This is a genomic window from Paenibacillus algorifonticola (assembly GCF_000971975.1).
GTDB classification, from domain to species: domain Bacteria; phylum Bacillota; class Bacilli; order Paenibacillales; family Paenibacillaceae; genus Pristimantibacillus; species Pristimantibacillus algorifonticola.
In genome coordinates, this window is record NZ_LAQO01000051.1 from 1 (window position 1) to 54,207 (window position 54,207).

The 54,207-nt window shown below is 49.1% G+C and carries 56 protein-coding genes and 2 riboswitches; of the genes, 8 read left to right on the top strand and 48 right to left on the bottom strand.

What is annotated here, in order from left to right; translation table 11 throughout:
- Window positions 1-181: 181 nt before the first annotated feature.
- The 6 genes from WH37_RS30635 to WH37_RS30660 form a co-directional block, all read right to left on the bottom strand.
- Window positions 182-958 (bottom strand): hypothetical protein, encoded by a 777-nt coding sequence (locus tag WH37_RS30635; RefSeq protein ID WP_046234461.1) that lies wholly within the window; start codon window positions 956-958, stop codon window positions 182-184.
- A gap of 213 nt (window positions 959-1,171) precedes the next feature.
- On the bottom strand, window positions 1,172-1,372 hold the full coding sequence (locus WH37_RS30640) for a type II toxin-antitoxin system antitoxin (protein WP_046234462.1): 201 nt from the start codon (window positions 1,370-1,372) through the stop codon (window positions 1,172-1,174).
- Between the two features lie 13 nt (window positions 1,373-1,385).
- Window positions 1,386-2,258, bottom strand: a complete 873-nt coding sequence (locus WH37_RS30645; protein WP_046234463.1) for an SPFH domain-containing protein — start codon at window positions 2,256-2,258, stop codon at window positions 1,386-1,388.
- Between the two features lie 486 nt (window positions 2,259-2,744).
- Entirely contained in the window at window positions 2,745-3,545 is an 801-nt protein-coding gene (locus WH37_RS30650; RefSeq protein ID WP_046234505.1) for an ABC transporter permease, read from the bottom strand.
- A 5-nt stretch (window positions 3,546-3,550) separates the two neighbouring features.
- Window positions 3,551-4,567, bottom strand: coding sequence for an ABC transporter substrate-binding protein (locus WH37_RS30655; RefSeq protein WP_046234464.1), 1,017 nt, complete (start codon window positions 4,565-4,567; stop codon window positions 3,551-3,553).
- An 85-nt stretch (window positions 4,568-4,652) separates the two neighbouring features.
- Window positions 4,653-4,802, bottom strand: a riboswitch (guanidine-I (ykkC/yxkD leader).
- A 145-nt stretch (window positions 4,803-4,947) separates the two neighbouring features.
- Window positions 4,948-6,123: an asparaginase gene (locus WH37_RS30660; protein WP_046234465.1), complete on the bottom strand. Its 1,176-nt coding sequence runs from the start codon at window positions 6,121-6,123 to the stop codon at window positions 4,948-4,950.
- Window positions 6,124-6,322: 199 nt separating this feature from the next.
- Between WH37_RS30660 and WH37_RS30665 the strand changes: the two genes are divergently transcribed.
- The 3 genes from WH37_RS30665 to WH37_RS30675 all read left to right on the top strand — a co-directional run bounded on the left by WH37_RS30665 (window position 6,323) and on the right by WH37_RS30675 (window position 9,941).
- A complete protein-coding gene (locus WH37_RS30665; protein WP_046234466.1) occupies window positions 6,323-6,898 on the top strand; it encodes a TetR/AcrR family transcriptional regulator in 576 nt (191 codons plus the stop codon).
- 93 nt (window positions 6,899-6,991) lie between these two features.
- Complete coding sequence (locus WH37_RS30670) at window positions 6,992-8,821, top strand: alpha/beta fold hydrolase (protein ID WP_046234467.1); 1,830 nt, start codon at window positions 6,992-6,994, stop codon at window positions 8,819-8,821.
- 100 nt (window positions 8,822-8,921) lie between these two features.
- Entirely contained in the window at window positions 8,922-9,941 is a 1,020-nt protein-coding gene (locus tag WH37_RS30675; protein WP_046234468.1) for an iron chelate uptake ABC transporter family permease subunit, read from the top strand.
- 165 nt (window positions 9,942-10,106) lie between these two features.
- Here WH37_RS30675 and urtE read toward each other — a convergent pair whose 3' ends face one another.
- The 6 genes from urtE to WH37_RS30705 form a co-directional block, all read right to left on the bottom strand.
- Complete coding sequence (gene urtE, locus WH37_RS30680; RefSeq protein ID WP_046234469.1) at window positions 10,107-10,820, bottom strand: urea ABC transporter ATP-binding subunit UrtE; 714 nt, start codon at window positions 10,818-10,820, stop codon at window positions 10,107-10,109.
- Window positions 10,798-11,577, bottom strand: coding sequence for an urea ABC transporter ATP-binding protein UrtD (urtD, locus tag WH37_RS30685; protein ID WP_046234470.1), 780 nt, complete (start codon window positions 11,575-11,577; stop codon window positions 10,798-10,800). Before urtD ends, urtE begins: the two co-directional genes overlap by 23 nt.
- Window positions 11,546-12,631, bottom strand: a complete 1,086-nt coding sequence (urtC, locus tag WH37_RS30690) for an urea ABC transporter permease subunit UrtC (RefSeq protein WP_046234506.1) — start codon at window positions 12,629-12,631, stop codon at window positions 11,546-11,548. Before urtC ends, urtD begins: the two co-directional genes overlap by 32 nt.
- A 23-nt stretch (window positions 12,632-12,654) precedes the next feature.
- Window positions 12,655-13,560, bottom strand: coding sequence for an urea ABC transporter permease subunit UrtB (gene urtB, locus WH37_RS30695; protein ID WP_046234471.1), 906 nt, complete (start codon window positions 13,558-13,560; stop codon window positions 12,655-12,657).
- Window positions 13,561-13,664: 104 nt separating this feature from the next.
- On the bottom strand, window positions 13,665-14,927 hold the full coding sequence (gene urtA / locus WH37_RS30700; protein WP_046234472.1) for an urea ABC transporter substrate-binding protein: 1,263 nt from the start codon (window positions 14,925-14,927) through the stop codon (window positions 13,665-13,667).
- Between the two features lie 470 nt (window positions 14,928-15,397).
- Entirely contained in the window at window positions 15,398-16,801 is a 1,404-nt protein-coding gene (locus WH37_RS30705; protein ID WP_046234473.1) for an MATE family efflux transporter, read from the bottom strand.
- Between the two features lie 158 nt (window positions 16,802-16,959).
- Here WH37_RS30705 and WH37_RS30710 point away from each other — a divergent pair, with 158 nt between their 5' ends.
- On the top strand, window positions 16,960-17,844 hold the full coding sequence (locus WH37_RS30710; protein WP_046234474.1) for an AraC family transcriptional regulator: 885 nt from the start codon (window positions 16,960-16,962) through the stop codon (window positions 17,842-17,844).
- 108 nt (window positions 17,845-17,952) lie between these two features.
- On the opposite strand, the gene WH37_RS30715 is transcribed toward WH37_RS30710, so the two are convergent.
- The 6 genes from WH37_RS30715 to WH37_RS30735 all read right to left on the bottom strand — a co-directional run bounded on the left by WH37_RS30715 (window position 17,953) and on the right by WH37_RS30735 (window position 24,447).
- Window positions 17,953-19,110 (bottom strand): peptidylprolyl isomerase, encoded by a 1,158-nt coding sequence (locus tag WH37_RS30715; protein ID WP_052737351.1) that lies wholly within the window; start codon window positions 19,108-19,110, stop codon window positions 17,953-17,955.
- 77 nt (window positions 19,111-19,187) lie between these two features.
- The gene (mfd, locus tag WH37_RS30720; RefSeq protein ID WP_046234475.1) at window positions 19,188-22,715 is read right to left on the bottom strand and encodes a transcription-repair coupling factor; all 3,528 of its coding nucleotides are present in this window, start codon (window positions 22,713-22,715) and stop codon (window positions 19,188-19,190) included.
- 397 nt (window positions 22,716-23,112) lie between these two features.
- Window positions 23,113-23,346: an anti-sigma-F factor Fin gene (locus WH37_RS30725; protein ID WP_046234476.1), complete on the bottom strand. Its 234-nt coding sequence runs from the start codon at window positions 23,344-23,346 to the stop codon at window positions 23,113-23,115.
- 127 nt (window positions 23,347-23,473) lie between these two features.
- Window positions 23,474-24,034 carry an aminoacyl-tRNA hydrolase gene (pth, locus tag WH37_RS30730; protein WP_046234477.1) on the bottom strand — a complete coding sequence of 187 codons (561 nt, stop codon included), beginning with the start codon at window positions 24,032-24,034 and terminating at the stop codon, window positions 23,474-23,476.
- Between the two features lie 60 nt (window positions 24,035-24,094).
- On the bottom strand, window positions 24,095-24,241 hold the full coding sequence (locus tag WH37_RS35845) for a hypothetical protein (protein WP_156182415.1): 147 nt from the start codon (window positions 24,239-24,241) through the stop codon (window positions 24,095-24,097).
- Window positions 24,242-24,258: 17 nt separating this feature from the next.
- Window positions 24,259-24,447 carry a hypothetical protein gene (locus WH37_RS30735; RefSeq protein ID WP_046234478.1) on the bottom strand — a complete coding sequence of 63 codons (189 nt, stop codon included), beginning with the start codon at window positions 24,445-24,447 and terminating at the stop codon, window positions 24,259-24,261.
- Between the two features lie 254 nt (window positions 24,448-24,701).
- Between WH37_RS30735 and WH37_RS34060 the strand changes: the two genes are divergently transcribed.
- Window positions 24,702-25,844, top strand: coding sequence for a WG repeat-containing protein (locus WH37_RS34060; protein WP_052737352.1), 1,143 nt, complete (start codon window positions 24,702-24,704; stop codon window positions 25,842-25,844).
- Here the strand turns inward: WH37_RS34060 and WH37_RS30745 are convergent.
- From WH37_RS30745 to WH37_RS30770, 6 genes are all read right to left on the bottom strand, one after another.
- Window positions 25,841-26,755 (bottom strand): metallophosphoesterase family protein, encoded by a 915-nt coding sequence (locus WH37_RS30745; RefSeq protein WP_046234479.1) that lies wholly within the window; start codon window positions 26,753-26,755, stop codon window positions 25,841-25,843. The two genes, WH37_RS34060 and WH37_RS30745, sit on opposite strands and share 4 nt — an antisense overlap.
- A gap of 84 nt (window positions 26,756-26,839) precedes the next feature.
- A complete protein-coding gene (locus WH37_RS30750) occupies window positions 26,840-27,184 on the bottom strand; it encodes a DMT family transporter (protein WP_046234480.1) in 345 nt (114 codons plus the stop codon).
- Window positions 27,185-27,191: 7 nt separating this feature from the next.
- Complete coding sequence (locus WH37_RS30755; protein ID WP_231594442.1) at window positions 27,192-28,070, bottom strand: HAD family hydrolase; 879 nt, start codon at window positions 28,068-28,070, stop codon at window positions 27,192-27,194.
- Between the two features lie 3 nt (window positions 28,071-28,073).
- Window positions 28,074-29,429 (bottom strand): ABC transporter substrate-binding protein, encoded by a 1,356-nt coding sequence (locus WH37_RS30760; protein WP_046234481.1) that lies wholly within the window; start codon window positions 29,427-29,429, stop codon window positions 28,074-28,076.
- A gap of 40 nt (window positions 29,430-29,469) precedes the next feature.
- On the bottom strand, window positions 29,470-30,309 hold the full coding sequence (locus WH37_RS30765; protein ID WP_046234482.1) for a carbohydrate ABC transporter permease: 840 nt from the start codon (window positions 30,307-30,309) through the stop codon (window positions 29,470-29,472).
- Between the two features lie 109 nt (window positions 30,310-30,418).
- Window positions 30,419-31,243: a carbohydrate ABC transporter permease gene (locus tag WH37_RS30770; protein ID WP_046234510.1), complete on the bottom strand. Its 825-nt coding sequence runs from the start codon at window positions 31,241-31,243 to the stop codon at window positions 30,419-30,421.
- 285 nt (window positions 31,244-31,528) lie between these two features.
- Between WH37_RS30770 and WH37_RS30775 the strand changes: the two genes are divergently transcribed.
- Window positions 31,529-32,068, top strand: a complete 540-nt coding sequence (locus WH37_RS30775) for a GbsR/MarR family transcriptional regulator (RefSeq protein ID WP_046234483.1) — start codon at window positions 31,529-31,531, stop codon at window positions 32,066-32,068.
- Window positions 32,069-32,259: 191 nt separating this feature from the next.
- On the opposite strand, the gene WH37_RS30780 is transcribed toward WH37_RS30775, so the two are convergent.
- The 14 genes from WH37_RS30780 to WH37_RS30845 form a co-directional block, all read right to left on the bottom strand.
- Window positions 32,260-32,910, bottom strand: a complete 651-nt coding sequence (locus WH37_RS30780; RefSeq protein ID WP_231594443.1) for a 50S ribosomal protein L25 — start codon at window positions 32,908-32,910, stop codon at window positions 32,260-32,262.
- 166 nt (window positions 32,911-33,076) lie between these two features.
- The gene (gene glmU, locus WH37_RS30785) at window positions 33,077-34,477 is read right to left on the bottom strand and encodes a bifunctional UDP-N-acetylglucosamine diphosphorylase/glucosamine-1-phosphate N-acetyltransferase GlmU (protein ID WP_046234485.1); all 1,401 of its coding nucleotides are present in this window, start codon (window positions 34,475-34,477) and stop codon (window positions 33,077-33,079) included.
- A 331-nt stretch (window positions 34,478-34,808) separates the two neighbouring features.
- Window positions 34,809-35,096 (bottom strand): septation regulator SpoVG, encoded by a 288-nt coding sequence (gene spoVG / locus WH37_RS30790; RefSeq protein WP_020620824.1) that lies wholly within the window; start codon window positions 35,094-35,096, stop codon window positions 34,809-34,811.
- Window positions 35,097-35,225: 129 nt separating this feature from the next.
- Window positions 35,226-35,624: a RidA family protein gene (locus tag WH37_RS30795; RefSeq protein WP_046234511.1), complete on the bottom strand. Its 399-nt coding sequence runs from the start codon at window positions 35,622-35,624 to the stop codon at window positions 35,226-35,228.
- A 33-nt stretch (window positions 35,625-35,657) separates the two neighbouring features.
- Window positions 35,658-36,488: a pur operon repressor gene (gene purR, locus WH37_RS30800; RefSeq protein WP_046234486.1), complete on the bottom strand. Its 831-nt coding sequence runs from the start codon at window positions 36,486-36,488 to the stop codon at window positions 35,658-35,660.
- 83 nt (window positions 36,489-36,571) lie between these two features.
- Complete coding sequence (gene ispE, locus WH37_RS30805; RefSeq protein WP_046234487.1) at window positions 36,572-37,426, bottom strand: 4-(cytidine 5'-diphospho)-2-C-methyl-D-erythritol kinase; 855 nt, start codon at window positions 37,424-37,426, stop codon at window positions 36,572-36,574.
- A 144-nt stretch (window positions 37,427-37,570) separates the two neighbouring features.
- Window positions 37,571-37,759 carry a small, acid-soluble spore protein, alpha/beta type gene (locus tag WH37_RS30810; protein ID WP_046234488.1) on the bottom strand — a complete coding sequence of 63 codons (189 nt, stop codon included), beginning with the start codon at window positions 37,757-37,759 and terminating at the stop codon, window positions 37,571-37,573.
- A gap of 173 nt (window positions 37,760-37,932) precedes the next feature.
- Window positions 37,933-38,202 (bottom strand): biofilm formation stimulator Veg, encoded by a 270-nt coding sequence (veg, locus tag WH37_RS30815; protein WP_046234489.1) that lies wholly within the window; start codon window positions 38,200-38,202, stop codon window positions 37,933-37,935.
- A gap of 203 nt (window positions 38,203-38,405) precedes the next feature.
- Window positions 38,406-39,296, bottom strand: coding sequence for a sporulation peptidase YabG (gene yabG / locus WH37_RS30820; RefSeq protein WP_046234490.1), 891 nt, complete (start codon window positions 39,294-39,296; stop codon window positions 38,406-38,408).
- Window positions 39,297-39,399: 103 nt separating this feature from the next.
- On the bottom strand, window positions 39,400-40,314 hold the full coding sequence (gene rsmA, locus WH37_RS30825; protein ID WP_046234491.1) for a 16S rRNA (adenine(1518)-N(6)/adenine(1519)-N(6))-dimethyltransferase RsmA: 915 nt from the start codon (window positions 40,312-40,314) through the stop codon (window positions 39,400-39,402).
- Between the two features lie 9 nt (window positions 40,315-40,323).
- Window positions 40,324-40,872 (bottom strand): ribonuclease M5, encoded by a 549-nt coding sequence (rnmV, locus tag WH37_RS30830; protein ID WP_046234492.1) that lies wholly within the window; start codon window positions 40,870-40,872, stop codon window positions 40,324-40,326.
- 232 nt (window positions 40,873-41,104) lie between these two features.
- Window positions 41,105-42,250, bottom strand: a complete 1,146-nt coding sequence (locus WH37_RS30835; protein ID WP_046234493.1) for a 3D domain-containing protein — start codon at window positions 42,248-42,250, stop codon at window positions 41,105-41,107.
- A 244-nt stretch (window positions 42,251-42,494) separates the two neighbouring features.
- Window positions 42,495-42,701, bottom strand: a riboswitch (cyclic di-AMP (ydaO/yuaA leader).
- A 184-nt stretch (window positions 42,702-42,885) separates the two neighbouring features.
- Window positions 42,886-43,659, bottom strand: a complete 774-nt coding sequence (locus WH37_RS30840) for a TatD family hydrolase (protein WP_046234494.1) — start codon at window positions 43,657-43,659, stop codon at window positions 42,886-42,888.
- 120 nt (window positions 43,660-43,779) lie between these two features.
- Complete coding sequence (locus tag WH37_RS30845; protein ID WP_046234495.1) at window positions 43,780-45,075, bottom strand: HD domain-containing protein; 1,296 nt, start codon at window positions 45,073-45,075, stop codon at window positions 43,780-43,782.
- Between the two features lie 280 nt (window positions 45,076-45,355).
- Between WH37_RS30845 and WH37_RS30850 the strand changes: the two genes are divergently transcribed.
- Window positions 45,356-45,610 (top strand): AbrB/MazE/SpoVT family DNA-binding domain-containing protein, encoded by a 255-nt coding sequence (locus WH37_RS30850; RefSeq protein ID WP_012772023.1) that lies wholly within the window; start codon window positions 45,356-45,358, stop codon window positions 45,608-45,610.
- A gap of 120 nt (window positions 45,611-45,730) precedes the next feature.
- On the opposite strand, the gene rsmI is transcribed toward WH37_RS30850, so the two are convergent.
- From rsmI to WH37_RS30900, 10 genes are all read right to left on the bottom strand, one after another.
- Window positions 45,731-46,609 carry a 16S rRNA (cytidine(1402)-2'-O)-methyltransferase gene (gene rsmI, locus WH37_RS30855; protein ID WP_046234496.1) on the bottom strand — a complete coding sequence of 293 codons (879 nt, stop codon included), beginning with the start codon at window positions 46,607-46,609 and terminating at the stop codon, window positions 45,731-45,733.
- Window positions 46,610-46,640: 31 nt separating this feature from the next.
- Window positions 46,641-47,297, bottom strand: coding sequence for a tRNA1(Val) (adenine(37)-N6)-methyltransferase (locus WH37_RS30860; protein WP_046234512.1), 657 nt, complete (start codon window positions 47,295-47,297; stop codon window positions 46,641-46,643).
- 121 nt (window positions 47,298-47,418) lie between these two features.
- Entirely contained in the window at window positions 47,419-47,838 is a 420-nt protein-coding gene (locus WH37_RS30865) for an initiation-control protein YabA (RefSeq protein ID WP_414812663.1), read from the bottom strand.
- Between the two features lie 121 nt (window positions 47,839-47,959).
- Window positions 47,960-48,763 carry a PSP1 domain-containing protein gene (locus WH37_RS30870; protein WP_046234497.1) on the bottom strand — a complete coding sequence of 268 codons (804 nt, stop codon included), beginning with the start codon at window positions 48,761-48,763 and terminating at the stop codon, window positions 47,960-47,962.
- Between the two features lie 4 nt (window positions 48,764-48,767).
- Window positions 48,768-49,745 carry a DNA polymerase III subunit delta' gene (gene holB / locus WH37_RS30875; RefSeq protein WP_046234498.1) on the bottom strand — a complete coding sequence of 326 codons (978 nt, stop codon included), beginning with the start codon at window positions 49,743-49,745 and terminating at the stop codon, window positions 48,768-48,770.
- A 39-nt stretch (window positions 49,746-49,784) separates the two neighbouring features.
- Entirely contained in the window at window positions 49,785-50,228 is a 444-nt protein-coding gene (locus WH37_RS30880) for a YaaR family protein (protein WP_046234499.1), read from the bottom strand.
- Between the two features lie 16 nt (window positions 50,229-50,244).
- Entirely contained in the window at window positions 50,245-50,574 is a 330-nt protein-coding gene (locus tag WH37_RS30885) for a cyclic-di-AMP receptor (RefSeq protein WP_046234500.1), read from the bottom strand.
- 68 nt (window positions 50,575-50,642) lie between these two features.
- The gene (gene tmk, locus WH37_RS30890) at window positions 50,643-51,269 is read right to left on the bottom strand and encodes a dTMP kinase (protein WP_046234501.1); all 627 of its coding nucleotides are present in this window, start codon (window positions 51,267-51,269) and stop codon (window positions 50,643-50,645) included.
- A gap of 108 nt (window positions 51,270-51,377) precedes the next feature.
- A complete protein-coding gene (locus tag WH37_RS30895) occupies window positions 51,378-52,904 on the bottom strand; it encodes an aminotransferase class I/II-fold pyridoxal phosphate-dependent enzyme (protein WP_046234502.1) in 1,527 nt (508 codons plus the stop codon).
- Window positions 52,905-53,094: 190 nt separating this feature from the next.
- The gene (locus WH37_RS30900) at window positions 53,095-53,286 is read right to left on the bottom strand and encodes a sigma factor G inhibitor Gin (protein WP_046234503.1); all 192 of its coding nucleotides are present in this window, start codon (window positions 53,284-53,286) and stop codon (window positions 53,095-53,097) included.
- A 217-nt stretch (window positions 53,287-53,503) separates the two neighbouring features.
- Here WH37_RS30900 and WH37_RS30905 point away from each other — a divergent pair, with 217 nt between their 5' ends.
- Entirely contained in the window at window positions 53,504-54,034 is a 531-nt protein-coding gene (locus WH37_RS30905; protein ID WP_046234504.1) for a hypothetical protein, read from the top strand.
- Window positions 54,035-54,207 lie beyond the last annotated feature (173 nt).

Sequence of the window (54,207 nt, forward strand, 5' to 3'; positions counted from 1 at the left end):
ACACTGAATGGTTATTTGAGTCTAACTTCATTGATAACACAACCTTTTATCGTATACGACTGAATACTACAATTATATTATTTTAAGTTGTAAGGGTCAGTGTAAATCAGACCGTTGCCATTCATCTCCCACTTTAGAAGAGGGGGATGAATGGCAACTAACGGTTAAACTTATTTAGGCTTTATGGCGTTAAGTAAGCGCCTAATCGATCCTTTTGGTTTAGCGAAATGGTAATCTTTTTGATTTTTCTTTCACTTGAAGCGAGCCAATTTTGAATGGCTTCAAATTCAGCTTCAGATGATTGCAAATCAACCGAAGCCATCCAAAACTGATTGTTATCAATCCATTCGTAGTCAGGGATAGGCCATGTCGGCGTATGCATAAACACTTCAGCTAGCTCGGTTGATTCATAAGGAATGACCTTCATCTGCACCAAATCAACAGCAAGCAAAACATGCCGCACAACCTGTCCGCCTTCACTATAGCCAAACCTTGCCAAAAGCAAATCCTTATTCGGAGAAAGTTTATAATCTTGAAAAATGCCATCCGCCAAACCGACACTCACAACTCCGGACTCACGTTCCTTCACCAAAATAGTCGAGCAGTGCTTATTACCACAATTGTACTTCAGCAAAATAAAACGCTCTTGACCCGCAAGATCGAGCACTTCCAGTTGGGTTCGTTCGACTTCATTCCCGATATCATCCTGCAAGTCCAGATACTCCTTATATAGCGGGATATCACTAATGGTCAAATCCACCTTTTCGCCATTTTCGCCTTCCACTGTGAGTATCTCAGATCCGCTATCCGCCGTTCCCGATTGAACCAAATCGGACATTGTCACGCTAGTTGGAGCCTCTTTATAGTTAGCCATTAAGAAATAAACAGCCGTTACTCCTGAGATAATTGCAACTGCAATTGCAAGCGCAAGAAAAGCCCCCTTCCACTTGTCATTCATTTTCCATCCTCCTCATCAGTCATGCCAGCAGCTTTTAAGTTAACAACGCTCCCTAATGCAAAAAAGTTACAAGTTATCCCATTTTGCCAAATCACCAATAAGCCAAATAAGCTCCTCACCTCAAAAAAAGCCGAACAACAACCCCGTCTTCTATAGACGGCAGCTGCTGTTCGACTTTTTCCCTACTATAATCAGCTCTTTATTTGCTTCTTTCTATCCCTTAGGCTCTTCAGCATTTTCCGGAGGCTCGGCTGGCCGTGGCTTCGGCAGCCTGCCCGAACGGCTAAGCGCTTCGCGCAGCAAAAACTCAATATGTCCATTAACGCTGCGAAATTCCTCATTAGCCCACTGCTCCAGAGCGCGGTGAATGTCAGGATTCAGTCGGAGCGGAAAAGCTTTCTTTTCTTTTCCCATTATCGACAGCTCCTTACGTGTACAAAGACCCGGTATTAATGACCGGAGTAGCGGAACGATCCGATACGATCGCCACCATCAGATTGTTGACCATCGCCGCACGCCGCTCCACGTCCAGCTCAATTCCGCTATCCTCCAATTGCTTCAATGCCGCATCCACCATGCCAACCGCACCTTCAACGATTTTCTGGCGAGCTGCCACAATCGCTGTTGCCTGCTGTCTTTGCAGCATCGCACTAGCAATTTCCGGCGCATAGGCCAGATGGGTCAGCCGCGTCTCAAGCACTTCAACTCCTGCGACAGCAAGCCTGCTTTGCAGCTCCTTCAGCAGCTCTTCGGCCACTTCCTCGGAATTGCCTCTCAGCGACATCGCATTCTCATCCGTATGCGTATCATACGGATGCTGCGCCGCCGTGTGGCGAACAGCCGTCTCGCTCTGAATTTCCACGAAACGCTCATAGTTGTCGACATCGAAGCTTGCACGGGACGTATCCGTTACTTTAAACACAACAACCGCACCGATTTCAATCGGATTGCCGTCAGCATCATTGACTTTCAGCGTATGGCTGTTAAAGTTTCTTACTTTAAGCGACACCTTCTGCTTGTTCGTCAGCGGAAGCGTCATCCATAGCCCTGCATTTCTTACTGTACCGATATATTTTCCGAAAAAGGTAATGACCTTCGCTTCATTCGGCTGCACAATCGTCAGCGAGGAAGCAGCGATAATAAAAACAAGAATCAACAAAGCGCCGGCAATAATCAAAAGGAAGTCAGGCTGAGCGCCCGATGCGCCAAAAACAATCAGAATGACTCCCCCAACAAGTGACAATACGCCAACCAGCAATGCTAAAAATCCATTCACATGCCAAGCTTTGTACTCCTTCATCTGTCAGAACACCCCTTAGTATTAATTTGATATATTTATGATATCACTTTTTACATTTATATGCAAACAAAAAAAGCCCACACCCCTCAAGGAACTCTCCCTCTTGGACTGCGAGCTTCGTGTAGCAGGCATTGATATTCTTTTTTTTCAACTAGGATGTGTACGCAATCGTAAGCGAGCCAGATCCCCTGCACAAAGATAGACTTGGTGGACACAGCAGCCGCTATTTCAACAAAATCACGGGTTAAGGCACAGGCAGCGGACTCAGGAGCCGCGAATGCGCTCCCCATCGCTATTTTGAAGGGGTTATTAGGGAGATAACGGATTTCCTGTCCGCTTACGGCCCGAATCGGATCAAAAGCCAGAATAGCGGAACCTCAGTCCTTCAAAAAAGGAGGGAGCGTCGCGAGCTGCGCGGTCTCAGCAACACTCGAATGCTGTTGTCCCCCAGCCTTAAATAATTAGGCTAGAAAATCCACCCAAACGCTATACCCAAGGAAATAATCTGCGGTTCAAAAAGGCAAAGATGCGATCGCTGATCAAGCCCAGCAGCCCAATGACGAAAATACCAACAAAAATCTCCTCCGTATTCAAAAACCGCTGCGCCTTCATAATGGCATAGCCTAGCCCGCTGTTGACGGCTACCAGCTCCGCTACAACTAGATACGTCCACGCCCAGCCGAGAATAAGCCGCATCGTATGCATTAGTTGCGGTTGGATTCCCGGTATGAGCACCGTTTCAATCGCTTTCCAGCGCCCTGCTCCAAGCGTGAAGGAAGCTTGCAGCAAATCTTGCGACACCCTTCGCGTATTGTCAGCCACCATCAACACTAGCTGGAAGAAGCAGCCGATGAAAATAAGCAGCACCTTCGCCCATTCACCAATCCCTGCCCACACCATAATAAGCGGAATGAAAGCGACCGCCGGCATATAGCGGATAAATTCCATTGGCGGCTCCACCAGCGCTTCGCCGAATTTGAATGTTCCAGCCAATATCCCGATGGGAATGCCCAATATGCACGCCAGCAAGAACCCTGACATGACGCGAAATAAACTTACGCCAATATGATTCCAATAGTCGGAGCTCCCGAGCAGCTCAATAAAGGTAGCCAGAACGACATGCGGCTTCGGCAAAAATACAGGGTTCACAGCTTCCGTATAGCTAAGCAGCGACCACAGCAGCAGAAGGAGCATAAAAGAGCAGCTAGCCGTAATCATAAACGCCCGGGAGCCAATATCTTTAAAAATCTGTATCCGATGCGGCTTCCGCCGCCGAACTGCTTCCATCGCCATCACTTCCCTGCTGATGTATTTTTGATGAATTGCGAGTCGAACAGCCCGCTCACATCATCAATGTCACCGACCATATCGAGTCCACGCAAGAAAGCCGCTGTTTGCCCCGCTGTATATTCAAGCGAGGTATATTCGTCACGCTTCTCGAAGGCGTGGAGATTATCTGCTTGAGAGAACAGCTTGATGCCATCAAACCCCAGCTTGAGATCCTCCGGGGTCGTCTCCGCCTTAGCCGAGAGCAGCTTCAGAACCTCTTCCTGATTGGCCTCATAATACGCAAGCGCATCGAACCAGGCATCCACAACCTTCTGCACTTCAGCAGAACGCTTCTGCACCACCTCTTCACGGAACACAAGCAAATCCGGAATGAGCCCCGGCGTATCTTTAGAAGAGAACAACACCTTGCCCTTTCCCTCCTTCACCGCAATCGTCTGAAACGGCTCCCACAGAACAGAAGCATCGGACTTTCCTGAAATAAAAGCTGGACCTGCATCGTTTACTGTCATATTGACGTAGTTCACATCTTCTTCCTTCATGCCATTTTGCGCCAAGGCGGTCAGCAGCAGCAGATGATCGACGGTACCAAGCTCCGTTGCAACCGTCTTTCCCTTCAAATCCTGAATCGACTGAACATCAGGCTTGCTGACGATAGCATCGCCGCCGAAGGAATTGTCGTTGACCAGAACCGCCTTAAGCGGAATTCCTTTCGAAAAGGGAGCGAGTGTATCACTCAGCGTCTGGCTGTTCGCATCGACTCTTCCAGTCGCCAAAGCCTGCAGCGAGTCGCTGTATACCGGGAAAAATTCCAGCTTGACGTTAACCCCATGCTTTTCGAAAAACCCTTTTTCCTCGGCTACATACCACATATACCAGCCCGGCCACGGACTTAGGGCAATAGTAATCGGTTCCCCTGCCCCTCCTTCTTCCGCTTCGCTACCTGAACTGCCACAACCCGCCACAACAACCATCGATACGACAAGCATCCCTACGAGCCAAAACTTCCACGACCGCTTCATTGTCCCACCCCTTGTCTTTAACGCTCCAACCCCTGAATAACTGGAGATTGGGCCTAAAAAAAAAGCAAAAGCCTGGGAGAATGTGATCTCCCAGGCTTTTATCCTTCCGTGTTATACAGCGGTAGTCGTCGCTCCTCAATGGATGCACGCTCGCCGTACGCCGTCTCTTGGACCAGACTTGATAAGACGCGAGGCAAGCTTGCGGCCTGTCAACGGAACCCTAGACAGCTTGTCGTTCCCGATGTGTACAGCCAGCATAGGAACTATATACTATTTTGTTAGAAAACCTTACACTTATCTGTATTATAGTAGGGCACCCAACACTCTGTCAACACTCATGTCACATTAATTTACGTGCATTTCATTTGAAATACTTTGTATTATGCAGCAGCTTTCACTGTTGTATCTTCCGGCACTTCCAGCGCGCCATAAACTGTGAACCATTTTTGCATAGTCGGGAAATCGCTTGTGTAAGTCAAAGTCAGCATAAGCAGAATACGTGCATGAGCCGCATTCAAATTATCTCCTGCCAAAATTCCCTCGCTGCCGCCATAAATATTGCCCGATCCGGTTCTTGTCGTCGTTACGAAAATAACGCCTTTTTCAATAGCCTTCGTACGCTCTTCTCTCATTGCGGCGGAAATGCCGCCAGCTCCCGTACCCGCTGTAACAATGCCTTTCGCTCCGCCTTCTACGAAGCCTTTGATCGCCTCGCCACCAGCACCTTGATACGAATAAGCGATTTCGACCTTCGAGAAGCCCGCCTTCGGCAGCTTGGACAGATCAAACGGTGTCGCCCATTCTGCATCGGTTTTCAGAGCTCTTGTCGGAACACGGTAAATTTGAATGATCGATTCATCAATGTAGCCCAATGGACCAAATCCAGGCGATTCGAAAGTATCCAAACGCAGCGCATTTGTTTTCGTCACTTCACGCACAGCATGAATTTCATCATTCAGCATGAGCACAGTTCCGAATTTTTTCGTCTTGCCGCTCGCTGCCAGCTTGATTGCATTGAACAAGTTCGCCGGAGCATCACTTCCGATTACCGTCCACGGACGCATAGAACCCGTAATGACAACCGGCTTCGAGCTGCGGACCGTAAGATCAAGGAAATAACCGATCTCCTCCATCGTATCCGTACCTGTCGTAACTACTACACCGTCGTATTTCTTCAACGCTGCATCTACTGTCATCGACAGGCTTGCCAGATCGTTCATCAGATAAGCCGAAGATCCTTTGTTGCCAAATTGCACAGTCTCAACATCTGCCATCTTATCCAGATTCGGCAGGCTCTTCACCATATCTTCAATTAAAAGCGTACCTGCACGGTACGTTTGAAAGCTTGTCTCATCAGTCGATTGTCCAGCAATTGTACCGCCTGTACCAATAACCAAAATGTTAGGGAGCTTCGATTTTTGAAAGGAAGCAGACACCTCTGGGAAAGCAATTGCCTGGACAGCAGCCTCAGCGGCTCCTACAGGAGAAATAAATGTTACGAGTGCGATAATGGCAGAAAGCGAAAAAACAGTCATCCTTTTAATAGACAGCATCATCTTGGTTCCCTCCACTTAACTATAATGTAATCTCTATTGCGTTATATTATCTTACATGAATAAATAGAACAAGTGACTTTATACCTAGTTATGTAAGAATTAATAACATTGATTTAATAGTGGCGTGAGGGTTGCCATTAAAATAATCTGCACATGTGCAATCATTGACAATTTAATTTTAGTCCTATACAGTACTAATATGAAAACAAAACAATCCAACCGCGAGGTCGCCTTGCACACCGCCCAACAGTTATTTTTGAGCAAAGGTTATTTGGTTACGAGCATGGATGACATCGTAGCTGCAAGCAAAGTGTCCAAAACGAACATCTATTATTATTTCAAAAGCAAAGAAGAGCTGCTGTCCGTCATTATTGAACGGATGATCAGCCAATATGAGAGCTTGTTCCAGCATATTGGCGGGCAAACCGACATCCCTGTACTTACACGTCTGGATAAGCTCGTTCAGCTATTGACCGAACAGGATGCACGCTGCCTTGGAGGCTGTCCATTTCTGACCCTTTACACGCAGGCACCGCTGGATAACGGACCCTTCCGCGAGCAGTTCCGCCGTTTTTTCCAAAGCCAGCTTTCCTTTATCGAACAATTGCTGCAAGAAGGGATAGAGCGCCAAGAGCTCAAGTCCGACTTGCCAGTCAAACCTACCGCCGCACTTATGCTGTCTACGATTGAGGGAGCTTTATTTTTGCAGCATGCCAGCCAGAATCCAAATACGGTTCAACATGCGTTTCATGCTTTAGCAGCCTTGCTAAAGTAATTTTTTTAATCATTTTAGTACTGATAAGTACTATTTTTTAGAAAATGATCCCCTTTTAACTAATAAAATGATTTGAATAGAAGGAGCAAGCATATGGCACATTTATTTGTTACGGGCGGTACAGGATTTATTGGACAACGATTATTACAGACACTTGCACAAACCAAGCAGCACGCAACCGTTCTCGTTCGTTCTTTAAGCAAATATGAACAGCTTTTGGACAAGCTGAACCTTCGGCATAACGAGTTCATCAAGCCGGTATGCGGTGATTTGACCCAGCCTTTATTGGGCTTAAATAAAGAGGATTTGGCGCGAGTGAAAACAGCAGAAGTCATGATTCATGCGGGAGGTCCTATGGATATCAGACTGAGCGCCGAGCAGGCAAAGCGGGTATTTCTTCAAGCCTCGCAACATATGGCAGAAATCGCTTCGCTTATTCATGCGGAGACGACGCTGCGCCATTTTATTCATTTGGTCGGCTTTAAAAGCCCGTTCCGCAATGAGGATCTATCGCAAAAAGAGCAGGCCATTGCGTCTTTAAGCCATGAGCCGCCTTATGAGCAAGCCAAGTTCCACGCCGACCTCCACATGCGGGAGCAAAGCGTCAAACATGGCTATCCCCTGTCCGTCGTTCACCCCGGCGTCGTCATTGGCGACTCCGCAACAGGAGAGACGGAGCAGCTTGGCGGTCTCGGTCTCCTCGTTGAAGCTACACGCAGGAAACTGATGGCTCTTGTGCCTGGCGGTGAAAAATATTGGCTGCCCCTGTTCCACCTCGATCACGCCGCCGCCTTTATCGCCGCGCTTGCCCAAGAAGAGCATCCCGTCAGCCAAACGTATTATTTGCTGCAAGCGAAGGAAGACAGCCCTAATATGATGGGGCTTATTACAACGATGGCCAAGGAGCTTCGCGTAGCCAAGCCTGTTGGTGCCCTTCCGCTGGGCATTTTATCCAAAGTACTAAGTAGCCCGCTGGGCGGCAAGCTTGGCATTCCCCAAGAATCACTGAGCTTCGTCGTAAACGACTCTTATTCACTTGAATCGGCCCGACATATTCAACAAAAATATGCGTTGGACTACACGGTAACGCCGTCCACTCTTCGCCACACGATCGCCGACCTTGATTTTCGCCTCTCCCATTCAGTGACGACGCATAAGGGCTACAATCAGGGCAAGCTTGGCAATATGACTGCCCTGCGCAATAACAATAGCGGAAATCCAGTTTTGTTCATACCCGGCACCTTTAGCGGAGCGGATTGCCTGATTCCTCTGGCCAATCATTTTCACAATGCTGACATATGGCTCCCTGACCTCCCCGGGTTAGGTAGAAGCCCCTATCATCACAAGTCTAATGTAATTGACGGCCACGCGGAGACCCTTATAGAAGCCATTGCCGCAATGGACACGCCCGTTACTTTAATCGGTCATTCTTATGGAGCGCTCCTCGCCGCCAAAGTCATGGAGGCTATGCCGGATCGGATTCAAGCCCTTGGATTGCTGCAGCCCGTTTTCCATCCGGCGCCGTCCATGTATAAACAGCGCTGGCTTACGGAAATGGCGCTCTCACGCATGAGTGAGACCGCACTAATCAAGTCGCTGATTAAGCAAAGCTGCTTTCAATCAGAGGCACAAATTCCAGCGGAATATATCCGTTATGTGCAGGAAGAGCTGCGCTCACCGAGGGTAAGGAAGACACTTGCCGAGCTATTGCGCGAGCTGACGCGCCCGCAAAGCTTTCAGCTGGCGCCGGAACAGTGGGATGAGAAGAAGGTTCATATTTTATGGGGAGAACAGGAGCGGAATTATGAACTGCCTGATCGCTACCGCCATTTGAAGCTGGGCAGCCTTCCTTATGGGCATCATTTTCCGATCTCCCATCCAGAGCAAACTGCCCAGTTGCTGAGGCAAAGGCTCGAGCTTTAAGCAGCCATACCAAGGTGATGAACAGTCCGAGTGTAATTTTCCCGCTATATTTCCGATATAAAGGAAAATTAGTTTTTTTCTCAGGAAGGACTACTGATTCATGACTACACGAACAAAAGCGAATCCTTTATTTGTCTCTGCCTTTTTTATTTTAGGGCCTATTTTGGTTATTGCCTGTTTTGCTTGGTATTTAGCCACAGGTTTTATAGGTGTAGGCCTCAGCGATTTCATCGAAGCCCTCATTCATAAAGACTGGGATTCAGAAGCATTTATGATTCTGAGCGAATTTCGGCTTCCAAGTGCAGTAGCCCTGACATTGGCAGGAGCCGGCCTCGCCGCTTCCGCAGCTATTCTTCAAGGACTCATGCGTAATCGCTTGGCTGCGCCCACGACTTTTGGGTTAACAGAAATGTCGAGTCTTGCCCTATTTTTAGCTTGGCCTTTTATTTTGAATGAGGAAGTTCCCACTTCTATTCCCATCGTCACGGCCGCTCTCAGTATCGCTGGCTGTTTGACTAGCTGCATCATAATGTATGTGATGACGCGCCTCCTCAAAATCCCGCCATCTTCGATGCAGTTTATTTTTGCAGGAGCATTCCTTGGGACAGCCGCCCATTTCACTATTTTGCTTGTCCGCCTATACGCCAATGACCGTTACGATCTCAGTGCAACATTAACAGCAGTAAGCGGTGTATACATTACAGGAAAAAGCTCTTACGCCTTAGCTTCACTCATTATTGTCGCCTTGGTCGCTGCTGTAGGGCTGTCCTTCTTTATTTCGAAGCATTTTTATGGAGAAAGACCGGCCGGAGCTGTTATATATGGCCTATCCGCCGCAGTCGTTATTCTTATGGCCGGTCTTTCTGTTTGGCTTGTTGGCCCGGTAGCTTGCATAGGTCTGATAGCATCTGCCTTGCTCAGCAAGTGGTGCGGCAATGATTACCGCATCATTATTCCAGGCTCGGCCATCATTGGAGCGATTTTATTACTACTCTTAAGCATTATAAGCAAATCCATATCGCCACTTAGCGATATCCCGATTGCCCACACAAGCAACGCCATTGCGATTCCATTATTTATAATTATATTGTGGAGGCATTATCGCAAGACGGAAACGTAGAACATAGACAGGGTATACTACGGCAATCTTCATAGAATACAAAAAAAGGCTACCTCTCTAAAAAGCAGCTTGCCCCTTTAGAGAAGTAGGCCTTTCTCTGTTTTTCGCGTATTATCTGCTTTGAGGCGGGGATCCAGAATCGAGGTTCGGGATGGTTCGAAGGCATTACACCGTCAAATACTTCTTGATCACGTCATCGTTCAGCTGCGTAAGCGTTCCTTCCCATGCAACAGCACCTTTTTCCAATATATAAAAATAGTCCCCAACACTTTTCACAAAGTCGAGGCTTTGTTCAACGAGCAAAATCGCCGTCCTGCCATCCGCCTTAATCGAACGAATCACCTCGCGGATATCATCTACGATGGAGGGCTGAATGCCCTCGCAAGGCTCATCAAGCAGCAGCAGCGACGGCTGCGATGCGAGCGCTCTGGCGAAAGCAAGCTGCTGCTGCTGTCCGCCGCTGAGATCGCCGCCGCGCCGCGCATACATTTCCGGCAGCACCGGAAATTTCGCAATGGCATCAGGCGGGATCATATTCGCCTGTCCACGCCCTCGCCCCTCCCGTGGCGCGGCCTCCAAGCCGATCAAAATATTTTCGTACACGGTGAGCTGCCCGAAAATCTCCCTCCCCTGCGGCACGTACCCCATACCGCTCTTCGCCCTTCTGCCCGGGGCGCGCTTCGTCAGATCCACGCCTTTATAAGCCACTGTGCCATGACGCGCTTTAAGCAGCCCCATAATGCTTTTCATTAACGTCGTTTTGCCGACGCCATTGCGCCCAAGCAGGCATACAACCTCACCCGGCTCCACCTTTAAGGATACATCGCGCAAAATAATGCTTTCGCCATAACCGGCCTCAAGCTGTCGAACGGCTAGCATCCGCATCCCGCCTTTTCCCCAAATACACCTCGGCTACCCGGTCATCCCGCTGCACATCCTCCATCGTGCCCTCCTTGAGCAGCTTGCCTTCATGCATGACCGTCACCTTGCTTGCAAAGCTGCGCACAAATTCCATATCATGCTCGACGACGACGATGGAGCGTTCACGCGCAATTTCCTGAAGCAGTTCCCCCGTCTTATCCGTTTCCTTATCCGTCATGCCTGCCACCGGCTCATCAAGCAGCAAAATATCCGGCTCCTGCAGCAGCATCATGCCGATTTCCAGCCACTGCTTCTCGCCATGCGATAGCCCGCCTGCCCGGCTATCCTCTTGATCAGCCAGCCCGATCATCTCCAGCTGCCGTTTCATCCGCTTCTGCTCCTCCGCCTGCAGCCTCGCAAATAGTGTAGCGAACACGCCACGCCGCTGGCGCAGCGCTATTTCTAAATTTTCCAGCACCGTCATAGACGGGAAAATGGATGGGGCCTGAAACTTGCGGCCGATGCCCAGCTCGGCAATTTGGTGCTCTTTTTTCCGCGTAATGTCGATATCGCCATTGAATGTGACCTGCCCGGTTGATGGCCGGACTTTGCCGCAGATCACATCAAGCATCGTCGTTTTGCCCGCTCCGTTCGGCCCGATCAGGAAGCGCAGCTCTCCTTTTGCCAAGGTGAGACTCATGCCCTGAATCGCTTTAAAGCCATCAAACTCCACCGTTACATCATTACATTGCAGGATACTCAATGGTTGGCTCATTTTTCGTCACCCTCCGCTTTTTGCCGAGCTTGATTTTGCCAAGCAGTCCCGTTAAGCCGTTCGGCAGAAATACAACTACGATAACAAACATCGCCCCGAGAAAATACGTCCAGCCCTCGGGGTAGGAGGTGCTGAATTCGCTTTTGGCCCAATTGAGCAGCACCGCGCCCATGGCCGCACCGATTAAAGTACCACGGCCGCCAATCGCGACCCATAGCACCATTTCAATAGATGGCACAATCCCCATCATTGAAGGGGAAATAATGCCCACATGGAGCACAAACAGCATGCCCGCGATACCCGCAAATGCGGCAGATAAAGTGAAAATGACCATTTGGTACATCGCAGGATTATAACCGATGAAGCGCACGCGGTTTTCCCCGTCGCGAATAGCCCGCAGCACCTTCCCAAATCGGCTGCCGACAATGTAACGGCATGCGACGAAGACGGCAATCAACACCAGCACCGTAACAAAATATAGCATTCGCTTCGTGTCGGGAGAGGCGAGCGAAGCGCCTAATATTTTGCTAAAGCCCGTCACACCGTTCGTCCCGCCTGTGAAGGCCTGCTGTCCGACGAGCAGCGTCGTCGTAATAATGACCAACGCTTGTGTCAAAATCGTAAAATAGACACCCCGAATGCGATTGCGGAAGGTAAAAAAGCCAAGAAACAAAGCCAGCAGCGCGGGCATGACAATACCCATGGCTACTGCAAAGCCAAAGCTGCTGAACGGCTGCCAAAACAGCGGGAGCTCCTTGAGTCCGCTCCAGCCCATAAAATCCGGCAGCCTCCCGCCACTTGCCTCAAGCTTCAAATACATTGCCATTGCATATGCGCCGATGCCGAAGAAAATGCCGTGCCCGAGGCTGAGAATGCCGGTATAGCCCCATATCAAGTCCAGTCCCAGCGCCACGATGGCAAAAGCGAGAAATTTCGCCAGCAGGTTGAGGCGGAAATCACTTAAAAACATCGGCGCCGCGAACAACGCTACGGCCGCAGCCGCATAACCTGCCAAAATCCACAACCGCCCTGGTGATAACCTTCGCTGCTTCATTTTCACCCGTCACCCCTTCCTTGTTAATCAAGAGAACGTGTACGCATCGCCACAAAACCAGAAGGACGCCATTGCAGGAAAGCCACGATGCACAGGAATACAAGCACCTTGCCGAGTGAAGCATTCGTCCAATATTCAAACATCGTATTAAATACGCCAATGCCAAGCGCGCCAAGCACCGTGCCTACCAGCTTGCCGACGCCGCCCAGCACAACTACCATAAACGCATCAACAATATAATAAGTGCCGAGGGAGGGGCCGATTGGCCCCATTAAAGTCAGTGCACAGCCCGCAATCCCTGCGATACCGGAGCCAATAGCAAACGTCATCGCATCTACGCGGCGGGTCGATACACCTAGGCAAGCTGCCATATCGCGATTTTGCATGACGGCACGCATGCGGCGTCCTTCAAGGCTGCGGTAAATATAGAAGTACATCGCGATTAGACAAGCTGCCACCAAGCCGACGATGAATAATCTTTTATAAGGAAGCACAACATCGCTTAGTATTCGCATTCCGCCATTTAGCCACGAGGGGCTGGTCACCGCCACATTGGGAGCGCCAAATACGGACCGCGCAAGCTGCTGGAGCAACAAGCCTACGCCCCAAGTTGCCAGCAGACTGTCAAGCGGCCTGCCGTACAAATGGCGAATCAGGCTGACTTCCAGCAGAAGCCCAAATAGAAACGCGATGAGGAAGCTCGCTGGAATCGATATAACAAAATACCAGTTGAACCATGAGGACGGCATATAGGCGTGAAACAGATTTTGCGTCAAATAAGTGGAGTACGCTCCAATCATGATCAGCTCGCCATGGGCCATATTAATGACCTTCATCAAGCCAAATGTAATTGCCAGCCCCAGTGCTATCAGCAGTAAAATCGAGCTTACACTAATGCCATTGAACAGCTGCAAAATAAATACGTCCATCCCGCTCTTCACCTCCTGCGATGGCTTGCGCCATCGCCATTATTCCGCTGCTGTTATAGGCGATTCACGCCCGAATGCATTCCGAAAGCATGAATCTAGGCTCCCTACTCGGATGGCTGAATGCTGGCCGCCCATTCATAGCTTTTCAGATATGGGTCAGGCTTCACCGCTTCGCCGGAATTCCACAGCTCCTTGAACTGTCCGTCCGCCTGAACCTCGCCAATCCGGACTGTTTTGTAAATATGCTGCGTCTCTCCGTCAATACGCACCTTGCCTTCCGGCGCATCCCACTCCAGCTCCTTCGCCGCTTCCTTTACTTTGGCAACATCGGTAGAGCCCGCCTTCTCCACGGCAGCTTTCCACAAATATACCGCTGTATAACCAGCCTCGATTGGGTCAGCTGTAACCCGATCCTCCCCATACTTCTTCTTATAATTAGCTACAAAAGCCGCATTGGCTGGGGTATCTGTCGTCTGATAGTAGTTCCATGCTGCCAAGTGGCCTTCCAGTACATCAACGCCAATGCCGCGAATTTCCTCTTCCGCTACCGATACCGACAGCGTCGTCAAATCCTGGGCCGAGATCCCCGCATCCTTGAGCTGCTTGAAGAAAGCGACGTTGCTGTCACCGTTAAGCGTATTAAATACGATATCCGGCTCTGCTTCTTTGATTTTGCTAATAATGGTGCTGTAATCCGTATGTCCAAGCGGCGTGTATTCCTCGCCAACTAGCTCTCCACCCTTTGCCTTCAGTTGTTCTTTAATAATCAAATTAGCCGTGCGCGGGAATACATAATCCGAGCCGAGCAGATACATTTTTTTGCCGCGATTTTCAAGCAGCCAATCGACAGCCGGCACGATTTGTTGGTTTGTCGTCGCTCCGGTGTAGAAAATGTTCGGCGATGCCTCCAGCCCCTCATATTGCACCGGATACCAGAGCAGCCCATTCAATTCCTCAAATACAGGCTTCATCGCTTTGCGGCTTGAAGAGGTCCAGCCTCCGAATACGGTCGCCACTTTATCCTCCGATATCAGCTTGCGGGCTTTCTCGGCAAAAGTCGGCCAATCCGACGCTCCATCTTCTACGACCGGAACAATTTGCGTGCCCAGCACACCGCCCGCCGCATTAATTTCTTCAATCGCCATTAATTCTGCGTCCCTTACGGACACCTCACTAATGGCCATCGTACCACTGAGCGAGTGCAGAATACCTACCTTAATGCCATCTGCCGCCGCAGCCCCATTACTGCCCCCCGCCGTTTCCGAAGGCGTTGTTGAAGCCGTCTCTTTATTTCCCCCACAAGCTGATATCACGAGACTAACGAGCAGAACTACAATCCCTACTTGAAGTAATTTTCTGTTTCTCATTTCTCCACTCCCCCTAAATTAAGCGCTATTTTTATAAAAAACACCTAAAACCGAACGTTCGGAGAAGTTATGTATGGATTGTTCGTTCACAGGAAACGTTCGCAGGTTCATTATAGATTGGCAATTTATCTCATGTCAATATATCTAACACAACTTTATCTTATTTTATTTCATTCGACATAATACTAGCTATTAATACATATTTATTCAGTTAAAGGAGTTAAACCCCTTTCAGTGCGTGCACTTTTTGTTGTTCAAATTGCTATCAGAGTCATTTTATCTAACATTCACCCAAGATATGATTCGCTCTTATAGCGTTTTCTGCTGAGTCAGCTGCTTCTACACTTGCCCTTACCCTTCAGCGCAAAAAAGAGAAAAACGGCAGCAGCGCATCAAGCGCCAGCTGCCGTTTTTCTCTTTTTTGCAAAATGCTTTCCTTTTGCCTTCCGGTGAGGCTCACCGCACCGCATTTACTTAGCCAGTGCGCCCGTTCCAGTAGATGACATCTGCCCTTGCATCGCTTGAGCTTCTCGCTCGTTCTGCTGCTCAGCTCTGAGCAGAAATTTCCGGCCCCGCCAGCGCAAGAGCGCAAGCGTACCCCGAATGTACTCATCCAAAATCATGCAGGCATAAATGCCGAGCAAGCCCCAGCCCAGCTCAATGCCGACCCAATAGGCCAGCGCCATTGCTATGAGCCACATGGAAACTAGCGAGCTCCACATCGTAAACCTAGTATCACCTACAGCGTTTAGCGCATTCCCCAGTGCCATATTGACCATTTTGCCTGGCTGCAATAATAAATTGAGACCAAGCAGCGAGACGCCGAGCGCTATAATTTCGTGATTTTGCGTAAATAAACCGAGCAGCTGCTTCCCGAATAGGAAGATAAGCATCGCATTGACCGTAACGACAGCAAGCCCGATCCACATCGCACGGTACGCAATGCCGTACGCTTCTTTGATCCGACCTGCCCCAAACAAATGGGCGATTTGGATTTGTACCGCCAAGGCAATGGAATAACCCAGCATGAAGCAAAATGATTCAAGTGTATTCAAATACGTCCGAGCTGCCAGTTCATTCGTGCCGAGCATCGCCAGAAACGTGTAGATGAGCAGCTGTGTAAACACCCAGCAGGACATATTGACGCCAAGCGGCCAACCGATTCGCAGGACGTCCCCAAACAGCCTGCGGCTGAATTTTGCAAGATCGCGAACCCGAATCGTACGTTCAAAAGCATGCATGAACATAACAAAAAGCACCATGACGGCAAGCAAACGACAGATAACCGTCGATATAGCTACACCTTTCAGTCCCCATTCTGGGAAGCCGAAGGCTCCAAAAATGAACGCATAGTTGAGCACCACATGCACAATATTCATACCAATGGCTGTATACATCGGCCCCTTCGTATTGCCAGTATTGCGAATCGCTGTACTAAGCGCCGCCATCAAGGAAATGAGCACCATGCCCCCGCCTACGATGGAAATATAAGTTTCAGCAAGCGGCATCAAATGCTCCGGCAGTTTGAGCCATGAAGCGATTTGCCCTGGCATCGTATAAAGTACAACGCTCAGCCCCATCCCGATTATGCCGCTTACACTGACCGCCATAATCGCAATCGTCCGCGCTTCCTCGCTTTTGCGAGAGCCTAGCTTTTGCGCAATGAGAATGCCCGCCCCGCTCGCCACCGTAATAAACAGCGTCGTCAGCGCCTGAAACAGCTGATTGGAGAAGCCGACTACGGCCACAGCCTGATCAGAAATTCGGCTTACCATCAGCGTATCTGCTGCCCCTAATAAAAACTGTAAAAACAGTTCAATAAAAATCGGCCATGCCAGCACCCATAGTGAAAATCGTTTGTTCGTTACCGCCATTCCCTTATCTCCCTCTGGAGCCCGCGTTACTGGCCCATCCGTTGTTCCTATATCATTCGTCATCTCAAATTATAGATGCTATACTGTGCATGATGTATCATTTTCAAAACCGAAACTATTAAAATTCAAACTTCAAAGCAAGGAGGAAGAAAAGCCATATGACGATGATTCATTTGACGATTCCCCCGCTTCCTCATTACATTATTGGCGGCCTTTCTATTGCCCCAGCAGGACGAAAACATCCGAGCAGAAGAAATATTGGCGTGTTCGACCTGCTCGTCGTGACGAAAGGCTGCCTTTATATCGGTGAAGAAGAGCTGGAATATGAGGTTAGTGGTGGTCATGCGCTCATTTTGCGGCCTGATGCCTACCATTACGCGACCATGGCCTGCCAAGAGACCACAGCCTACTACTGGATTCATTTCCAGACGACCGGAGCATGGAGTGTTTCAGAAAGGCTCGCCGATCAGCAGCCGGGCGGCGGCAGCATGGAGCGTATACAAAACAATAATTTTTATACGATGCCAACCTTTACAAAGCAGCTGCCGCAATTTGCGAAGCTGCTGCAGCCTTCCCGCATGGACAGCCTGCTGCGGCAGCTCGTGCAGTTGAATACGAATGATCATATTTCTGGCGTCAAATGGAAGCAGCAGCTCGCTTTTCAAGAAATTATGGAGCAGCTGTCTGCCTCCTTGGAGGTAGCGGGCCCTTCTCCCTCCGCGCATTGTGCCGAGCAAGCCGCCTCGTATTTGCGTGAGCACTACCGCGATAATATAACGGCACAGGAGCTAAGCGAGGCGGTTAACTTCCATTCCGTCTACATAGCGAGATGCATGCAAAAAGAGTTCGGCTGCGCGCCCTTCGATTATTTAATGCGCTTCCGCTTGGAACAGGCCAAGCTGCTTCTGCTTCAAACTGACCTTGCAGTCGCCCGCATTGCCGAGGAGGTCGGCTTCAATCAGCCCGCCTATTTCACCTCCTGCTTCTCGCGTTATGAGGGGCTCTCGCCGCGCCAATACCGCCAGCGCTTCTCTCATGGCTAAATGCGCATCGCGAAGGAACAGCAAAAATCCCCATGCAGCCAGCTAGTTAGCTGGACATGGGGATTTTTGCGTATCCTATAAACTCATCGCATATGCGATAGAAGTTTATTACTTCGCCGCAGGCGATGCGGACGGTTCTACCGACGCGCTAGGCGAAGCCGATGCAGCTGGCTCTTGCGATGCCGCAGCACCATCAGTCGCTTTCGCATCGTCGCTTGCTGCTGGGGATTGCTCTGCACTTGGTGCAGGAGATTGCTCAGGCAGCGTAATTTTCACTTCTTGATTTTTCATATCTTCGCTCATGAAAGTGCTCATGTGGGTATAAGCCACAGCGCTCTCTACTGCTTCTTTCGTCGTGTCGTCAAGCTTGTCGTACGTCAGCTCATCGCGCTTCTCAACCATAATGACATGATAGCCATATTCGGTTTCCACTGGCTCGCCAATTACGCCGATTTTTTGCGTCATAGCGGCATTTTTGAAGTTTTCAACCCAGTCGCCTGGCTTCGCATTTGCATATTGACCGCCAGCCTCTTTGGAGCCCGGGTCGTCCGAATAGACCTTAGCGAGAGCAGCCCAGTCGCCGCCTGCATCCAGCTTCGCTTTTACTTCTTTTGCGATTTTCAGCGCTTCTTCTTTCGTGCGCAGCTCCTTCGTTTCTTGCGTTTCCGGATCTGTCTCGGAAGTGGCAACTAGAATATGACGGAGCGTCACGGTAGAATATTTGGCAATATTCGTTTCGAATTCTTTCTTAAGCTCCTCGTCGGTCACTTTGGATTTCATGTGATCCACGACAACCAGCATCAGCTTCATGTAGGTTTTTACATCGCTGTTCGTGATTTTTTTCTCTTCCAGCTGCGTTTTCAGCTCGGCTTGCTGCTCCAATGCCGCTTCAAAATCCGCATACTGCTTGTCCGTATCTGTAGTAGCCTGCTTCACCGTTTCTTCGCTTGCTTGAGCCGCCAAAATTTTGTAAGCAATGTACTGCTGCAGCAATTGCTCTTGGAACTGTGGCAGAGCCGTTACGGACTCATAGCCTGGCTGCAAGAAATTAAATACCGCCAAATACTTATTGAATTCAGCTTCGGTTACTTTGCCATTGTCCTTATAAGTAGCAACAGTCGCTCCTTCGCTTGTACCGCTGAACGCTGTACCGTTTCCTTCTTCTTTCTTCGAGCCGCAAGCCGCCAAAACTGTCATGACCAGCACTGCCGCGACTACGAGCAGAGCCACTCTGCGCCATGTCGATTTGCGTGTGTTGTGCAACATTAAGAAATCTCCTCTCAAATCATAAAGTTGATTGTATTGTAACAGATATGTGGGCCCTATTGCGAATTTACAGAAAATCAAGGAGCTGTATCCTGCAGCTCCTCCTTCACAATACGGGCCTCAGCGTAACGCTTCAAAAACTGCTCAAGCAGCAGCAGACGCTGATCCATATCCAGCCCTTTGCCTCGAAGGGTGACCACCGGATTATCCTCCAGTGAACTGCCTTGGTGGAAACGATTTTCAAAATGCAGGCACAGCTTGTCGACCCGCTTTCTATCGATTCGCTTCTTCTCGGCTGCGGCATACCGGACGACCAGCTCATCATTGCGCTGGCTAATCTGCTCAATGCCATACATCGCGCCATACACCTTCAATTTCGCCACCGTCATCAAATTATCTACCGCCTGCGGCAGGTTGCCGAAACGGTCAATGATTTCCTCGGTCAGATCATCTGCCTCATCGAAGGAGCGAACGGAAGCCACCTTCTTGTAAATCTCAATCTTCTGAATGCTGTCATAAATATAATCAGATGGCAGGTAGGCATCTACGCTGACATCAATGAGCGTGCTGACAATTCTGCTTTCCTGCACAGGGGCGCCATCCAGCTCCGCCTTGCGCTTGCCAATCTCATCGGCAAGCATTTGCGAGTATAAGTCAAAGCCGACCGAAGCAATAAAACCATGCTGCTCCGCACCCAGCAAGTTGCCGGCACCGCGAATCGCAAGGTCTCGCATTGCGATTTTGAAGCCGGAGCCTAGCTCCGTAAACTCTTTAATGGATTGCAGACGCTTCTCGGCGACCTCAGTCAGCACTTTATCGCGCTGGTAGGTGAAATAGGCATAAGCAATCCGGTTTGAGCGGCCGACCCGTCCCCGCAGCTGATAAAGCTGGGACAGGCCCATTTTATCCGAATCATGGACAATGAGCGTATTGACGTTCGGAATATCAACGCCCGTCTCAATAATGCTTGTGCTGACCAGCACATCGGATTCGCCGTCGAGGAAGTCGAGTATCGTCTTCTCCAGCTCCTGCTCAGACATTTGCCCATGCCCGACCGCTACCTTCGCATCCGGCACCAGCTCCGAAATCAGCTCCGCCATCTGGTAGATTCCCTGAACGCGATTGTACAAGTAATAGACTTGGCCGCCACGAGCCAATTCACGCTCAATCGCCTCTCTTACAAGCGCAGTGTTGTATTCGACCACATAGGTCTGTACCGGGAAACGGTTTTCCGGCGGCGTCTCAATAACGGATAAATCGCGAACGCCAAGCATCGACATATGCAGGGTACGCGGAATCGGCGTTGCCGTCAGCGTCAGCACATCGACGTTATTTTTCAGCTTCTTGAGCTTCTCCTTATGCGATACACCGAACCGCTGCTCTTCATCGACAATTAGCAGGCCCAGATCCTTGAACACAATATCCTGCGACAGCAGCCTGTGCGTGCCAATGACGACATCGACGGTTCCGGCTTTGAGGCCCTTCATCGTATCATTTTGCTCCTTGCGGGAGCGGAAACGGCTGAGTACTTGAATATTAAACGGATACCCGGAGAAACGCTCGCGGAACGTCTCATAGTGCTGCTGCGCAAGAATGGTAGTCGGCACGAGAATGGCAACCTGCTTGCCCTCAATCGCCGCCTTAAACGCTGCCCGCACAGCAACCTCCGTCTTGCCGTAGCCAACATCGCCGCATAGCAAACGATCCATCGGCATCGGCTTTTCCATATCCCGCTTGATTTCCTCAATAGCCCGCAGCTGATCCCGTGTCTCATCGTATGGGAACATTTCCTCGAATTCGTTCTGGTAAGCGGTATCCTGTCCAAAGGCGAAGCCCGGCGCCGATTGGCGCTGCGCATACAGCTTGATCAGGTCATCGGCAATGTCCTTAACCGACGACTGCACCTTGCTTTTCGCTCTTGTCCATTCGCTGCCGCCCAGCTTGTTGATTTTCGGCTCTTTTTCCTCATTGCCGACGTATTTCTGGATCATATCGACTTGTTCAATCGGTACAGACAGCTTATCCCCGCCTGCATATACGATGTGCAAATAGTCTTTATGAATGCCCGCAATTTCCAGGGTGCCGATGCCGACGTATTTGCCGATGCCGTGGTTCTGATGCACGACATAGTCGCCAACCTTCAGCTCGGTGTAGCTCTTGATCCGCTCGGCATTGTCTATCTTCTTGTCGATACGGCGCGCCTTGCGCTGCTTCTGGGAGAACATTTCCCCTTCCGTAATGACGACCAGATGCGAGGATGGCAGCTCAAAGCCAGACTGCAGGTTGCCTTCCAGCAGCATAGGCGGCTCAATATTGTAATCGAACAGCACGCGGCGCATGCGCTCCATGCGTTCCGCATTTCCGGCCAGCATGAGCACATTGGCTCCGATTTTGCGCCAGCGTTCCATCTCTGCCTTGAGCACATTCATTTGCCCGTGGAAATTTTGCATCGCCCGGCTCGTCATATTGAGAATATTTTGCGGCTGCGAATGCGGAATTTGCCTTAAAAACAGCGATAAGAACAACGTAGGAAACCGCTTACCATACAAAACTTCCTCCGACTTGCACGCAAGCTCAAAACCAGGCAGCGACTTGCCGTTTTGCAGCAAATGTGTCGCCCATTCCGCCTCATCGCGCTCCAGCTGCTTTGCCGTTTCGATTAAGCGGGTTGGCTCATCCATAATGAGCAGCGTATCTTCCGGCAGATAGTCCATAATGGTCTGGCGCTCCGGATACAGCAAGGAAATATATTTATAAATATCGGTGAAATACATATGCTCGCGCAGCTTCTCAAGCTCGCTCCCGATTTCCGAGCGAAGGCGCTCCTTCGCCGTACGGTCGGACATTTTGCCAAGCTGCTGCTCCAGCAAGGCAGCCGCATGGCTAGCTGCTGATGAAAAGCGCTCTGCACTCGCAACAATTTCCTGGCAAGGCGGAACCGTATACGTCTGAATATTGTCCTGCGACCGCTGGTCAGCTGCATCAAACGTCCGAATGGAATCGACATCATCGCCGAACCATTCAATCCGGTAAGCGGAAGCTTCAGTCAGCGGATAAAAATCAACGATTCCTCCGCGAACGCTCATCTCGCCACGGGATTCAACGCGGTCTACGCGAACATAGCCCAGCCCGGTCATTTTTCGCAGGAAGCTGTCTATCGGCAGAACATCGCCCACACTAATCGTGATTTTCGCCTCGGCCATAACGCCGCGTACGGGCAAGTAGCGCCGCACACCTGAAAATGGCACGACAACAATCCCGCGGAAGCCTTCGGACAGCTTGATCAGCACGTCCATTCGCTGCGCCAGCGTCTCAGGACTCGAGATCGCCGATTCGGCAGCTACCAGCTCATTAGCGGGATAGAGCAGCACAGTATCCGAAGAGAAGCATTCCTGAAGATCCTCCGCGATTTTCTGTGCTGAAAACATATTATGTGTCACGACAAGCATCGGACGGTCTATCTCTTCTTTCACTGCGGCCATCAGCACTTGTCTGGATGAGCCAGCAAGCCCTGATACCATCTGCTCGCGCATTCCTGAACGGATTCCGGCTATTATGGACTGCACATCCGGATCAGCCGCAAAAGCCTGTATTAACGCTTTCAATCGTCTCGGCACCCCATTTCTATAAACAGACCACTTATAAAGTCTTGAATTTCAAGGTGAAACGGCTGTCGCCATCCTTTGGCGGCACGGCGCGTTTCATTCCGAGAAATATAGAGAAAGGATAGCGTTAGGATATCCTTTCCTATATTTCAAACGTAAACGGCTGATGCCGTCCTCTGGCGGCAAAGGCTATCGTTTCGCGTAGAAATTTAAGCGGCTTATAAGCATACAACTTATAAATTCTTAAATTTCAAGCAAAACCGCCCACCTAAAAAGGTGAGCTCATCGCTTTGCATGTATGAATCGCTATCATCGAAAAGAAGCCTCAGCCAGCCGCCAAGGCCTTACATTACTTGTGAGCTGAACCTATTCCAACTGCTTCCATGCTACTTTCATTCTACTGCAACGGGCTCGCGATCAAGTTCAGTTCAGGATTCGCCTCTAGCGCTTCCCGGCAATAATCGCAAATCACCTTAACCGTCACGTCTCCGTGCTGGTCATACGTAATTATATCGCTGCGCTCTTCAAGGGTCAAGAAATCGAAACCGAGCTGCTGCTCGGTTATTTCGCCCCCGCCTGCAATCGTCCCTATTGGCGTACGGCAGTGTTTGCAAATATAGTTTACAGCCATATGTATGCCTCCTGAAGAATCGTTATACCCTTCAGTATGCCCGGCTTTGCCCTATTTTACGCATTTGCCCTAGAAGCATTGTGAAAAAGAGGCTGTACGGCATGAACAGCTTGGTTTTTTCGCCAAGCTAGCGATTAAACTTCGCCATCGTCTCCTCGAACGACGCTTTCAGTGAAAATTCCGCCGCATCACAAGCCTGCTCAATCATTGTTTTCAGCTGCTCCTGCTCGCTTTTCGGAAAATTGGACAGCACGTAGTCGGCGATGTTTCCGCCGGGCTGCGGACGTGTAATCCCCATGCGAATCCGGTCAAACGTCTGCGTGCCTAAATGCGAAACCAGCGATTTAATGCCGTTATGTCCGCCTGACCCGCCTTGAAAACGAAGACGGATACGCCCAACCTCCGTATCGAGATCATCGTATACGACGAGCCCTTCGGTCACATCGGATTTAAAATAATCGATGAACGAACGCACCGATTCACCTGATAAATTCATATACGTCATTGGCTTGATTAGCACAACCTTCGTACCATTCACATTGCCCTCGCCAATCAGCGCCTTGCATTTGCTTTGCGTCACTTGGATGCCCCAACGCCGTGCCAGCTCATCAATGACCATAAATCCAACGTTGTGCCTCGTGCCCTGATATTGCGTCCCAGGGTTGCCGAGTCCCACAATCCATTTCATAGCGGTCTTTCACTCCTTGCTGTCTCGATCCTTATCGATTGTTATGTTCTCCATTTTACCTTATTTTCCTTCATTGCGGGCAATATATTGCAGCAGATTACCGAAATGAACGATAACATGGCGGCCCCCTTCTTTACAAAAAATGTTCCACGTGAAAAAAGCCTGACCGCCAGCAGGATAATCCCAGCGGGCCATCAGGCGTTTCATTTTACTAGCTTCCTTCGTTATTTCCAAATCGAGGCATGGAATGCAGCAAAAGCTTCAAATGAGGTTGGCAGGCTGTCCGAGCTCACCGTAATATCCGAATAATCATGCTCCTCCGACCATTTCGTCTGCTCGCCATACCAAATCATAAACTCCTCTTTGTTGACAGGCGCCTTCACCGGTTCAAATACCATCAAATCGTAGCTCATTCCCGTTCCTCCTCCAAATTTAGAAGGGTTTTATTGCTTATCCTTTATAAAATAAGCTTTTATAGCGGGATTTTTAAAGAGTCTTGCGTCCTGATTGCCGATGCCGGTTTATTTCCATTCCGATTAACAAACCTTTCATAAAAGATCAGACTACTCTACTACTGCAACCTAACTCACACCAACAACGTCCATTAATTATGGAAAATAATAGTTCCCTATCCAACCATACCAGCTATAAGAGAGGAAATAGGCATATGCGATTATTTCGTACATTATTTATGTTTGCCATCATCACCAGCCTGATTACAGGAACAGTATCTGCCAGCAGTGCGGAAGACTCCAGCTCGGACAAGGAGACGAAACCGACAGCTGAAGCCCACAATTATTTGTACTTGATTAAGAAGGACGGCAAATACGGCTACATTAATCAAAGCGGGAAGATCGTTATTGAGCCCGTGTATGACGGCGGTTCACGTTCTTTCTCCTTAAAGCCGAATGAGCCAGTCCAAGTTACTGACAATAAACAGAAGACGATCATCTATTTTTCGGCTGAAGGAACGAAGCTTTTTGAATGCCCCCAGACGCGCTGCGTCGGCATTATGCAGAACGAGCGTGTCATATACACGGAGCAAGTTGAGGGAGCAGATGGACAGCTGCAGAAGAGGTATGGTTATTTGAATGCCCAGGGGGAAAAGGTAACCGAGCCTATTTTTCATAAAGCCCGTGAATTTTCCGAGGGGCTCGCCGTCGTGACCATAGGTAAAGGCAGCGGCTACATTAATACCGATGGCAAGCTCGTCATACCTTATCAGTTCAGCAGTGCAGCCAATTTTTCAGATGGCATGGCCGTAGTCGGATATTTGAAAAAAAGCAAGGAAGGCGTGACGATAAAATACGGATTTATCGATAAAACCGGAAAGCCCGTTATTCCTGCGCGCTTCAACTATGCCGATTCGTTTACAGACGGCGCCGCACGCGTGTCTTCTGAGGGCACCTACGGTTTTATTAACAAGAGCGGCGAGTTTCTGTTCGAGCCCAATTACACCGCTGTTCAACCTTTCTCAGAGGGCCTCGCCTACGTTGAACGCAATGGCAAATCCTTTTACATCGATAAACAAGGAAAAAGAGCAACCATGAACGTGAGTTCCGGCGGCCCTTTCTCGAACGGACTAGCCCCTGTTCAAGCAGGCTCATCTTTTGGCTATATCAATCCACAAGGTGCTTATGCGATCAAACCGACGGCTGCATATAGCTATGCCGAGTCATTTCGAGGAGAGCTGGCTGTCGTCGAGCTCCGCGAAAATTCCAAAAAGAAAACGCCCGCTATGAAAGCCTACATCAATAAGACAGGCGCGATCGTTTGGAACAATATCGAAGACGAAAAATGGCGGAGCTAGCTTCCTTTTTCACCCGTATCATCGTTATGCACAAAATAGTCCTGGGCTTCCATCCACTGGCGCGCCACAAAATCACGGCCCCGGACACGCACGCCCTGCTCGTATACTTCAATATAATAGCCTTGGCTGCCGGCCTTATGCGCATCATCATCCGTCCATAAATAGGCGACGGACGCCGCGTTGAACATGGTCGCGATCTCGCCTTGCCCATCAAACACCGTATGCGGCGCACCCAGTTCCCAGTGGGTGTGCCCGGTGAACAGAATCACCTGCGGCCAGCCGGCCAGCACCGCGCGCAGCTCTTCGTCCTGATTCACGCCGTACCACTCCTGTTCCTCCAGCGAGCCGGCAACGGTATTTTTCAGCGGCTGATGAAGGAATAGGAATACGGGACGCGTATCCCCGCGATGCTCCTCCAGCTTCTCTCCGAGCCATGCCAGCTGTGTGCTCGATAGCTCTGCATTTTTAGCCGTCTGTGTCTCGGACCCGAGAAAAATAAAATGGCTGCCCGCAATCCAGCGGTCATAATACACGCTGTCCATTCCCGTAAAATGCTTGAAGCTTCCAAGCTCTTGTCCTTGCTCCCAATCCTTCCACGTATCATGATTGCCAATCGTATAAAGCACAGGCGGAAGCTTGCCGTGCTGCTTTACACGCTCGACTATAGCTGAAAATTGTACATATTCCGCTTCAGCCCCATGATCTGTAATATCTCCAGCATGCATAATGCCAGTGCTGCCCGAAGCTGCCGCCAGTTCTTGAATATCCAGCAGCGCCCGCTCAAATTGCTGATTATGCACATGGTTTGGATCAACCGTTACATGGGTATCCGTAATAACTTGAAAAAACATCAGCGGCTCGCCGAGGCTGGACGTCGTCTCCTTTTCACGCCACAAACTAACCTTCTTCATGATTAAAACCCCTTTTGCTGATTTGCTGCTTATGCTGCTGATGTCGCTTCTGTTTCCTTAACTACTTGGCTTTAACTAACTCCATTAATTCCCTCTAACCGCCGCGCCATGTGCACTAATGCTCATATTCAGCCCGACAACACCGATGACGATGACTCCAACCCATAGCAGAGCTGACAGCGGGATACGCTCGCCGAACCAGATGTAGCCGGCTCCTGTAATCAACGTAATGCCTATGCCTGACCATACTGCATACGCGACACTTACATGCATATAGCGCAGGGCGAAGTTCAGGCACGTAAAGCTGCTGCCATAAAATATAAACATAGCAATCGACGGAACCACCCGCGTAAAGCTCGCCGATAGCTTCATCGATATTGTTCCTGACAACTCCAGCACAATCGCCAGTGCCAGCCATAGATAGCCCAATGTATACTCACCCTTCAGTATGAGCTTCCTCCACAACAAGCTGCGAATAGGAAGCAATGATGACATCCGCCGAGGGAAGCACACTCGCGGCCTGATTCACTATACCAATACATAATGCTGCCCCTGCCGACTGCCCCATCCGCATATCGCCATCGGTATCGCCAATAATAGCGATCGACGACGGGGCAATCCCGAGCTCCTGGCAAGCAAGCTCCAGCATATCGGGATACGGCTTGCTGCGCGGAACGAGATCCGCTCCTACAATGACGGAGAAATGGGGCAGCAGCCCCATCCACTCCAAATGCTCCCGCGCCGCTTCGGTATCATCCGCCGTGACAATGCCAAGCTTAAGCCCCGCCTTCTTGCACTGTTCAATAAAAGGGACGGCGCCAGCAAGCGGAATTGCAGATTTGCGCCTTTTCAGCTCCCGATCAGCCTCTTCCTTGCTTTCCCTGACTAACTGCATCGACTCGCCCCAAGACAAGCCAAGCTTATAGCCCTCCAAAGCTGCAATGGCATACAAATCATTCATCGTCCCCATCGCAAGCGGCCCGTTTCGATCATATGCGCATACGTCTCCGGCCGCATCAAGGCTAGTTCCCCAGAGGGAAGGAAAAATCCCTTTAGTCAGCAGCAAGCCTTTAGCCGCAAGGCGCGCCGTATAACGGCTCGCCAGAAGCTCGCTCCAATTCCCCCACATGGAGACAAAATCAATAATCGTTCCATCTTTATCAAATAGAATGCCTTCAATGGCGCAAGGCTCGCCGCCGTCCACCTTAATTCCACCAACCGTGCGCTGATTCCCTTGAGCTTGTCTCTGACCTCGCTGCTGTTCCTGCTCCATGCCGTCTTGTCCGGTAGCTAAACGAGCTAAACGATCCATCATCGCTTATTTGCCCTTCAACGCTTTATCCAGCTCACGCTGAGCTGTTTCCTTCGCCTGCTTCAGCGCCTTCTCCGCAGGAATGTTTTCGATCTGCACCTGATCAGCCGCTACGGTCAGCGCATCATTGATTTTGCCGCCCGTCGGATCAAGGAATGGCTTCGAGCCGTGTGAAGCTTGCTGCAAAGGAATTTTGATTTGTGGATTTTTCTCGCTGAATGCCTTGAAGGCAGGGTCATCCTGTGCGGATAAACGTACCGCAATGTAGCCTGTGTTCATCGACCAAGACGCCGTATTCTCGCTTTTCGTGAAGAATGACAGCCATTTAAAGGCCGCTTCCTTCTGCTCGTCCTTCGCTTTGGCAGGGACGCCAGCCATAATGGCCTGCGCGACTGGCTTGCCTTCGCCTACCCCTTCCCAGCCCGGCTGCTGCATGGCGCCAACGATGCTGAAATCCAGATCGCCTTGGTCGCCGCTTGAGCCCGTGTAGCCTGCTGCTTGGCCCTTCATCACATCGTCAATCGTTTTGTACCAATATTCCCAGCCTTGTCCACCGGAGTGAATCGCCATCGTTTTATCCTCGTGCAGCCATTTACGGAATAAATCCCATGTCTCTATCCATTCCGGTGAATCGAATACGACTGTTTTGCCGTCATCGCTTAAAATTTTGCCGCCTTTGCTGAGTGCCGCATCAATCATATTGCCCGATCCCCACATGGGCTCCCAGCCATAGAAGGTCGTTTTGCCGCCTTCCTTCACAGCCATCGTATCCGCTGCTTTCGCCAGGTCTTCCCAAGTCTTGATATCCTCTGCCTTAATTCCCGCTTTCTCGAACGTGTCCAGACGGTAATACATGACTTGGGTCGTGCCATACATCGGCATAAAAAACTGTTTGCCGTCTACTTGCCCTTGCTCCAGAAACGTTTGGATAAAATCCTCTTTCTTAAACTCTGGAGCAGCTGCGATATAGTCATCCAGCGGTTCAAAATACCCTTTAGCCGCCCAATCCACATTGGAGGCCAGCACCGCAGCAGGAGGCTGTCCAGCCGCAATAGCAGCCTGGAGCTTTTGCTCCGTTTCGTTGTAATCCGCCTGCACTACGCCTTTGACGATAACCTCGCTTTGCGATTCATTGAATTTCTTAATGAGTGCTTCCATATTTTCGCCCAGCTTGCCTCCAAGGCCGTACCAAAACTCAATTTGCACCGGCGCTTTCGGCGCCTCCGAGGCTGCTGCCGATTGCTGAGGCGTACTGCTGCTCGCTCCACCTGTCTGCGTGTTTGCCGTCTGTCCACATGCGCTAAGCGTCACCATTGCAAGTGTGAGCGACATTGTGCTCACCCATTTCATTTTTCTCAACATGGTTCATTCCTCCACTATTTATCATATTGATTGCGTAAAGCTACCCCTTAATACCAGAAGATAAGTTAACACTCTGCATAATCGTCCGCTGGGCGAACAGAAACAGCAGCAAGAGCGGAATAATCGTGAAAGAGCTTGCCGCCATAATGAGCGGCCATTTCAGTCCGTAAGCACCCCCTTCCACGAAGAAGCTGCGCAGTCCCGCCGACACGAGCTGGAGATCGGGATTTTTCGTAATGAGCATCGGCCAAAAATAGTTGTTGTACTGTGAGATGAACGTAATGAGCGCAAGCACTACGAACGAGGCGCGGGTCAGCGGCACCATAATCGTCCATAAAATCCGGCTGTGTGAAGCGCCATCGATTTGCCCCGCCTCCACCATCTCATGCGACACTTGCAGGAACGCCTGCCTAATGAGAAAGATCGAGAAGACGCTAACCGCGTTCGATATAATCAGGCCCGCATACGAATCCAGCAAATAAAACTTGGATAAAATCATATAGCTGGGCAAATACACCGCCGTGCTTGGAATCATGTAACCGAGCATAATAATGCTGGTCAAAAAACCTTTCAACCGAAATCTCATATGGGTCAAGGCGTAAGCCATCATAGCTGAATTTATAATTTGCAAAAGAACAATGGAACCCGCAACGATAACGCTGTTGGCAATATATTGACCGAACGGCGCCGCAAGCCACGCCTCCACATAATTGCTCCATAACGGCAGCTCCGGCCATAATGTCGGTGGAAACTGCCAAATTTCATCGTTTGTCTTCAGTGCGCTCGTCATCATCCAATAGAATGGAAATGCCATCGCGAGCGCAATAGCCAGCAAGCTAATATGCCGCAGCGCCAGCCCTGCTTGGTAAACAGCCTTCATAACTCCAAATTCCTCCCTATTAGGAGCTGCGAGGAAATTAGTACCCGCTTTTGTTGACAAAATATTTGTCAACAAATTAGCGGTACTTTATTTCGTCGCAGTCTCTTAGCTAGTTGTAATGCACCATTTTTCGGCTGACCGTGAAGGATAGAACGGACAATAGGACGCAAATGACGATCATAACGATGGAAATCGACGACGCTTCACCAACCTGGAATGATTCGAAGGCCGATTGGTAATACAAATACAGCAGCGTCCGCGTTGAGCCTGAGGGACCGCCTTGCGTCAATACATTAATGGAATCATAGGCTTGCAGCGCATCAATCGTCTGTACAACGAACAGGAAGAATGTCGTCGGCGAGATAAGCGGCAGCGTTACGTGCATAAACTTTTGAATAGCGCCCGCTCCATCCAGCCCCGCTGCCTCCAGCATATCCGTCGGCACACTTCGCAGCGCTACAATGTAGAAAATCATCGCCCAACCAACCGATTTCCAGATGCCCACCAGCAGCACACCGACTAATGCCCATTTGGGATCTTGCAGCCAGCCAATTGCCGGAAGCCCAATCGCCCCTAAAATCGTATTACCAAGCCCCACTTTAGGCTCTAATATCCATGACCAAACAATAGACACTGCCACGGTTGGCGTTACCCAGGGCGCGAATACCAGCGTTCGGTATAGAGCCGAGCCTTTAAGCGAGCGCCCAAGCAGCAGCGCCAGTCCCAGCCCACCTGCCATAATAGGCAGTACACTGCCAAGGCAGAATAGAAGCGTCACCTTCAGCGACTGGTAGAAGGCCGGATTTTGCAGCAAATACACATAATTGTCCAAGCCGACGAACAGCTTGTCCGGACTCATAAAATCCCATTCCACAAAGCTAAGATAAAAGACATACGCCAGCGGTGCCAGCCAGAAGACCGTAATCGGAATCATTGCTGGCAGCGTAAACAGCACTGCTTTTAACTCATTCAACCATCCTGTCCGTTTCAACACTCAAACTCTCCATTCAATAAAAATTTAATTAATGAGCAAATGACCCATTTTAATCAAATAAAAATCTATAAATTCAAAATTTATTGTATACTCATTATGTCGTAGAACTATTAACGCATCGTCATCACCAGCTTAATTTCTTGTAAAGACACAAAAATAAAGCTGGATTTTTAAGAATTCGCTATAATATGGGCAAGAGGCAGACGGAAGAAATGGAGGATGGTTATGTCAGACTATACGGAGGAGCAGGAGACGCAGCGGCTGGCCTTGCGCCAAACGATGATTGACGCGATCGCGCAAACGATGAATTTATACGGGGCGAACTATTCGTTCGGACAATTATATGGCATTATGTTTTTCGAGGATAAGCCGATGACGCTGGATGAGATGAAGGCGCATATGAATATGAGCAAAAGCAATATGAGCTACGCTGTGCGCTCGTTAATGTCGTCGCAAATGATTATGAAGCTGCCGGAGAAGCGGGAGCGGCAGGATCTGTATCAGGCGGAGACCGATTTTTTCAAAACGTTCCAAAACTTCTTTACCTCCAAGCTGCAGCATGAAGTTGATGTGATGACGGAAGCTGCCGAATCGACTATTCCGCTGCTCAGCGAGTTGATTCTGGACATGAAGACGAGCGAGGAGGAGCGCATGCGCTGCCTGGAGGATTTGCAGAAGCTGCGGCATGCTGTGCAATATTACGCTTGGCTCCAGCAATTCGTTGATCAGCTGAAGGCGGGAGCCTTTTTCGAAAAAAACACCTGAACATGCACTACATCGCAATGTTAGCGTAGACAGGCGCTGCCATCCAATGACGGCAACTCTCGTATCTGGCAATCAAAAAGCGGCCCCATGCAAATGCATGGGGCCGCTTTTATCGTATGGCAACGTTTCTACGGTACCTATATAATGATCCAGCAGAAGCTGCCGGTCACGCTTGTCCTACGAACTACAAACTACGAGCTGCTGCCAACCTCTTTCGCATCCTCGGAGCGTACCTCGTTTGCAAACGACTCGGCAGCCGATTCCTCTGCTTCCTCTGCCGAAATTTCCTTCTGAGGAGCCAGCACGGTCACCACGACCTGCTCGGGATCGGACTTCACTTCTACACCGCTTGGCACCCCGATATCGCTGACGAGCAAGTTGCTGCCCATTTCCAAATCCGCCACATTCAGCTCAATGGAATCCGGAATGCTGCCCGGCAAGCACTGCACCTCAAGCTCATGGAGCATCACCTGCAGAATGCCGCCTTCCTTCACCCCGTTCGCTTCACCCAGGAAGTCGATACGAACCTGCGTCTTCACTTCTTCATTCATGTTAATTTGATGAAAATCCACATGCAGCACTTGGCGCGATAACGGATCACGCTGTACATCCGTTATCATAACCGGCTGTTTGCCATGGGATGGAATATTCAGTTCCAGTACGGCCTTTGGATGCGAACGGAGCAAAGCCAGCAATTCTTTCTCTTCAAGCAAAACAGATGTAGTTTGGGACAGCTGTTTGCCATATACGACGGCAGGTACTTTGCCCTGCTGTCTCAGGGAGCGCAGCTCACCGTTTGTAAGAGCAGTTCTTGTTTCGGCAATCATCGAGTTAGACATCATGGAAACCTCCTAGAAAAGTGATATTCCATATAGCTTTACCCTAATGAGCCAAAAAATAAACAAACCTAAACGGCGCTGCCTTTTTTGGGGCCACTTTAGAGGCAGCATTCGTGTCGCAGTGATATACAATCAACGAACAGACTGCCACCCCTGCTTCCCATGAAAATCAGCCCTTCTTGCTTTGTTCCTTCTTCGCTTTCGCACGGGAACGAATCTTCTCGGCGTAGCCGTCCTTATTCTCTTGACGCGCACGCCCAATTGCCAAATCGCCTGCTGGCACATCCTTTGTAATCGTGGAGCCTGCAACGACATAAGCGCCGTCGCCAACCTTTACAGGAGCAATCAAATTGACGTTGCTGCCAACGAACGCACCATCGCCGATTTCCGTCAGCGACTTATTGAAGCCGTCGTAATTGACCGTAATCGCACCGCAGCCGATATTCACGTCTTTACCGACTACTGCATCGCCTACATAGCTCAAATGCGACACCTTGCTGCCGTCGCCAAGCGTAGCATTTTTCAGCTCGACAAAATCGCCGATTTTGCAGTCTTCGCCCAGCTTGGAGCCGGGACGCAAATTCGCGTATGGTCCAACCGCGCTTTTATGGCCGATCTCGGATTCCGCGACAACTGAATATTTTACGCTGACGCCGTCTCCGATGACCGAATCTTGAATTTCTGCATTTGGCCCAATGATGCAATCCTCACCAATGACCGTGGAGCCGCGCAGCACTGTGCCTGGATAAATCACGGTGTCGGCACCGATTTGCACATCTGCTTCTATATAAGTCGATGCTGTATCAATAATCGTAACGCCTTCAATTAAATGCTTGCGGTTTATGCGCGCACGCATCAAGCCTTCCGCCTCGGCAAGCGCCACGCGGTCATTAATGCCGATCGCTTCCGCCGTATCTTCTGTGCAATAGCCTTGAACGGACTCGCCCGCCTGACGGAAAATGCCAATGACATCGGTCAAATAAAATTCGCCCTGCGCATTATTGCTTGTTACCTTGGCAAGCGCCTTGAACAGCTTGCGGTTATCGAACACATACGTACCCGTATTGATTTCCTTCGTCGCTGCTTCCTCTGGCGTGCAGTCCTTCTGCTCGACGATTCTCTCTACCTCGCCGCTCTCGCCGCGAATAATCCGGCCGTAGCCTGTCGGATCAGCGAAAGAAGCCGTCAGCACCGTTGCTGCCGCTCCGCTCGACTGCTGCAAAGCCAGCATCGCCTGAATCGTCTCTGCACGTACAAGCGGCGTATCTCCGCAAATCACGATCGTTTTGCCGTCTTCCGCACCAATCAGCGCTTCGGCTTGGCGTACCGCATGGCCCGTACCGAGCTGCTGCTCCTGGAGCACATATTCCGCCTGCTCGCCCAAATAAGCTTTAACTGTCTCCGCGCCATGGCCGACGATTACAACCGTCCGCTCGCTAGCCGCCTGTTTCACCGTGTCCAGCACATGGCCTACCATAGGCTTGCCACATACGTGGTGGAGCACTTTATATCGTTTGGATTTCATCCGCTTGCCTTGACCTGCTGCAAGCACAATCGCCATTACTTTCAATTGCTATTCCTCCCAAGTTAAAAGTCTAGTGAGCACAAGCGTCTTCTCAAGGTGAAACGGCTGTCGCCGTCCTTTGGTGGCGCAGCGTGTTTCAGTCCGAGAAATATAAGCCCATTTATAAGTCTAAACCTTATAAAATCTTATATTTTACATGAAAACCGCTTTTCTCTACTAAGCTCTGAATCTTTGTTGTCCTATTATTTTATACGGTCTGCCGCATCCATCTATCTACAAGAATATATCCCATCTTGGGCAAAAAGAAAAGGGAGCCCCCTTGGCCCCCTTCTCCCCTCATGCAACTGATACTCTTTGCCCTCTAACGAAGCTGCTATTAAGCACCCTCTTCAATGGCCACTTCTTCTTCTGTTGCAGCGCGCTCGTACTCAGCGAGTACGGCAGCTTGAATTTTCTCCCGAGTGGTCGAAGAAATCGGATGAGCGATATCTCGGAATTCTCCATCGGGGGTACGCTTGCTCGGCATTGCAACAAACATTCCATTGTTCCCGTCGATTACACGGATATCGTGAACGACGAATTCGTTGTCAATCGTGATGGAAGCAATAGCCTTCATGCGACCTTCCGAATTGACACGGCGGAGTCTTACATCAGTAATTTGCACTTGTGTTCACCACCTTTGCCTATCTGGGACTTGGTGTAATATTCCACATTTTTGTGCCAATTCCTTCTCCTATTTTGGAAAAAACATGCATATTTTTAAAAAAATTTTCTATTTGAATTTTATCTGACGCTATTCGACAGGAATCGCTGCAATCAATTCAATTTCGACAAGCACATCCTTCGGAAGCCTTGCCACCTCTACTGCCGAACGTGCTGGTTTGTGGTCGCCAAAGTAAGAAGCATACACTTCATTCATCGCCACGAATTGGTTCATGTCCTTCATAAATACGGTTGCCTTCACTACATTTTGCAGTGTTGCTCCCGCTTCGGCAAGCACAGCTTCCAGGTTGCGAAATACTTGGTGCGCCTGCACCGTAATATCGCCCGTCACAAGCTCGCCAGCTGCATTAAGTGGAATTTGTCCCGATGTAAAAAGAAGTCCTCCAAGCTGAATCGCTTGCGAATAAGGTCCGATAGCAGCAGGCGCCTTATCCGTTGCAATAACCTTCGGTTCTAAATGCTGTGACATCATTTAACCCAACCCTTCTTTTAGTTATAATCGTTATTCTGTGCGAAAATAATTGCCTGGAATGACCGTCGTCTGCTTGGTCTTCAAATCTACGGCCGTTAGCTTGGCTAACGACACATAATCTTCAAGCAGTCGTTCTTCCAGTTCCACCTCGCCCGATTCTACAAAGACGCCAACGCCAGCAACAGTCGCTTTGAATTCAAAGAGCAGGTCCATCATCCCTTGAATGGTGCCGCCTGCTTTCATGAAGTCATCAATAATAAGCACGCGTGACTGCTCCTTAAGTGCGCGCCTAGCAAGCGACATCGTTTGAATGCGTTTATTCGAGCCAGAGACGTAATTGATGCTAACTGCAGAGCCTTCTGTCACCTTATTGTCACGGCGTACGATAACGACCGGCAAATTCAGGCAAGCAGCCGTTGCATAAGCAAGCGGAATGCCCTTCGTCTCTACCGTCATAATGACATCAATCTTCCTCGCGGCAAAAGCGGTCGCAAACATGCGGCCGATATCGGCCAGCAGCTCAGGCTGGCCGAGCATATCCGTCATATACAAATAACCGCCAGGGAGCACCCGTTCAGGCTGCTCCAGCTGACGGCAAATATTATTCATAATGTCGAGCGCATCCGAGGCATGCATCTTCGGTGCGAACTTTACGCCGCCTGCGGCGCCCGCAAGGGTGTTCAGCTCGCCAATGCCCTCTTCCTCAAATACTTCTTTAATGATCGCCAGATCCTCGCTAATCGATGATTTGGCTGACTGATAGCGGTCCGCAAAAGCTGTTAGCGAGATTAACGTATGTGGGCGACTTAGCAGGTATTGCGTCATCTCTACCAGTCTTGCGCTGCGTTTTAACTTTTTCAAGGAATTCTCCCCCTGCTAAAATCCGAATATTATAATGTTAATATAACATTTTTATACGGATTTAATCAAGGAAAACGTCACTTTTATGTTAGCATTCTTACCACGTAAACTTCCTTGCAAAAGCCGCGCAGCCCATTATAAATGCGCGGAAGCTTGCCTTCTTTCGAAACTAGCCCAAATACCGTCGGCCCACTGCCTGACATTAGCACGCCATCAGCTCCCAGACGAATCATGCTCTCCTTGAGCTGACGCACCTCCGGGTACAGATCCAGCGTTACCGATTCCAGCACATTGCCAAGTCCCCCGCACACATCGGCGAAGGAGCCGCGCTGAATAGCTGACACCATGTCAGCAGCAGATGGATGCTGGTCAATGCCCGCTACCCGAAACTTGCCGTACACATCTGCGGTGGAAACATTGATTGGCGGCTTCGCAAGGACGACCCAGCATTGCGGCGGACTTTCGATCGGCTCCAGACGCTCGCCGCGCCCGGTAGCGATGGCAGTCCCGCCCGTTACGCAGAACGGGACATCGGAGCCCAGCTCCGCTCCAAGCGTGCACAGCTCCTCCTCAGGAATGTTCAGCTGCCACAGCCTGTTCAGTCCTCTAAGGGCCGCTGCCGCGTCGCTGCTGCCGCCGGCAAGGCCGGCGGCAACCGGAATCTTTTTGTCCAAATGAATATATACACCTTTGCGCACATCATAGCGGTCTTTAATAAGCCGCGCAGCCTGAAATGCCAGGTTTTTCTCATCTAAAGGTATGTAGCCGGCCTGGCTCGATATAATAATCGTATCGCGCGGTAGCTCCTGCATTTCGAGGCGGTCTGCAAGGTCTACCATCGTCATGATCATCTCGACCTCGTGGAAGCCGTCCTCACGCTTGCGAAGCACATCGAGCAATAAATTGATTTTAGCCGGAGCTTTTTCATAAATTTTCATCCTAAGCTCTCCCGTTCCTATCATTAACTTATCCAATATTATAGCAAACGGGCAGAAGAAAAGCTAAGAGTCCTGCCGCTTATGTAATGAGCGGCGACTCTTAGCCGATTATTGCCGTTGTTGCCTTGCATCCCAGGTACCCAGTTAAGGCCGATTGACTCCATTCGCTGCGGCTTGCTCCGCCATCTGGATCGCCCGCTTGACCATGTTGCCAGCGTCTTTGGCGCGAATGCCGCCCCAGCCTTCTTTTTGCACCGTATCATAAAAACCTAGATCCTTCGCCAGCTCATACTTCAACTGCTCGGACATTATACTGCGTCTTCTGCGGCTCATGCGTGAGGTCCTCCCTTGCTGCTGAATTGGTTATGCCCCCTTAGTATGCGACAACCCAGCGACCCTATACGCTTGAAGCTCAAACGACTGCTTCCAGCCTGAAAATGAAAAAAAACGCGAAGAACAGTCGTCTCCGCGTTTAATATAGCCTGTCGGCATCTATACATCTGATGTTATGTCTGGGTAATTCGGATTTGACCTTCATCATTGCATACGGTCACTTCCACCGACTCCGTCAGTATATCCGCATAACTGTAGGAAACACGCTTGAATGACTGCGATTCCTGATCCAGTTTAACAATGAAAACAGAAGGGTAGGTTTCTTCCAACACACCGGTGCGCTCAACGGTCTTACGACGACCGCCATTTGCTCGCAGACGAATCTTGGAGCCCACATGAGCTTCCAAATTGCGTTTTATATCCAGTAGGGCATTTTTTGCCATTGTCCACTACCACCTCTTTCCTTGTCCATTATAACAAAATGGAGAGGGGTTGTCAAACAAAGCAAAATATTATATCAGTCAACTTATTTAATTGTCAACGGTGTTTTCATCCATTTTTATCATTCCATGAATAATTTATCGAAAAATTATAAAATCAATGCAGCCGAGAACTGTTGCGAGTCTCAACTGCACTCGGCCGTTTGTTAGGAAATGCTTTGCAAAGATGACTCGGCTGCCGTAATTTTAGGTTTAGGCAAACCAATGCGGTACCTTCCCAGCGTCTCAATGCCGCCTACGCCATCAATGCCGCTAATGGTACCATGAATGACATCTGCCAGATTAATGGTATCGCGTATGGACGTATAGCTTGCTTTAATCGCAATGTATACCGGGTCTAACGCGTGAATTAAAATTCTCCCGGGCGAGCTTGCGAAATTCGAACCGGCTTGCAGCAGCGCCTCAAAATGCGACTGGCACGCTCCGGCAATGACGACCAGGCCGTCGCGGCTCTTCTCATACTCCCGTGCCACACCGACCGCGTTAACGAAGCTTTGCGAGTTTTTATAGCTGCTCAGGCTGAACAGATCTGCTTCCAGCCGTGTTTTCAGCACACCATCATGACCAGTAATGACTACAATGTCCGGCTTCACTTGAGGCAGCAGCCGGTAAAGCAAATCAGCCATCTGTGATTCATGCGCATGTACGCCATGCGCCGGTACGTTCATCGTCTGGTACAGCTGCATGCTTTTACGCAAATAATTGCCGTCACCGTCCAAATGCAGCACTTTGCCGGGCACCTCGAAGAAAGGCTGGCTTTGTGGCATCGCATGCCGAATATCCGCCTTAACCTGAACGGCCATTTGCTCATGCTGCTGACGTATGCGGCTGAGCGAATCGTTTACCTTCACTCGAACCAACTGCGTAGCTTTTTCTTTCTTCGGATCGCGAACAACCGATAAATCAGGAATCGGTGCATCCGCAAGCAATCGGTAATCCGTGCCTTTCAACAGGGCATGATGCGTTCGAACAGCTTCTACGCGGAATAGCACGTCACCGCCATACGATTTGCGGACGACCAGCTCCCCTTGCTCCATAGGTAAATCACCTCTTCGTCTATCCTATGGGCATAAGGCGCGTAATGTGCGGAAAAATCAAATGGGCGCCCCGAGGCAAATGCCCGGCGGCGCCCATCCTTATTTAGCCTCTCCAGCCCACTTCCAGAAATGCGCGGCTGATCTTGGCGAATTCCTCCAGCGACAGCGTTTCACCCCGACGTGCAGGATCGATCTCCAGCCCTTGCAGCAGCGTTGTCAGTGCCTCCCGCTGTTCTTTGCCCACAAGCGCCGTCAAATTGTTGTAGAGCGTCTTGCGGCGCTGTGCGAAGCTGGCCTGCACGACGCGGAAGAAATGCGCCTCATCGGGCACATCAACAGCCGGCTTGTCCCGCAGCGCAAGCTTAATAACCGCCGAGTCTACGTTCGGCTGTGGAATGAACACCGTATGCGGAACGGTGCAGACGAGCTTGGGCTCGCAATAATATTGCACGGCCACGCTCAAGCTGCCGTATTCCTTGCCACCCGGCTTCGCTGCCATCCGCTGCGCGACTTCCTTCTGGATCATGACGACGATATTTTCCAGCGGCAGGCGCTCCTCCAGCAGCTTCATCAAAATTGGGGTCGTTACATAATAAGGCAGGTTCGCCACGACGCTAACGCCCGTTACGCCGCTGAAACGCTCTTCGAACAGCTGCTTCAGGTCAAGCTTGAGCACATCACCGTGCACGATGCCCACATTGCCCTCGCCTTCAAAAATATCATGCAAAATCGGAATGAGCCGATTGTCGATTTCAACAGCGGTTACCGTTCCCGCAACTGCTGCAAGGCGCTGCGTCAACGCCCCGATACCAGGGCCGATCTCAAGCGCCCCTTTCGTCTCGTCAAGCCCAGCTGCACTGACAATATTGTTTAAAATATTTTGGTCAATGAGAAAGTTTTGTCCCAAGCTCTTCTTAAAGGAGAACCCGTACTTCGCAATAATTTCCTTCGTCCGTTTAGGCGTGGCCACCTCTGCGGTCTTAACCGCGCTTTTATTCAAGCTTTGTTGCTCCGTCATACGCCCTCGTCACCCCTGTTCCTGTTGTTCCATGGCTTGCAGCGCCTTCTCGAACTCCTCGCGCGTAATGCAGAAGCTCGTACAGCGCTTGTAGAACTGCTTCCCGTTTGCGTAGCCGATGCCCAGCAGCTTGCCCATAATCAGCCGCCGCTTCGCCGCCTCCTCATGCACGATTAAGCCAGCCGCCATCAAATCGTCCCATGTAATGGCCCCGACGCTTTCAGCCGTTTCTGTACGCAGCTCCGATAGCGCCTGCCTGATTGCGTCAGGAGCTGCATTCTCAATGCCGATATCCCCTTTATAGGAGGCCAGCTCCTGCGGTAAAAAAGCATGCTTGCAGCCCGGCACACGCTGAGCGACGATTTTGCGAATACGCTCTCCTGCATGGTCCGGATCTGTGAATATAATAACGCCACGGCGCTCCTGTGCCAGCGCAATGCGCCGCAGCACATCCTCGCCAATGGCCGACCCATTCGTCTCAATCGTATCGGCTTCAACGGCCCGCTTAATCGCTACCGTATCCTCTTTGCCTTCTACTACAATCATTTCCTTAATCACATCGAACAATCCTTTCACAAAGGCAAACTTATCTTCGCTATTCGTTCAAAAAAATGGGCGATTGCTGCAACAACAACCCGCTCATTCGCGTCTGTTTTATTATACCCCCAATTGGCCATTCAAGCGAATCTGACGCAAACAAAAAGAAGAGGCAAGGCCTCTTCCGCATCCTGTCATATTTAGCTTATGATTGCGATAAACTAGAGCACAATCCATAAAGAACTGATACTAATTAGCTAAGCGATGGCTTATTAGGACCAATCACATAAACGGTAAATCCTTTTTTCTTACCGAATTGATTAGCTTGCTTTTCACTGTCAAAATACACATCGATCTTATTGCCCTTGATCGCACTTCCGGTATCTTCAGCACGGCGGAAACCAATGCCCTCGATGTACACCCACCAACCGAGTGGAATGACATCCGGGTCAACGGCAATTGTCCGTCCTTCCGATACTTTAGCGCCAGAGGCCGTAATTCCGTAGTCGGGGTGGCCTTCACTCTTGCCCGTGGAAGCTACGCCAGCTGAGTAAGCCGTCAATGTGACGTTGCTGAGCACTTTTTTGGACTTGAGCGTTGTGCCGTCTACCGTTACATTGTTGCTGGTTGTCGCTGTCGACAGCACAGTAACCTTAGGCTCCGGCTTTTTCGTACCGACTGCAACGACCTGATTAACCGCAGTCGATTCGACTACCTTGTCTACCACTTTCTTGGAGACAAGTACGCCATCTTCAAACTGCTTCTCAATTTTGATCGTTACGACGCCTTCTTTACCAGTCTGCACAACCTTCTCCTTGCCTACTTCCAGGTTCGGATCTTCCTTCTTCACAATGGTGAACGGTGTTGTGCTGGACGACTTGCCTAGCTTCGTGTCGACGCGAATGACCGTTACTGTCATATCAGCGCTGACTCCCGAACCAAGCGAAGGTAATACTTTATCATCATCTTCAACAGGAATATTTAATTTCTTTATCGCTGCCTGCACGGTTTTCTCTGTCGTGTACACCGTTGATGTTTTGCCATCAGCTTTTACAAGTAGCGGTACCGCATGCTTAATTTCAAAGCGGTCCCCATCCTTTACTGCCGTATTCAGAGGTACAGATACCTCGTCATGCGGGCCAATTGTAATAGCTTGTTCATCCAGTAGGCGTTGCAGGACCCATTGTTTCGTTGAAACAACGGTTTCTTGTCCATTCACTACTACGGATACGCTTTTGTCAGCCGATCCGTACAACAACACCAAAAACATGAAAGTCATAGCGATTGAGATCGTAGTGCTTAAAAGAATCAAACGCAAGTTTTCACGCTTCCATCGCAATGCGAAAGACATGCTGGATGATCGTTTCCCATGGGTCTCACTAGCTTGAATACTGCCCACTTCATCGGTCCTCCTTCATAGCCCCGCCGTCGAATTACGCATGATACCATTGACGCGACTATAGTATATTGGCGTGCTTCTAGCACGCTCCAGTATTTTCCCTCTACAACCTCCTAGATTTACCCTATGACGACGATTTACCCAATATTCAAAAATAAAAAGAAAGCCCGTCGACAGAGGATCTGTATCGTGGCTTCCCGGGAACGTCGAATAGACTATTCAGGAATGGTGGATGCACGAGGTTGATCACTCTCTATAAACGCTTACGAGGTTAGCTGTCGGGTTCGGGCAAGAGAGCTGCCCTATCGTCGGAAGAATGCTCATGGCAATCCCCGCCAAATTCACCCCTAGAAGAAATTCAATGCGCGTGCAATGTGATCCGCAAATTCCTCACAGCATCGTGCCTGGTTCCCCCGCTCTCCAAAGTTCGAAGATTAAGCGTAAACTGGAAATCCAATACAAAATTTTAAAGCTCTGAAATGAATCATACCTTCATCGGAGCCTAATTGTAAAGATCAGATAAAAACCGATTTAAGCGAAATTTTAGGATATTTACGGAAAAGAGAGTCTATTTCAGCATGAAAAATTAGTTTTATCGCTGGAAAGGTCACTTATTCTCGCTTTTATAGCCGTTTTTACACAATTCCGAAACATTTTTTACCGTTTTCGGTCGTTAAATTGGCGATTTCGGCCACCGATTTTCCTAATATTTCTGCTGCCGCTTCCGCAACGAGCGACACGTAAGACGTCTCATTTCGTTTCCCCCGGAATGGGTGAGGGGTCAAATATGGGGCATCCGTTTCGATCAAAATTCGGTCACTTGGAACCATCGCAAGCACCTCTTTTGGCACCCTTGCATTTTTGAATGTAAGCGGTCCCCCGAACGAAATATAGAAGTTCATATCGAGGCATTTTTGAGCCGTTTCTGGGCTGCCGGAAAAACAATGCATAATGCCTCCTACTTCAGAAGCATTTTCCTCCTTCAGCAGCTTCACAATATCCTCATGGGCGTCACGATTATGGATAATAATTGGTTTTTTAAGCTTTTTGGCCAGCCGAATTTGCTCTCGAAATACGCGGTGCTGCACGTCTTTAGGCGACGTATCCCAGTGGTAATCCAGTCCGATTTCGCCGATGGCTACCACTTTAGGGTTAGTGCAAAGATCCTCAATCCAGTTAAGATCCTCCGGCAGCATATCGATGCTGTCAACTGGGTGCCAGCCAACCGCTGCATATATAAAATCATATTTCTCTGCCAATGCAAGCGTTGTTGGAATCGTTTCCCGATTGAAACCAATATTAACCATTAAATCCACCCCTGCTGCACGCGCTCTTTCGATAACGGCTTCGCGGTCTTCGTCAAAATGCGGGGAGTCCAAATGCGTGTGTGTGTCGAATAAAGAAATCATAGCTCAGCAAACTCCTTCTATATTATAGTTTAAGGTGAAACGGTCGAAAGCGTCCTTTGGCGGCTCGGCGCGTTTCAGTCCGAGAAATATAGAGAAAGTATGGCAAAATCATATACTTTCCTATATTTTAAATAACTTTCGTACTTTATCGCTTAATTGATCAGCAGAAGCGCGCAGCTTCTCTTCCGGATAATACAAATGGGACTGGCCCTGATGAAGTCCGGTGATGGAACGAATGATGTCGGATTTCGTGGAAATTTCACTGACAGCCTCATAGCCGTCCATTAACAAAATCGGCGTCTTTTCTTCTTTTCCGCCTTTTTTCGTATCAGGCTGATATACATCATACGGTTGATCAAATGGAAAATCAATTTCCATATGGTAGTCCGGATTCAATCCGATCGCTGCAAATTGTTGTCTTACTTCATTAAAGAGGCTAATATCCGGTTTATCCAGCATGATGTATTTATAGAGGCGACGCGTCAGAAAACGATCACATAGTTCCGCCAGCAGCTCATCGCCCTCGTCGCCCCATTCTGTAAAGGCCGTCTGCAAATAAGCCTCATCCAGCTTCAAATAATCTTTAACAGCAATTGTCCCGTCAAGCAGCCGTTTCAGCGGTTCTGGCATCCAGCAAAAAACATAGCCACCCTCATAAAGCTCCTTCGCTCTGCGAAATATTTGTCTAAGGATGATTTCCGAGCTTCTCGTCACCGGATGAAAATAAATTTGCCAATACATTTGATAGCGGGACATCAAATAATGCTCTACGGCGTGCATGCCACTTTCTTTAACAACGATCTTTCCATCTATAGGACGGAGCACGCGCAAAATACGCTCCAGGTCAAAGTTGCCATAATTGACGCCGGTAAAATAAGCATCCCTCAATAAATAGTCCATTCGATCCGCATCAAGCTGACTGGAAATCAACCCGCTGACAATTGGATTCGGATATGTCTTATTAATAACAGCAGTGACATGTTCAGGAAAGTCGTCTGCTACATTTCGTAGTATACGATTGACCTCGGTGTCCTCAAGTAAAATATTGCAGGTCCACTGCTCGTGATGCGTATCGAATACTTGCTCCAGCGAATGGGAAAATGGCCCATGACCAACGTCATGCAGCAGTGCAGCGCAAAGCGCCAATAGCCGCTCCTCCTGCGGCCAACCGGGAAAACCATTGCGCTCGAATTGGGAAATAATCTTTCTAGTGATTTCATACACGCCAAGGGAATGGGAGAATCGGCTATGCTCAGCGCCATGAAAAGTGAGATAAGAGGTTCCGAGCTGCCGTATACGCCGTAATCTTTGAAACTCCTTCGTATTGATTAAATCCCATATCGTCTGATCCTGGACATAAATATACTTATGAACGGGGTCCTTAAAAACTTTCTCTTCCGATAGCTGTCGGTTCATTCAACAAATCAACTCCTTTTGTTCTCTGGTTCGACATAAAAAAGTAAAAAATATGTCGAAGAATGTCGCAAAACAGTTTCCAAAATGTCGAAGCTGTTGTATTCTATAGTAAGAGTAATATGACCTTACTATATAGTCAAACTCCCTTAGTAGCTGCAATTTTCTTCAATAATTTCAGTTGACTATTATGGGAAACGTTGGTATTATAGTAGACATAAAAAGAGAAACTATGTCGAAAAGTGACGAATACACTTTTTGATGAGAGGGGAAACAAATTATTATGATGAAGTCCACAGGTATTGTCCGTAAGGTTGATGAATTAGGTCGCGTTGTTATTCCTATCGAGCTTCGCCGTACGCTTGGTATCGGAGAGAAAGATGCTCTAGAGATTTATGTAGACGGCGAGCGCATTATGTTGAAGAAATACGAGCCAGCTTGTATCTTCTGTGGTAACGCTGAGAACGTATCTTACTTCAAAGGAAAAATTGTTTGTCACATTTGCCTATCAGAAATGCCTTCACCTGTGACAAAATAAAAAAAATAGGTTATAATAACCTTATTCAACTAGTTAATTCTAACCTTTTAATACTCCTTATTGCCTTCCTGCGCTAGAACCCGGCCAGGAAGGTCTTTTTTTCTCTATTTTTTTGTTTTTCTAGCGGTTTACTTCATTATAAACATCACGTTTTGACAGACCACGATCTGTTGCTGCCTTTTTAATCGCATCCTTACGTCCAAGCTCTGCTTCGTAATGCTGTACATGCTCTTCCATGGACAGCTCCACCCACCAAGCGGCAGCAAGCTCCCCCGTATTCTCATCTGAGATACTTCCTTCTATTATAAGGCAGTACTCTCCCAAAGGCGGATGCTCCTCAATCCAAGCGATACATTCCGTTACCGTCCCACGCGCCATTTCTTCAAAACGTTTCGTAAGTTCCCGTACCATCGCAATGCGGCGATCTCCCAGATGCTCCAGTATGGCCTCCAGCGTCTTCCGCAGGCGATGCGGCGACTCATACAGCATCAATGTGCCTTCTTGTGCATGAAGCTGAAGCAGCCATTTCGCAAGCGACTTTTTCTCTCGCGGCGGAAATCCAGCGAACATAAAACGCTCCGTTGGCAAGCCGGATACAATTAAAGCAGACAATGCGGCATTTGCACCAGGAATCGGAACGACAAAAATGCCCTGCTCTACCGCCTCGGCAACTAAATCTGCACCGGGATCGGAGACAGCAGGCAGCCCCGCGTCGCTTACAAGGGCAATTGATTGGCCCTCTTGCAGCAATCGAATAAGCTCACTGCCACTCGCTTGCTTATTATGTTCGTGATAGCTGACAAGCCGTGTCGCAATTTCAAAATGGGAAAGAAGCTTACGTGTCTGTCTCGTATCCTCCGCAGCAATGAGATCAACTTCTTTCAACGTACGTATTGCGCGAAAGGTCATATCCTCCAGATTGCCAATCGGTGTTCCGACTAAATATAACGTACCGGCACCATTTTGCTGCGGCCCGCTAAAGCTTTTTTGCACAAACATTGTTGATCCCTCCTTCTAGCATACCACTAGGCTAAGTATCATATACCATAATAGGCGGCAGCAGCCTAAGTTCCGGTCTGCCATCGCGCATAGCCTCAATCAGCACCATATTCGCTTCACCATTTTTATTCGGATGAATGAACTGCACCCGCTTCGGCTCCAGCTTATACTTGCACATCGTCTCAATTATTTCTACAAAGCGTGATGGACGGTGCACCATAGCGACTTTCCCCGCTGGACGCACCAGCCTTGAACAAGCCTCGACAATATCCTGCAAGGTGCCATGTACCTCGTGCCTGGCAATCGCATAATGCTCATTTTCATTAGAGTCGCCCGCTTCAGCCGACATATAAGGCGGGTTGACCGTTACCGCATCATAAGTTCCATAAATCGCTTTATTCGCTGCAAAATTTCGCAAATCCGCTTCCACAATGTTAATTTGCTGCTCCAGCCCATTCAGCTTGACGCTTCGCTTTGCCATATCCGCAAGTCTAGGCTGGATTTCCACCGCATCAATGTGCGCTTTCGTCCGTCCAGTCAATAGCAGCGGAATTACACCATTCCCTGTACAAAGGTCAATGACCTTCCCTTTTTTCGGAATGCTTGCGAAGTTGGAAAGAAGCACTGCATCCGTCGAAAAGCTGAACACTTCCCTGCTCTGGATAATTCGCAGTCCGGTATCCATCATTAAATCGTCCAAACGTTCATTGGTTTCCAGCTTGATTTGATCCTCCACGACTTTCCCACTGCTCCCTTGACATAAAGATACCGTCCTCTTAGCAAGGACGGCATAGTGTTGACCGATTGCATTATTTATTTAAGAAGGATAAGCAGAAGAGACAATCTCCTTCTGTCCGCAAATGCCCATAATAGACATTGCAAATATGGAAGCCTTCATGGTAAAGCCTGGCCAAATTATCATGCCCTTCTCCTACTGAATATGCAGCTGCATCTTCCGCGGAAGTGAACAGATCGGCTGTTTCTGTCTGCTGCTCTACCTTTGCGCTTGTCCCCATCGTCTTGCCCGCATTTGATTTTGCCGCCCCTGCTGTCTTAACTGGCAAAGGCTCCTCCACTTGTGGCGGAACCGTTTCCCGCTTCAAAATTTTGCGCAGCTGATGGTTTTCCATGCTTAACCGCTTATTCTCTTCAAGCAGTTCCTTCACTCGCAGCTTCAGATCCCCAACTTGACGATGAAACTCGCCCATTTGGCTATCAAGCTGATCCATTTGAACAAAAATCTCTTTTTTCTCCAAGTTCCCACCCCAGAGCTTCAAGCATCGTCTTGCACCTTAGCTGTAAGCATTGCGCTTGGTCGTTTGGACATGCTATGAATTGTTCTTAATGCTGTCATTTCAAAATGACATCGTCTAACGGAAGTTCCTTCGGTTTCCCCGAAACTTCAAACAAGTGTACATACACAGTTTTGGAACCAACATTGATTCCCGTTACCTTGCCTTCACCAAGCGAAGTGATAACGATTTTGCCGATGGCTGGAAGCTCTTCTCTCGAGCTTTCATAGTTGTCATGCTCGTATTTCAAGCAGCACATCAAGCGGCCGCATAAACCAGAAATCTTTGTCGGATTAAGCGACAAATTCTGATCCTTCGCCATCTTGATTGATACTGGCTCAAAATCGCCCAGCCATGAAGAGCAGCATAATATCCGCCCACATGGTCCGATACCGCCAAGCATCTTCGCCTCGTCACGCACCCCGATTTGCCGCAGCTCGATCCGGGTACGAAACACGCTTGCCAAGTCTTTCACAAGCTCGCGAAAATCTACTCTGCCCTCAGCTGTAAAATAAAAAATGATCTTGTTGCGATCGAACGTGAATTCGACGTCAACCAGCTTCATCTTCAGCTGATGGTCTTTAATTTTGTCTGAACAGGTTGAGAATGCAGCTTGAGCAGCAGAACGATTCTCTTCTACAACCTTCGCATCCACGTCGCTGGCAATTCGTATAACGCGCTTTAACGGAAGGACAACATCCGATTCACCGACTTGCTTTTGTCCAACCACTACTTTGCCATACTCGATCCCCCTGGCTGTCTCAACAATGACATGCTGGTCCTTGTCAACGGGATGCAGGGCTGGATCAAAGTAATAAATCTTACCCGCCTTCTTAAAGCGGACACCCACGACATTATACAAGGATTTAGCCCTCCTGTAAGTTTACCATTAATTGCTCTAAAGCGAGTTGAGCAGATACATTCGACCGAATACGCTTGCTCGCTTCGAGTGTATGCTCCATGCAAGTGACCCAACCTTCAACTGGTCGGCTGAATGCATGCTTGCTAATCCATTCCAACTGATCTATATATACAATATCTTCTTGCCTTCCGGCCTGAAATTTTATCATGTCCTTAAACCATAATACAAAAAGAGATAACAGCAGCTGCGGATCTTCACCAATATCCTTCTTAATGAACTGCTGCTGGACGGTAATCATTGCCGCGGTGAATCGGGTCAGACTGTCCTTCCCTAATTGTATCACTACGTTTCGGATTTCTGCAAACTGATTCTGCTGGATGATTTCCCTAGCACCGTCCAATCCCGAGCTCAGCTGTACGGCTGCGCGGGCAAGAATGGAGGGTAGGCCCTCATTCGTTAACGTTTGAAGCATCTCGGCGGAAGACATGGGGAGGAACGGCACCCACTGTGTGCGTGAGCGAATGGTCGGCAGTACAGCTTGTCCATTATCAGTTATTAATATCGCTACAACAGGGGATAGCGGCTCCTCCAAAAATTTCAGTAGGCTGTTCGCCGCTTGAAGCGTCATCGTCTCTACTCGCTCAATCATGTATACTTTGCGTTGCGCCCCGCTGCCCCGCAACCCAAGCTCCCGCTGCAGCTCGCGAATTTGATCAATCTTGATCGACTGTCCTTCCGGAGCGATCCGAATCATATCCTGCTGATTGTTATTATCGAACTTGCGGCATTCCAGGCAGTGCCCGCAGGCATCATCTCCACCGCTGGTACAGAATAATGCTTTGGCGAAAGCTTCCGCCATCGCCATTCTGCCACTGCCCTTCGGTCCATAAAATAAATAAGCATGCGATACTTTACCGCTTTGCAGCGCATGCTGTAAAATACGCTTCGCTTTCCATTGACCGGTTAGCTGCTCCATGCTCATAAGCTCAAAAATTCCTTCCTCAATCGTAACCTTTCCAACCTAAAACAATAAATTAATCAGCATGCCACGCACTTCACCGATTCGGGCTAACAATTCAATACGCCCTTCTTCGGTTTCCAGCAGCTCTTCCGCCATGTTAACGAGCTCTGCATCAATCTCGTCAAGCAGCTTATAGCGCTTCGTACGGCCTCTGCGGTCAAAGCCCCTAAGCTCTTTAAGCCCGATGCCGCGCCTAACGGTATCCTCCAGAAACTTCTTGACCATCTGGCGGTAAAGCTTTAATTCCCGCACCGTCATCACTCTGGATAAGTGGTCACCCTGCCTATGAATGTCCTGCAGCTTCTGCTGAAGCTGCTCTTGTGTCCGCTGCGCTTCCTGCTGAACCATAACATCGCCGAAGCTTTTCATCTGCGGCTGCTTGGAAGCTAGGTCGTTACTGGCGCGATTCGCCCCAAGCGGACGAAAGCCTGGATCAATTTTCATCCGTTATCACGTCCAATCAGAAATGTTCAAAGCGTTCTACCGGAACGACGAATACAGCAGCGCCACCAACTTGTACTTCTACCGGGAAAGGAATATAAGAATCCGTTGAGCCGCCGATTGGCGATACAGGCGTAACTAGTTGATCTCGCACTTTGCAGTTGGTTTTAATCACTTGAAGCACTTCATGTACACGCTCGTCTTCAATGCCGATCATAAACGTTGTATTGCCAGCGCGCAGGAAGCCGCCCGTACTTGCCAGCTTCGTTGCCCGAAATCCTTCTGTCACAAGCGCATTTGACAAGCGGTTGCTATCCTTATCCTGAATAATCGCAATGACTAATTTCATCCTGATTCCTCCCATTATTCATTATTGTTTAAACGCAAACTTCAACCGTGTTTTATTTCCAATTAACGCTAGATCCGGCTTTCTATTGCGGCCAAAACATCTTTCAGCACAATATCCAGCTCCTGATTCGCATCGACACGGACCAATCGTTCAGGAAATTTCTCCAGCAATATAAAATAACCTTCCCTTACTCGCTCGTGAAAAGCGATCTCCTCCAAATCAAGCCGATTAATCTCACGATCATCCGATTGTCCGATACGGGCAAGACCTACCTCCGGCGTCACATCCATGTAGATAGTGAGCTGCGGCATCGCATCTTCAATCGCAAACTGATTAATCGACCATACCTCTTCCATGCCAAGTCCACGCGCATGTCCTTGATAAGCTAGGCTGCTATCCACGAAACGGTCGCAAATGACAAGCTGACCTGCTTCCAATGCCGGCATGACCTTCTCTACAAGATGCTGTCGTCTTGAAGCCGCATACAAGAGTGCTTCTGTCCTAGCATCCATTGCAGTATGGTTCCGATCCAATATAACCGACCTGATTTTCTCCGCAATAGGGATGCCTCCCGGCTCCCGAGTGGTCAACACCGCTTTGCCCTGCTGCTGCATCTTATGCGCAAGCTGTTCAATCAGTGTAGTTTTCCCCGCTCCTTCGCCGCCTTCTATTGTAATAAAAATACCCTTATTCAACGGTTTGTAACTCCTAATCTATGAAACTGAATTTTTCAGCGAAATGCTTACTTCCATTTTAACAAAGCGACTTTCCCTTGTATACGAGCTTTTGCCGCTTACTCATATTTATTCCACTATCGCAATGGATTGCATAGCTGGATCTTCCGCACCTTGGAACTTCGCTCCACTGCTTGCAAGCTCCTTTATATAGTCCAGCATTTCCATAGTCAGCAGCTCTCCCGGATATACAATTGGTATGCCTGGTGGATAAGGAACGACCATCTCTCCCGCTTTACGATTCACTGCGTCTGCCAGATTTACCCTAATAACGGTCCCTTTACTCACTCGCGAAAATGTAATAGGCTCTACCGATTCTGGCAAGAACATAGAATAACCAGCACTTGCAAGCGGTTGTTCAGCTATTACCCGTCCCATAGATGCGATAATCACCTCCACCGCCTGACAAGCTTGAATGAGACGATCTACATCTACAAGCTGAATGCCTATTCCAAACAAAAGCACGACATGGCGCATATCCGCCATCTCTGCCCAGCAGCCCTGTTGTTCCAGCAGCTTCAATATTTCAAAACCGCTTAATGCCCCCGTTCGATCCCATAATACAATTCGCAACGGATCTAATTGATTGTAAGCAGGCAATACGGGTAGCCTATCATCGTTCGGCTTCAATATCTCGATTGCCGAACAACATTCTTCTATCTCCTTACGCAAATATGCCGTAGCAGCTAGAGCATCTTCAAACCATTCAACTCCTGCTGCCTCTATCATTGCACGGGAAATATCGAGCGAGGCCATAATTGGAAAGGATGGGCTTGAGCTTTGGATCGTCGCTAAAGCTTCCCTTAATGCGGATCGGTTAAGAAGCTCCCCCTGTACGTGAAGCATCGCTCCCATCGTCAGTGCAGTGAGCGTTTTATGGGTAGACTGCACTACGGCATCTGCTCCTGCTGCTATCGCTGAGCCTGGCAGCTCGGGATGCAAGCCATAATGAGCGCCATGCGCCTCATCGACAAGCAGCAGCATACCGCTCTGATGAATCGCTTCAGCATACTGTCGTAGGTTAACGCTCATCCCATAGTAATTCGGATTATTGAGAAATACAGCTTTCGCCTGCGGATATAAATACATCGTCATCTGCACCTGCGCAAGGGAAGGCTGCGTCGCGATTCCGGTATGTTCATCTATTTGCGGCATTATAAATACCGCCCTGGCACCCGCCAGCTTCAAACCATTAATGACCGACTTATGGACGTTGCGTTGTACGAGAATGTAATCACCAGGCTCACAGACAGCCAGCAGCATAGCTAAATTGCCAGAAGTGCTTCCTCCCACGAGAAAAAAGCTCTCCTCCGCGCCAAAGCAGCGAGCTGCTAAGCCCTGCGCTTCGGCAATTGCACCCTCCGGATGATGCAAATCATCCGTAGCGGACAGTTCCGTCACATCCAGCTTCATAATCGCTGCAAAAGCCTCTTTCATTTCTTTTATAAAATCGGACTCCAGTCCTTCACCTTCCCGCTCAGCCTTATCCACTCCAAACGCCTGACCGTAACGATGACCAGGTACGTGGAAACTCACAGGCTTCGAATCTGCATGTTTAAGCAGCATTTCATATAGTGGAGCATGTACATGTTGCATCAAAGAGAGCCGTTCCTTTCGCTATAAACTTAAATCTATTTTAAAGAATTTGAACAAGCGTAAACGGCTATCGCCGTCCTCTGGCGGCAAAGCTTCCGTTTCGAGGGTGAAATATAAGCCGATTATAAGGGTGAAACTTATAAATGCTTATATTTTAAGAAAAAGAGCGAATTCTATAGTTAGAGTTCGCTCAAGCGTTTTTTTCAACGAAGATTTGCTTCATCTGATGGATAAAGAACGGATATTTAGCATCTTTAACGTCGGTTTGTACCATTTCTATTTCGCATGATTGGCATATAAATTCAGTAACGATGCGAATTCCTTCACCTTCGGCTTTATGCTCACCGCATATAATACAATGAAGCTGATGATTTTCAAGCATTCGATTCCCGCCTTTCATTCCAACTCTATAGCTATTATTATGGCATATATTCTAGCTTTTTAAACTTGTTTCATAGCCCATTTCAAATATTTATATATCGTATGCCGCCTGAGCCCAGATGGTGAATACAAAAATAACCGTGTGCTATCGCGGGAAAGCTCTAATTAACCGATATATATAGGATAGGCTTGAACGTTATGGAAGGGATGTTAGAAAGATGCGTCAATCACTATCTGAGCAGCAAGCTGCAACGATTTATCAATACCAGCTCGTCAAACGCAAAGTCATTAGGCCCGAACTTGTCCAAAGCCATATCATTATTGCAGTTATTTTCGTGGCTTTTCAACTTCTTATGTATGGAAGGGATGGACTTTTCAGCTGGTTGTTCGGCTTTGCTGTCATTCAAGTCATTCACCTGATTATATTGCTGCTAACCTTTATTCGAGTAGAGGAGGCAGCTGATCGCCGCTGGGTATGGGGCATTACACCACCTTGGTTCGGCTTTAAGCCTGCAAATGATATTAAGCTCCAGCTTTTCCGCCGCGTACACCGCCAGTTGTTCTGGATTGGCCTTTGCGGAACAGGCATCTTGTATCCTTGGATTTCGGAATCGCTTATGATCAGCATCATCTGTTGGCATCTGTGGCTAATCGTTCCGCGCCTCCTTTTATCCGTTACCTTCCGCAAACAAAAAAAAGAAGGCATTCTCCGTCTAGGAAAATACGAAGCCTCGTACTACCATCGTTGACTTGCTATTCCATAGGGAAATTAAATCTATTATCATGCAAAAGAAGGTGTTCCTCCATTGATGGCCGAGGAACACCTTTACTTATTATGATTTAAAAACAAAACAAAAAACCTGCCGCAAACTGCGGCAGGCTTCTCGTGCTTGGCGACGTCCTACTCTCCCAGGACCCTGCG

Bases quoted from the DNA above. Each gene is read 5' to 3' on its own strand.
- WH37_RS30635 (WP_046234461.1), bottom strand. From the start codon at position 958: ATGAATGACAAGTGGAAGGGGGCTTTTCTTGCGCTTGCAATTGCAGTT.
- WH37_RS30640 (WP_046234462.1), bottom strand. From the start codon at position 1,372: ATGGGAAAAGAAAAGAAAGCTTTTCCGCTCCGACTGAATCCTGACATT.
- WH37_RS30645 (WP_046234463.1), bottom strand. From the start codon at position 2,258: ATGAAGGAGTACAAAGCTTGGCATGTGAATGGATTTTTAGCATTGCTG.
- WH37_RS30650 (WP_046234505.1), bottom strand. From the start codon at position 3,545: ATGGAAGCAGTTCGGCGGCGGAAGCCGCATCGGATACAGATTTTTAAA.
- WH37_RS30655 (WP_046234464.1), bottom strand. From the start codon at position 4,567: ATGAAGCGGTCGTGGAAGTTTTGGCTCGTAGGGATGCTTGTCGTATCG.
- WH37_RS30660 (WP_046234465.1), bottom strand. From the start codon at position 6,123: ATGATGCTGTCTATTAAAAGGATGACTGTTTTTTCGCTTTCTGCCATT.
- WH37_RS30665 (WP_046234466.1), top strand. From the start codon at position 6,323: ATGAAAACAAAACAATCCAACCGCGAGGTCGCCTTGCACACCGCCCAA.
- WH37_RS30670 (WP_046234467.1), top strand. From the start codon at position 6,992: ATGGCACATTTATTTGTTACGGGCGGTACAGGATTTATTGGACAACGA.
- WH37_RS30675 (WP_046234468.1), top strand. From the start codon at position 8,922: ATGACTACACGAACAAAAGCGAATCCTTTATTTGTCTCTGCCTTTTTT.
- urtE (WP_046234469.1), bottom strand. From the start codon at position 10,820: ATGCTAGCCGTTCGACAGCTTGAGGCCGGTTATGGCGAAAGCATTATT.
- urtD (WP_046234470.1), bottom strand. From the start codon at position 11,577: ATGAGCCAACCATTGAGTATCCTGCAATGTAATGATGTAACGGTGGAG.
- urtC (WP_046234506.1), bottom strand. From the start codon at position 12,631: ATGAAGCAGCGAAGGTTATCACCAGGGCGGTTGTGGATTTTGGCAGGT.
- urtB (WP_046234471.1), bottom strand. From the start codon at position 13,560: ATGGACGTATTTATTTTGCAGCTGTTCAATGGCATTAGTGTAAGCTCG.
- urtA (WP_046234472.1), bottom strand. From the start codon at position 14,927: ATGAGAAACAGAAAATTACTTCAAGTAGGGATTGTAGTTCTGCTCGTT.
- WH37_RS30705 (WP_046234473.1), bottom strand. From the start codon at position 16,801: ATGGCGGTAACGAACAAACGATTTTCACTATGGGTGCTGGCATGGCCG.
- WH37_RS30710 (WP_046234474.1), top strand. From the start codon at position 16,960: ATGACGATGATTCATTTGACGATTCCCCCGCTTCCTCATTACATTATT.
- WH37_RS30715 (WP_052737351.1), bottom strand. From the start codon at position 19,110: ATGTTGCACAACACACGCAAATCGACATGGCGCAGAGTGGCTCTGCTC.
- WH37_RS30725 (WP_046234476.1), bottom strand. From the start codon at position 23,346: ATGGCTGTAAACTATATTTGCAAACACTGCCGTACGCCAATAGGGACG.
- pth (WP_046234477.1), bottom strand. From the start codon at position 24,034: ATGAAATGGATTGTGGGACTCGGCAACCCTGGGACGCAATATCAGGGC.
- WH37_RS35845 (WP_156182415.1), bottom strand. From the start codon at position 24,241: ATGAAACGCCTGATGGCCCGCTGGGATTATCCTGCTGGCGGTCAGGCT.
- WH37_RS30735 (WP_046234478.1), bottom strand. From the start codon at position 24,447: ATGAGCTACGATTTGATGGTATTTGAACCGGTGAAGGCGCCTGTCAAC.
- WH37_RS34060 (WP_052737352.1), top strand. From the start codon at position 24,702: ATGCGATTATTTCGTACATTATTTATGTTTGCCATCATCACCAGCCTG.
- WH37_RS30745 (WP_046234479.1), bottom strand. From the start codon at position 26,755: ATGAAGAAGGTTAGTTTGTGGCGTGAAAAGGAGACGACGTCCAGCCTC.
- WH37_RS30755 (WP_231594442.1), bottom strand. From the start codon at position 28,070: ATGATGGATCGTTTAGCTCGTTTAGCTACCGGACAAGACGGCATGGAG.
- WH37_RS30760 (WP_046234481.1), bottom strand. From the start codon at position 29,429: ATGTTGAGAAAAATGAAATGGGTGAGCACAATGTCGCTCACACTTGCA.
- WH37_RS30765 (WP_046234482.1), bottom strand. From the start codon at position 30,309: ATGAAGGCTGTTTACCAAGCAGGGCTGGCGCTGCGGCATATTAGCTTG.
- WH37_RS30770 (WP_046234510.1), bottom strand. From the start codon at position 31,243: ATGATTCCGATTACGGTCTTCTGGCTGGCACCGCTGGCGTATGTCTTT.
- WH37_RS30775 (WP_046234483.1), top strand. From the start codon at position 31,529: ATGTCAGACTATACGGAGGAGCAGGAGACGCAGCGGCTGGCCTTGCGC.
- WH37_RS30780 (WP_231594443.1), bottom strand. From the start codon at position 32,910: ATGATGTCTAACTCGATGATTGCCGAAACAAGAACTGCTCTTACAAAC.
- WH37_RS30795 (WP_046234511.1), bottom strand. From the start codon at position 35,624: ATGTCACAGCATTTAGAACCGAAGGTTATTGCAACGGATAAGGCGCCT.
- ispE (WP_046234487.1), bottom strand. From the start codon at position 37,426: ATGAAAATTTATGAAAAAGCTCCGGCTAAAATCAATTTATTGCTCGAT.
- WH37_RS30810 (WP_046234488.1), bottom strand. From the start codon at position 37,759: ATGAGCCGCAGAAGACGCAGTATAATGTCCGAGCAGTTGAAGTATGAG.
- veg (WP_046234489.1), bottom strand. From the start codon at position 38,202: ATGGCAAAAAATGCCCTACTGGATATAAAACGCAATTTGGAAGCTCAT.
- yabG (WP_046234490.1), bottom strand. From the start codon at position 39,296: ATGGAGCAAGGGGAGCTGGTCGTCCGCAAATCGTATGGCGGTGACGTG.
- rsmA (WP_046234491.1), bottom strand. From the start codon at position 40,314: ATGACGGAGCAACAAAGCTTGAATAAAAGCGCGGTTAAGACCGCAGAG.
- WH37_RS30840 (WP_046234494.1), bottom strand. From the start codon at position 43,659: ATGATTTCTTTATTCGACACACACACGCATTTGGACTCCCCGCATTTT.
- WH37_RS30845 (WP_046234495.1), bottom strand. From the start codon at position 45,075: ATGAACCGACAGCTATCGGAAGAGAAAGTTTTTAAGGACCCCGTTCAT.
- WH37_RS30850 (WP_012772023.1), top strand. From the start codon at position 45,356: ATGATGAAGTCCACAGGTATTGTCCGTAAGGTTGATGAATTAGGTCGC.
- rsmI (WP_046234496.1), bottom strand. From the start codon at position 46,609: ATGTTTGTGCAAAAAAGCTTTAGCGGGCCGCAGCAAAATGGTGCCGGT.
- WH37_RS30860 (WP_046234512.1), bottom strand. From the start codon at position 47,297: ATGATGGATACCGGACTGCGAATTATCCAGAGCAGGGAAGTGTTCAGC.
- WH37_RS30865 (WP_414812663.1), bottom strand. From the start codon at position 47,838: ATGGATCAGCTTGATAGCCAAATGGGCGAGTTTCATCGTCAAGTTGGG.
- holB (WP_046234498.1), bottom strand. From the start codon at position 49,745: ATGAGCATGGAGCAGCTAACCGGTCAATGGAAAGCGAAGCGTATTTTA.
- WH37_RS30880 (WP_046234499.1), bottom strand. From the start codon at position 50,228: ATGAAAATTGATCCAGGCTTTCGTCCGCTTGGGGCGAATCGCGCCAGT.
- WH37_RS30885 (WP_046234500.1), bottom strand. From the start codon at position 50,574: ATGAAATTAGTCATTGCGATTATTCAGGATAAGGATAGCAACCGCTTG.
- WH37_RS30895 (WP_046234502.1), bottom strand. From the start codon at position 52,904: ATGCAACATGTACATGCTCCACTATATGAAATGCTGCTTAAACATGCA.
- WH37_RS30900 (WP_046234503.1), bottom strand. From the start codon at position 53,286: ATGCTTGAAAATCATCAGCTTCATTGTATTATATGCGGTGAGCATAAA.
- WH37_RS30905 (WP_046234504.1), top strand. From the start codon at position 53,504: ATGCGTCAATCACTATCTGAGCAGCAAGCTGCAACGATTTATCAATAC.